Source organism: Nocardia sp. NPDC051900 (genome assembly GCF_044452545.1).
In the GTDB taxonomy this organism is placed as follows: domain Bacteria; phylum Actinomycetota; class Actinomycetes; order Mycobacteriales; family Mycobacteriaceae; genus Nocardia; species Nocardia sichangensis.
Map to the genome: position 1 here is coordinate 1 of NZ_JBITBU010000005.1, position 57,413 is coordinate 57,413.

Here is a 57,413-nt window from a genome sequence, read left to right on the forward strand (position 1 = left end):
ATCCGCGGTTCGCGGCCCGGCTCGCGTCCGAGCGGCCGCCGCGTCCGCGACGAAGTCGCCAGCGGCGGTCGATCGGACGCGAGCCACAAAGGGGCCGCGAACACCCAGCGCCGCAGGCGCTGGAAAAATCAACACAGTGAACCGTATGGCGGCGCTGCGCGGCAGGATCGCGGGTGAGGTCGACGCCTCCGAGCGGCGGCGGGCGGAGTACTCCTCGGACGCGTCGAACTATCGGGTTCTCCCGGCGGCGGTCGTCTTTCCGCGGACCGACGAGGACGTCGCGGTCACCTTGGAGTTCGCCGGAGCCGAGGGGCTGCCGGTGACCGCGCGCGGCGCGGGGACGTCGGTGGCGGGCAACGCGATCGGTCCCGGGCTGGTGCTCGATTTCAGCAGGCATATGAACCGGATCGTGGCGATCGATGCGGCCGCGCGCGTGGCTACCGTGCAGCCGGGCGTGGTCCTGTCGGAGTTGCAGCGCGCGGCCCGTCCGCACGGCCTGCGCTTCGGACCGGACCCTTCGACACAGAATCGCTGCACGCTCGGCGGCATGATCGGCAACAACGCGTGCGGACCGCGCGCCGTCGCGTGGGGCCGCACCTCCGACACGGTGCGCGAACTGCGCATCCTGGACGGCACCCGCACCGAACGCACACTGGCCGCCGACCTGTCCGCGGTGCCGGGTCTCGCGGAATTCAGCCGGGCAAATCTCGCGGTGTTGCGCACCGATCTCGGGCGCTTCGACCGCCAGGCGTCCGGATACGGTTTGGAACATCTGCTGCCCGAGCGCGGCGCGTCGGCGGCGAAGGCGTTCGTCGGCAGCGAGGGCACCTGCGGTCTGTTGCTGGACGCGACCGTCGAGCTGGTCGAGCTGCCCGCGGCCACCGTGCTCACGGTGCTCGGCTACCCGGACATCGCCACCGCGGCCGACGATGTCGCCGCCGTGCTGGCCTGCGCGCCGATCGCGGTGGAGGGCATCGACGCGCGGCTGGTCGACGTGGTCCGGGCGCATCGGGGAACGGTGCCCGACCTGCCGCGCGGTGGCGGTTGGCTGTTCGTGGAGACCGCGGGCGCGACGCAGGCCGACGCGCTGGCCGTCGCACAGCGACTGTGCCGGACGGCGGGCGCGATGGACAGCAGGATCGTCACCGATCCCGGTACCGCCGCGCAGCTGTGGCGGATCAGGGCCGACGGCGCGGGGCTGGCCGGTCGCACGCCGGACGGGCGGCCGGCCTGGCCGGGCTGGGAGGACGCGGCCGTCCCACCGGAACGGCTCGGCTCCTACCTCCGCGATTTCGCCGCGCTGACGCGCGAGCACGGTGTCGACGGGCTGCTCTACGGGCACATCGGCGACGGCTGCATCCACGTCCGCCTCGATCTTCCGATCGCCGACGCGCCGCACCGCTTCCGCGCCTTCCTGTTCGACGCGGCGGAGCTGGTCGTCCGGCACGGCGGTTCGCTGTCCGGCGAGCACGGCGACGGCCGGGCTCGCTCCGAGTTGCTCTCGGCGATGTACTCCCCCGCGGTGCTCGATGTCTTCGCCGGGTACAAGGCCTTATTCGACCCCGGCGACATCTTGAATCCGGGCGTGCTCGTCGCGCCGCGTCCGATCGATGCCGACCTGCGGCTGGCCGGACTCGGTGACGTCGGCACATCGAACGGTTACCCGCTCGGAGAAGACGACGGCGATATCAGCGTCGCGGTGCACCGCTGCGTCGGCGTCGGCAAATGCCGGGCCGACGGCGGTTTCATGTGCCCGTCCTACGAGGCCACCCGGGACGAGAAGGACAGCACACGCGGGCGGGCGAGGGTGCTGCAAGAGGTGGTGCGCGGCGCGCTGCCCTGGTCGTCGGAGGCCGTCGCCGAGTCGCTCGATCTGTGCCTGTCCTGCCGGGCGTGCCGGTCGGACTGCCCGGCGGGCGTGGACATGGCCACCTACAAGTCGGAGACGCTGTATCGCCGCTACCGCCACCGGCTCCGGCCGATCGATCACTATTCGCTGGGCTGGTTGCCTCGATGGCTGTCCGCCGCGAGCCGGCTGCCGCGGGTCGTCAACGCGCTGGCGGCCCGGACCGCGCTGCGCCGAGCCGGGCTGCGGGCGGCAGGCATCGACCCGCGTCGTGAGGTGCCGCGCCTGGCCGCGCGTACGTTCCGCCGCATCTGGCGCGATCTGGACGAAGGCGCGCGCATGGCCGAGTCCGCCTACGCGCCCGAGGTGCGGGCCGAAAGCGGTGCCTCCGGCGACGTGATGCTGTGGATCGATACCTTCACCGACGCGTTCGACCCGGAGATCGCCTTGGCCGCGGCGCGGCTGCTTGCCACCTTGGGCTACCGCGTTCGCATCCCCGAGCAACGCGTCTGCTGCGGACTCACCTGGATCAGCACCGGTCAGCTCGACGGCGCCCGCGCGCGGTTGCGGGCCACGTTGACCGCGTTGCAGGAGCATGTGGAGGCGGGTGGCGTGGTCGTGGGACTGGAACCGTCCTGCACCGCGGTTCTGCGCGCGGACCTCACGGAATTGTTGCCGGACGATCCCAGATCCGCCCCGACCGCCGCCGCGGTGCGCACCTTGGCCGAATTCCTCGCCGATCAGCCCAGCTGGCGCCCGCCGCGGCGCACCGGCCGATCGGTGGTGGTTCAACCGCATTGTCACCAGCACGCGATTCTCGGATTCGATGCCGATCGCCATTTATTAGCCAGTATGGGCGTGACGGTGACGGAAATCACCGGGTGCTGCGGTCTGGCGGGAAATTTCGGAATGCAGTCGGGCCATTACGACATTTCGGTCGCGGTGGCCGAGAACGGCATGCTCCCCGCGCTGCGCGCCGCGGGAGACGACGCGATCCTCCTCGCCGATGGCTTTTCCTGCCGCACTCAGGCCGCGTCCCTCGCTGGGCGCCGGGCGCGGCATATCGCGCAATTCCTACTGGGCGAGTGACCTTTTCGGGCGCGCCCGCCGGACAGGCCGGGCGGGCGCCGCGCGGTTCAGCTGCCGAACGGCAGGGTGCCCGGCGGAATCTGGTAGCCCGAGCTGCCCGCGAAGACTCCACCCCAGGCGTTGAGCAGCCAGTTGAGCAGATTGGTGATCATCGAAGAACCTCCGTCATTGCTACTGCCAGATATTTGCCGAACGAAAACAATATCGCCGTGAATCTCATGCCGTTACATCTGATTGCGAAACCATAATCATGTGCGATAGGTATGAAAGGCTTTAGGTGTGGCTCAGATAATAATCCGCGTGTCCCGGTGGAGCGGGACGCGGCGCCGCGCGCCGCACCGGGCAGAATGTCTCGGGTGCGCAGCATGACGGTCGAGCCGGGAGCCAGCCGGACCGTGACCACGGATCGGCCGATCGACCTGGCGTGCACGCTCGCTCCCCTCGGCCGCGGCACCGGCGATCCGTGCCATCGGGTGACCGGCGACGGCGCGCACTGGCACGCCTCCCGTCTGCCGACCGGGCCGGTCACCTACCGCCTGGCCCAGTCCGATCCGCGCACTGTGCAGGCCCGCGCCTGGGGGCCGGGCGCGGCGGAATTCCTCGCGGGTCTCGAGCACATGCTGTGTCTGGACGAGGACGTCTCGGCGTTCCTCCCGGATCATCCGAAACTCGTGGACGCCCATCGCCGTTTTCCCGGGCTCCGCATGCTGCGCACGGGCTTGGTCTTCGAAGCCCTTGTGCCGTCGGTGCTGGAGCAGAAGGTGCACACCGTCTCCGCGCGGGCGTCGTGGCGGAAACTGGTGCGGCAGTACGGCGAACCGGCGCCCGGCCCCGCACCGGAGGGAATGCGGCTGCCGCCGGACGCGGACACTTGGCGGCGAATTCCCTCCTGGGTGTACCACCGGGCCAATGTCGGACCGCAACGCGCGCAGACCATCGTGCGCGCGGCTCGGATCGCCGAATCGCTGGAGCGCGCGGCCCGGGTCGATCCGGTCGAGGCGGCACGAAGGTTGTGCAGTGTCCCCGGTATCGGGGTGTGGACGGCCGCGGAGATCGCGCAGCGGGCTTTCGGCGACGCGGACGCGCTGTCGGTCGGCGATTACCACCTGTCCGCCGCGGTCGGCTGGACTCTGCTCGGCCGTCCCATGGATGACGATGCGATGGTCGAATACCTGGAGCCGCTGCGCCCGCACCGTTATCGGGCGATCCGCCTGCTGGAAATCAGCGGCCACTTCTACAAGCCGAAGTTCGGCCCCCGCACCCCGCTGACCGATCACACCTGGCACTGAGTTCACAGCGGCCCCTCGGCGCGTTCACTTTTCCGCAGTTTTGCCCATTCTTTATCAGTCGGTTCCGGCCGGAGAAAAGCAAAACTAGAGGTAGTCGCGCCACACTCGGCCATCGCCGCATTCTCATCGGTCCGCGAGCGGTAGCCGGAGGGGTTCCGTATGGCGCGCACCTCATCGTCGAACCACACAACTGCAGGGGGTTGTCAGTGGAGCAGAGGCCACTCGGGGATACGCCACGATCCAGATGCCTGTTCTACCGGCGGGAATGCGATCTGCCCGCCGTTGTGGATCCGCCCGAACTCGGCCGGATCGTGATGCGCGCGGGGTCGGTGTGGGCGTTGACCATGCCGAGTAGCCTGGGTCAGGCGGTCAAGGCGCACATGCAGAGCAAGAGCGTGCGGCTGGGCCCGATCCTGGCGCACCCGCGATCGAATCGCTGGACCTTCCTGATCGCGCCGGACCTGCCGGAAAACGATACGCGCCTGTTCGCGGAGTTGTTCCGGCTCAACGTCTCGGTCTGCCGCACGGGGTCGACGATCGCGTTGCCGTCCCCGACGGCGTCGGTCGGCGCGATTCGGTCTTGGATAGTGCCGCCGCGGAACAGGTTTCGCCCGTCCGGCCGGGTGGTCGTCGCGGCCATTCGTGCGTGGGCGGAGCCCGCACCACGCCGCCGCTGAGCGCAGGCGGCGAATCACGTGGCCGGTCGGAGTACCGGGCCGTTCTTCGTCGGTTGTTCGCCCGACAGCGCCGCTCGGCGGCGGTACTATCGGGCGCGCGTGCGTGCGCCCAGCGGTGGTGCTGGGTTCTCGGTCCGTACACACGTCTCCCACGGCAGATAGCGAAGGAGTCCGTCTCGTGAGCATTCAAGGCAACACGAACATCGACCTGTCCGGCGCCACGTGGCGGAGGGCCGGGGAAGGGGCGGGCAACGACAGCGTCGAAGTGGCGCTGCTCGCCGACGGACACGTGGGGATGCGCAACGGGAACGATCCCGAGGGGCCGGTGCTGATCTTCACGCCCGCGGAGTGGGCCGCCTTCACTGCCGGTGTGCAGGACGGAGAGTTCGACCGGCCGCGATAAGACACGGCCGCCTTCGTAGATCACGGAATGACACATTTTCGGCAACGAAAAGACGTTTACCGAGGCTGAATTCGGGTAGTCCATCATCTGTGGACCGAGGGCTCAAGAGTTCCCATCCCCGGTACCGGAAATTGCGGCCGGACGATTGGGTGGAATGGCTGATCGTCGCGCTGTTGTTCGCGGTGTCGGCGGTCGGAGTCTTCGTCCTCACCAGCTCGCTGCTGTCGGCGCTGTTCGTCGGCCTGCTGGTGTGGGTCGTGGCCCTCGGCGTCGTGGCCATGTTGTAAGGGTGCGCCGACCGGCCGGGGATCGCCCCGGCCGGTTGTCCGGCGTCCTATCGGCGGAACAGCTTGTTGCCCAGCCAGACCAGCGGGTCGTACTTGCGGTCGGCCACCCGTTCCTTCATCGGGATCAACGCGTTGTCGGTGATCTTGATGTGCTCGGGGCAGACCTCGGTACAGCATTTGGTGATGTTGCACAGACCGAGCCCTTGCTCGTCCTGGGCGAGTTCGGTGCGGTCGCCCGCATCCAGCGGGTGCATCTCCAATTCACTGATCCGCATCAAATAGCGCGGCCCGGCGAACGCTTTCTTGTTCTCTTCGTGGTCACGCACCACGTGACAGGTGTTCTGGCACAGGAAGCACTCGATGCACTTGCGGAATTCCTGCGAACGTTCGACGTCGACCTGCTTCATCCGGTACTCGCCCGGTTTGAGATCGGCGGGTGGCGTGAAAGACGGTATCTCCCGCGCCTTTTCGTAATTGAACGACACGTCCGTCACGAGGTCCTTGATCACGGGGAAGGTGCGCATCGGCGTCACCGTGATCACTTCGTCCTGGGTGAAGGTGGACATCCGGGTCATGCACAACAGGCGCGGCCGCCCGTTCACTTCGGCCGAACAGGAACCGCACTTGCCCGCCTTGCAGTTCCAGCGCACGGCCAAATCGGGCGTCTGGGTGGCCTGTAGCCGGTGGATGATGTCGAGTACGACCTCGCCCTCGTTCACCAGCACGGTGAAATCCTGCAGTTCTCCGCCGTCGAGATCGCCGCGCCATACGCGGAATTTGGCGTCGTAACCCATCGTTACGCCTCTCGCTCCGTCGATTGCCCGGCCGCGGCCGGGTGCCCGGCGAGTTCATCCGGGGTGTAGTACTTCTCGAGCTCGCCGAGATCGAAGAGGGCGAGCAGGTCCGATCGCATCGGGATCTGATCCTTGCGCGTCACGGTGACGCCGGGGATCGGGTCGCCGGCCGTGCCCGGATCCACCGCGCAGACCAGCAGTTTGTTCCGCCAGTCGGGGTCCATCGACGGGTGGTCGTCCCGGGTGTGCCCGCCGCGGCTCTCGGTCCGCAGCAGCGCCGCGTGCGCCACGCATTCGCTGACCAGCAGCATGTTCTGCAGGTCGAGCGCGAGATGCCAGCCGGGGTTGAACTGGCGGTGGCCCTCGACGGTCACCTGGCGGAACCGGGCACGCAACTCGGCGAGTCTGTCGATCGCCTCGCGCACCTCGTGTTCCTTGCGGATGATGCCGACCAGGTCGTTCATCGTCTGCTGCAAATCGGTGTGCAAGGTGTAGGGGTTCTCCCCTTTGCCGTCGGCGGGCGGATCGAACGGCGCCACGGCGGCCTTCGCGGCGTTCGTGACATCGTCGTCCGCGACTGCGGGCCGCTCGCCGAGCTGTTCCACATAGGCCGCGGCCCCGAGCCCGGCCCGGCGGCCGAACACCAGCAGGTCGGACAGCGAGTTTCCGCCGAGGCGGTTGGATCCGTGCATTCCGCCGGAACACTCACCCGCGGCGAACAGACCGGGCACCGTGGCCGCGCCGGTGTCCGGATCGACCTCGACTCCGCCCATCACGTAGTGACAGGTGGGCCCGACCTCCATCGGTTCCTTCGTGATGTCGACGTCCGCCAGCTCTTTGAACTGATGGTGCATCGAAGGCAGTCGTCGCACGATCTCCTCGGCGGGCATCCGGGAAGCGATGTCGAGGTAGACGCCGCCGTGCTCGGTGCCGCGCCCGGCCTTGACCTCCTCGTTGATGGCGCGGGCGACCTCGTCACGCGGCAGCAGGTCCGGTGTGCGGCGAGCGGAGTCGTTGTCGCGCAGCCACTGGTCGGCCTCTTCCTCGGTCTCGGCGTACTGCCCCTTGAAGACCGGCGGAATGTAGTCGAACATGAACCGCTTGCCCTCGGTGTTCTTCAACACCCCGCCGTCGCCGCGTACGCCCTCGGTGACCAGGATGCCCTTCACGCTGGGCGGCCAGACCATGCCGGTGGGATGGAACTGCAGGAACTCCATGTTGATCAGCGTCGCGCCCGCGCGCAGCGCCAGCGCGTGCCCGTCGCCGGTGTACTCCCAGGAGTTCGAGGTCACCTTGTACGACTTGCCGATGCCGCCGGTCGCCAGGACCACCGCGGGGGTCTCGAACAGGATGAAGCGGCCGGATTCGCGCCAGTAACCGAACGCGCCGGCGATGCGGTCACCGTCCTTGAGCAATTCGGTGATGGTGCATTCGGCGAAGACTTTGATGCGCTTCTCGTAGTCACCGGTCTCGGCGAAATCCTCTTGTTGCAGCGACACGATCTTCTGCTGCATGGTGCGGATGATCTCGAGGCCGGTCCGGTCGCCGACATGCGCGAGCCGCGGGTAGGTGTGGCCGCCGAAATTGCGCTGACTGATGCGGCCGTCCGCCGTCCGGTCGAACAGCGCCCCGTAGGTCTCCAGTTCCCACACTCGATCGGGCGCTTCCTGAGCATGCAATTCGGCCATGCGCCAGTTGTTCAGGAACTTGCCGCCGCGCATCGTGTCCCGGAAATGAACCTGCCAATTGTCCTTCTCGTTCGCGTTGCCCATCGACGCCGCGCAGCCGCCTTCGGCCATCACGGTGTGCGCTTTGCCGAACAGCGACTTGCACACCACCGCGACGGACAGGCCGTGCTCCCTGGCTTCGATGACCGCCCGCAATCCGGCGCCGCCCGCTCCGATCACGACGACGTCGTATTTGTGCCGTTCCACTTCTGCCATGCAGAGAAACTCCTCGATGAGGCGGTCAGTCGATGAACCGCAGGTCCGAAATCGTTTGGCTGGCAACCAACATGACGTAGAAGTCGGTCAGCACGAGCGTGCCGAGAGTGGTCCAGGCCAGCGCCATGTGCCGGGTGTTCAGCTTGGAGACCTGAGTCCAGAACCAGTAGCGCACCGGATGCGCGGAGAAGTTCTTGAGCCGTCCACCCGCGATGTGCCTGCACGAGTGGCACGACAGCGTGTAGGCCCACAGCAGGATCACGTTGACCAGCAGCACGATATTGCCGAGGCCGAAACCGAAGCCACCGGTCTTGCCGTGGAAGGCGACGATGGCGTCGTAGGTGTTGATCACCGAAACCACCAGGGCCACATAGAAGAAGTAGCGATGTGCGTTCTGGACGATCAGCGGCAGCCTGGTCTCACCGGTGTACTTGGCGTGCGGCTCGGCCACGGCGCAGGCGGGCGGGGAGAACCACACCGCCCGGTAGTAGGCCTTGCGGTAGTAGTAGCAGGTCAGGCGGAAACCGAGCAGGAAGGGCAGCACCACGAAGCCCAGCGGCAGGATCGCGGGCAGATCGCCGAAAGGGGTGCCGAAATGGCTGGAGCCCTCGACGCAGGAAGTGCTCAGGCACGGTGAATAGAACGGGGTCAGATAGTGATAGTCCGGGACCCAATATGCCGTGCGCACATACGATCTGATCGTCGCGTAGATGACGAACGCGGCTAGCCCGAGCACCGTGACGAGTGGGGGGATCCACCATCGGTCGGTGCGCAACGTGCGATCCGAGATTCGGGCCCTTGTTCTGCTGAATACGCCGGTGCCCGCTTCGGGGGCGGCGGTCGGTGCGGCACTCACAGGCGGATGCCTCGCTGATCTTGTGTGCGGGTGGTCATCGTTACCTCCGCAATCGAATGTGATGCTGAGCACCATACGACACGTGCGCTATTGATCGAACGGGGTCTCGACAAACATGCCCCGCCGTCAACCGTATGATTTGCGCCACATCAGGCACGCCGCGTGCTTGTCTACGCGGGTTCCGGGCCAACCGGACTTTTCGAAGTCACCTTCCGCGAAACAAGATTCGAGCAGGCAAAAACGGGATGCCGGAATTGTCTCTTCAACCGCCGTGTGAAGACATTGATCGTCGGCCATATCCGACCGGAATCAACGTGTTGACCTGCTCGGATGCACCCGGCAACGGGAGGGTGCGACCGGAGCGCCTGTGCAGCCAGCTGCGCGCGCCGTGCGCTCTCGCCGGAGGTCGGCCTCGATGGTGTGCCCGCCGCGGTGACCGAACGCTCGGTGCGGGAGCCGACACGGGTGGCGGTCTCGGCGCCGGTGCGCGGGAGAACGACTCGATCGTCGCGCCGGGCAAGGTGAACATCTTCATCGCGCTCGGTGTCCGGCGGGGGTGAGCGGCTTGCGCACCATGGCGGGTCGCTGCACGAACTGTGTCGTGCGGAGGACCGATACGGCTCAGGCGTCCATCGCGCGCTGTGCGATCACGGCGGCGCCGTGCGCCAGGCCGCAGGGACCGCGCGCGGCCCGGTGGCACGGGTGCGGCCGCCACGGCAGGCATCGGGCAGGGAGTACCGCGATGGGCGGCTCGCGCCGCCCACCCCGGAACTACTTCGTCCGCGGACGGGAGTGGAAGCCGAGCCCCTCGTCCTGTGCGCCCATCCAAGCGGCCTCGTCGGACTTGCTGTCCGGCACGTAGATGACGTCTTGGGCGGTCTGCCGCACCTCCGGCGGCGGTGACTGCTCGAGTTCGTCGGCGTCGATGGCGAGGCGTTCGAGGTCGTTCTCCAACCGCCGCACCGTGCTGGCGTCGCCGTACTGGGTGCGGAGTACGCCGATGGATTGCCGGAGTTGGCCGACCGCGTAGCGTAGTTCCGCGAATTCGCTGCGAGTCATCGATACCTCCTGAATTCCCTGGCGGACATGCGAACTCGGTGCCGTGACGCGCGGTTGCCCGTTTGCCTTGGGCCGCGCTGTACCGAGCCGTGTGACCCACCACACAACGTGATCTACAACACAGTACCGAAAGAATTCGATCCTGGCTCGCGTGCGGTCGAAATCCGATGGTTGCCGCTCGATTGCCGAGCTCAGCCCGCTGCGGCGTATCCGGCACCCGACGGCGCCGCGGCGAACGCGCGCTCGGCGAGTCCGGCGATGGACAGCGCGACTTCTTCGGCCCGCTCGAGCAGCACGCTGTGCCCGGCGCCTTCGAGCCGGACCAGTTCGGAACCGGCCAGCTGGGAGGCCAGTGCCACCGAGTGCGCGAACGGGAAGATGAGGTCCGCTGAGCCCGCCAGCACCAGCGTGGGAATCGCGCCGAGCCGGTGCAGAGTCGCCGTCTCGTCGAAGGTGATCAGCGAGTGCAGGAATCCGGCCATGGTCAGCAGCGGCGTGTCGTTCAGCATGGCCGTGGCCAGCGCGGCGATCCGGGGGTTCACCTTCCTGGTGCCGAATTCGGCCTCGCGCAGGATCGGCGTGAACAGGCGGCGGGTCAGGTGTCTGGACGCCTGCATCACCTTCGGGGCGTGCGTGACGGCGGCTTGCAGCGAGTTCACTGCCCGCCGGTTCAACAGGCGCGCCAGCCCCACCTCGGTGATCCCGGCGGCAGCGGCCGCGAGCAACCCGACGCCTGCGATCCGCGTGCCGATGGCCTGCGGGTAGAGCCGGGCGTAGGCGAGCACGACCATCGCGCCCATCGAGTGGCCGACCAGGATCACCGGACCGGTCGGCGCGACCGTCCGCAACACGGTGTCCAGGTCGTGCCCGAGCTGTTCGATGGTGTAGGTCGACGGATGCGCCACCCCGGATTCGCCGTGGCCGCGATGGTCGTAGAACACCATCCTGGTGTCGTCTCCCCACTGCCGCAGGAGGTGCTCGCGCAGGTAGGTCCAGGATTCGGTGCGCAGGCAATGTCCGTGCACGAAGACGACGGTCGCGAGGGCGTCGTCGGCGCCGAAGACGCGGACCGCGAGGGAAACGCCGTCTTCGGCCGACACTGTGATGTGGTGGCCGTCGTGATCGGCGGCGCGGCGGGCGATGGTCGTGGACATGGCACCCTCCTGTGGGCGCGGCGCATGTTCGGCGCCTCTTGCCCAGATGTCGCACTGGATTTCCGCTCCGTTAACCCCCTACACCTGCCGTTACGTACACGTTGTCCAACCGAGGCTGCCGGTCGATCGAGCAGCTGGCTTCAATCGCACAGGAAAATCTACGAAATACTAGTCGGAAAACTAGATAGCTTTAGATTGCCCTGATCGCTATGCGCGGCACGCTCGCGAGAAATATCTGCGGTTCTCTAGGAGAATTCCGATATTGGCGAATAGTTCGCGAGCGACCGCCCGCCGCACGCTCGGGTGGGCGTGCGGCGGGTCCGCTACCGCTCAGGCTTCCGCGCGGGGACGCGTGGACGGCAGGAATGGATGCAGGAGGTTCTCCTCGGTGGATGGGCCCATCTGCCACTCCGCGATCCACGGGCCGGTCCCCTCGCTCGGGTCGAGCACGCCGCCCTCCAGCCATTCGTAGCGGCCGTCGAGCACGCCGCGGGTGAGGGTGCGGTCGTCGTCGTCGGTGTTCTCCCACAGCGCGTCGAACAACTCGCGCACGCGCAGCCGTGACTGCCTGCAGAAGGTGTCCGCCAGTTCTTCGGCCGCCTTGCCCTCCGGCGCGTCGGCGGCGCGCAACGCGTGGGCTCGCACGCAGGCCGCCGACATCGCGAACAGCTCGGCGCCGATGTCGACGATCCGGCCGAGGAAGTTCTGCCGGTACTCCAGGCCCGCCTGCCACCGGCCCATCGCGTACATCAGGGACCTGGCCTGCTTGCGCGCACTGCGCTCGACGAAGCGCAAATGCCGGGCCAGCACGCCGAATTCGGTGTACGCCGCGGGTACCGTCCCCGCGCCGACCGCGAGCTGCGGGAACCACTTGGCGTAGAAACCCGTCGCGCCGACCGCGGCCTTCGCCTTGTCCTTGAACTCGGCCTTGCGGTCGACCAGCGCGCCGGCGGCCGCCATGTGCGCGTCCGCCATCTCCCTGGCGATCAGCAACCGCATGATCTCGCTGGAGCCTTCGAAGATGCGGTTGATCCGCAGATCGCGCACCAGCTGCTCGGCGGGGACGGCCCGCTCGCCCCGCGCGGCGAGCGAGGCCGCCGTCTCGTAGCCGCGGCCGCCGCGGATCTGCACGAGTTCGTCGGCGATCCGACAGCTCATCTCACTGGCCCACAGCTTGGCCAGCGCCGCTTCGATCCGGATGTCGTTGCGGCCCTCGTCGGACATGGTGGCCGACAGATCGAGCGCCGCCTCCAGCGCGAACGTCGTCGCCGCGATGAACGCGATCTTCTGACCGACGGCCGCGTGCTCGCCGACCGGCCTGCCCCACTGCACCCGCTGGGTGCTCCACTCCCGCGCGATCTTCAGCGACCACTTGGCGGCGGCGGTGCACAACGCGGGGATGGCGAGCCTGCCCGCGTTCAGGGTGGTGAGCGCGATCTTGAGGCCGTCGCCCTCCCGGCCGATCAGGTTGCGCTTGGGCACCCGGACGTCGTGCATCCGGGTCAGGCCGTTCTCGATGCCGCGCAAGCCCATGAACGAGTTGCGCCGCTCGACGGTGATGCCCGGTGAGTCGGCTTCGACCACGAACGCCGAGATGCCACCGCGGTGCCCCTCGCTCTTGGGCACGCGTGCCATCACCACCAGCAACTCGGCGACCACGCCGTTGGTCGTCCACAGCTTCACGCCGTTGAGCAGGTAGGCCTCGCCGTCCTCGGTCGGCGTCGCGGTACTGGCCATCCTGGCCGGATCGGAGCCGACGTCGGGCTCGGTGAGCAGGAACGCGCTGACCGCCCCGGCCGCGCAGCGGGGCAGGAACTCGGCCTTCTGCTCGTCGGTGCCCGCCAGTTTCAGCGGTTCGGGCACCCCGATCGACTGATGTGCGGACAGCAGCACGCCGAGGCTCGGGTGCGCCGAGCCGACCAGCATCAACGCTCGGTTGTAGCCGAACTGGGAAAGTCCCTGGCCGCCGAACGATTGTGGGATCTTCAGGCCGAAGCAACCGAGTTCGGCCAGGCCCTTGACGTACTCGTCCGGGATCCGGCTCTCCGCTTCGATCACCGATCCGTCGATGGACTCGCACAGCGTCCGCAGCCGGGACAGGAACGCCTCGGTCCGCTCGGCGTCCTCGGGGCCGGGCTCCGGATACGGGTGGATCAGGTCGAGCCGGAACCGCCCCAGGAACATTTCCTTGGCGAAGGACGGCTTGGCCCAGCTCGTTTCGCGGGATTCCTCGACCAGTGCGCGGGCCTGTTCTTCGGTGGCGTCGACTTTCGCGGCTGTCGCCATGATGTCCTCCCTCGGACGTGATCAGGATCACATCCGAGTGTAGGAGGGTTTGTTACTCATCGGTAGGCCTGCTGGTCGAGATAAATCTACGAATATCTATTGATCTTGAAAGATGGGCGAATAGTTGGCAATCAATCGCCGCGCGCGTGGTCGGCGGGCGCTCAGACCGAGCGCAGATAGCGGCCGAAGTGCGGCACCGTGAATCCGATGGTGCCGCGCTCGGCGGAGTAGATGAGGCCTTTCTTGATCAGGCCGTCCCGGGCGGGCGAGAGGGAAGCCGGTTTGCGGCCGAGTTCGTTGGCCACCGCCGCGGTCGCCACCGGGCCGTCGTCGCCGGAGAGGTCGGCCATGGCGCGCATGTATTCCCGCTCAGCGGGGGTGGCCCGCTCATAACGGGAACCGAAGAATCCGACCGCCAACTCTTCCTCGGCGGCGGGCGAGGCCACCTCCACATCCTCGGCCGTGATCGGACTCTCCGGCGCCTGATCCCATGCGGCCTTGCCGTACGCCTGCACGAAATACGGGTAACCATCGGCCTTGCTGTACAACGAGTCCAATGCCTCGTCGGTGAACTTCACATCCTCGCGCTGGGCGGGCGCGATCAGCGCTTGGTCGGCGGACTCCCGATCCAGGCGGTCGATGCGGTGATAGCTGAATAGTCGTTCCGAGTAGCTCTTCGAGGCGGACAGCACCGCGGGCAGGTGCGGCAGGCCCGCGCCCACCACGATCAGCGGTGCGGCGTCCTGGCTCAGTTCGTGGCACGCGCCGCAGATCGCGGAGATGTCGGCGGGCCCCAGATCCTGCATCTCGTCGATGAAGATCGCGATGCCGACGCCGATGTCACCGGCCAGCGCCGCCGCCTCGACCAGCAGCTCCACCAGATCGATCTCGATGTCGCCGGAATCGGCCCGGCCGCTCACCGCGGGCACGTCGATGCCGGGCTGCCAGCGTTCCCGCATGCCCTTGTCCGCGGTGGACCGCAGCGCGAAAGCCTTGAGGATGCCGAGGAAGTCGTCCACCCGTTCCGGATTGCGGTGCGCCGTCGCGATCGCCCGCGCCGCCATGTGCAGCGCCGAGGACAGCGGGCGGCGCAATTCCTGGTCCGGGCGCGCCTCGATCTTGCCGGTGCCCCAGCCGCGCGAGATGGCGGCCGAGCGAAGCTGGTTGAGCAACACCGTCTTTCCGACGCCGCGCAAGCCGGTGAGCATGACGCTGCGTTCCGGCCTGCCGCGCGCGACGCGTTCGAGCACGATGTCGAAAGCCGTGAGTTGCTTGTCGCGCCCGGCCAATTCGGGCGGGCGCTGTCCCGCCCCAGGGGCATACGGATTCCGCACGGGGTCCATGCCCCGACACCGTAGCGCGTTTCGTCCGGATAATCTGGGCACATCTATGGCGTGTTCTAGAAAGCCTTAGCGTTTCGTATTGCACTATTGCTCTCGCCGCCGGCTCTCTAGGCTGGTTGCGGTTCGCCAGAACGGTCGCGCGGCACGGCAGCGCGGGAACGGAGGGGCATGTCCGACGAACCACCTCTCGCCGGCCTCGCCGAGGTAGTCGGGTCCTGGAACGTACCGGCGGGCGCCACGGTGGCCCAGCGCATCCGGTCCAACATCCTCGTCGCGATCGAGCGGGGCTACGACGATCCACAGCTGGTCGCCGATCTCGCGGTCGGCCCGCTGGTCATGGCGCTCGGCAAGCTCGAGGTCGAGCTGGCCGAGGCGCGCCGCAGGATCGACGAACTCGAGCGCGCGGTGCACGGAACGCGCCCCTGAACCCGAGTGGTCGGACGGGTCGGCGATGTCCTTCGGTGACCTCGCGCCGCCCGGCGAGATCAGTCCGTGACCTTCGCTTGGGCGGCCATTTTCCGCCGATCCAAGCGGGCTCCGGTCGTGATGGAAAAGACGCAGCTCTGTGGGGTGGACAACATCGCGTCGGCACCGTAATCTCTTCGTGACTTAGTGGAACCAGTCGCTTCGTAAGAGAAACGGCGCCACTAGTTACCGCCTTAACGGCTGTCGGGGCCAACCGGTCTCGGCTGTCGTACCGGGGACCCACAGGTTCGTCTGGGGTGAATCCTCGAGGCCGATTTCGGTCGCGAGGTAGGGCCGCTCTCCCGGCCCGAGCCCGTCAGCTAACCCGGTCGGCGGGAGAGCAGCAAGATCGGAGACGTAGCTCGGTGGGTAAACACAGCTTGCAACGGGATTCTCGGGTTCCGAATTCCGTCAAGGGTGCGATTGTCATGGGTGCGGTGGCCGCGACCGGCGCCATGCCCGCGATTCCGGCCATGGCCGCGACCATCAACGTTCCCGGTGTCGGCAATTTCGATGTTCCGCAGGAATGGGAACAGCCGGTCCAGCAGCTCAATCAGCAGATCCAGCAGGCGCTCGCGGCCGTTCCCGCCGCCCCTGCCCAGGCGCCGCAAGAGGTCGCTCCTCAGGCTCCCAATTTCGCGCCCATGCTGCCGGGCCTGTTCGGCCAGCAGCAGAGCAACTCCCCGGGTGACATCGCCCTCGACGCCGCCAGGACCAAGGTCGGCGCCCAGTACTCCTGGGGCGCGGCGGGTCCCCGCTCCTTCGACTGCTCCGGTCTCGTCCAGTGGGCATTCCGTCAGGCGGGCATCGAGCTTCCCCGCACCAGCTTCGAGCAGTCGCACGTCGGCGCTCCGGTCGCTTACAACGAGCTGAAGCCGGGTGACATCGTCATCACCAACGGCGGCGGTCACGTCGGCATCTACGCGGGCGACAACAAGCTCCTGAACGCGGTGCAGACGGGTACGCCGGTGTCCTACACGCCGCTGCGCCCCGACATGGTGGTCACCGCACGCCGTATCGTCTAACGAGTGGCCCGCGCCGAATCCGGCATCCAGAACACCGCCACCCAGGCCCGCGTTGATTCGTGGACCTGGGCGGTGCGTCTGTTCAAGACCAGATCCGCCGCTGCGGAGGCATGTCGTGGCGGGCACGTCCGGGTGAACGGCGCGACAGTCAAGCCCGCACAGCCCGTGCGTCCCGGTGACGAGGTCCGCGTCCGCGCGGGCGGTATCGAACGCATTGTCATCGTGGAGCGGATCGTCACCAAGCGCGTCGGCGCTCCGATCGCCGCGCAGTGCTTGATCGATCGCAGTCCGCCTCCTCCCCCGCGCGAAATCCTGGCGAGCATGCCCCGCCGTGACCGCGGCGCAGGGCGGCCCACCAAGCGTGAGCGTCGCGAGACCGACCGTCTCATGGGCCGAGACGAGCACTGAACGAAAGCCGGCGACCGCTGGTCAGATCATGGCCACCGGGCTGAGTCGGCCCGCCAGATAGCGTGCCCTGCACTCGCCGCGGCGGAGCTTTCCGCTGCTGGTCTTGGGGATTCGCCCCGGCTCGAGGAGCAGTACCGCACCGGGCATCACCTCGTGGGTGGACGCGACCGCAGTGCGGATGCGCCGGGCCAACGCGAACAGTTCGATCGGCTCGCGTCCGTCGACCGTGCCGAGTTCGGCGGCGACGACCAGGTCTTCGCGCAGCCCGTCGTCGTGCCCGAACGCCGTCACGTGACCCGGCCTGACCTCGGGCGCGCATGCCTGCACCGTCGCCTCGATGTCGGCGGGATAGTGATTGCGTCCGTCGACCACGATGACGTCCTTGCGGCGGCCCGCGATGTAGAACTGGCCCTCGTGCTGGAAGCCGAGATCGCCGGTGCGCAGCCAGCGGGCAGTGCTTCCCGGCAGCGTGGCGCCGAATATCTCCGCCGTGGCATCCGGTCTCCCGAAATATCCGTCGCACACATTGTCTCCGGCCACCCAGATCTCGCCGACGCGTCCAGCGGGCAGCGCGGTTCCGAGCACCGGATCGACGATCCGCAGCTGTTGTCCAGCGGGTGCGCCGCACCCGACCAGCGGCACACCGTCCACGGATCCCGCCGCGTCCTCGGACAGCGCGACCGCGCGGCCTTCGGACAGTGCGGCGCGGTCGAAACGGTGCCATACCGGGTTCTCGCGCTGGTCGCAGACGGTGACCGTCAGGGTGGCCTCGGCCAAGCCGAAGCCGGGAGTGTGCGCGTGATGGCGAAAACCGTAAGGGGCGAAGGTCTCGGTGAACTCCTGCAAGGCGTCGGCGCGGACCGGCTCCGAGCCGTTGAGCACGATGTCCAGTCCGGACAGGTCCAGCCCGGCCCGCTCGGCGGGGGTGGTGCCGGACACCGCGAGTTTCAGGCCGAAATTGGGACACCCCGTGGTACCGGCGCGGTAGTCGGCGATCGCGCGCAGCCAGCGGACGGGGCGCTTCACGAACTCGGCGGGCGCCAGCGTGATGCCGTGCACGCCCAGGAAGAGTGGCAGCGAAAGGCCGAGGATCAGACCCATGTCGTGGAAGAACGGCAGCCAGGTCACGACGGGCTGATCGTCCGCGACCGACACGGCGTGCCCGAGTTGCGTCAACGCCGTGGCGAGATTGTCGTGCGTGACCCGGACGCCCGCGGGAGACCTCGTCGATCCGGAGGTGTACTGCAAATAGGCCAGCTCGTCGCACACCGGATCGATCACCGGTGCGGCCGACGGCGTGGCGGGACGAATGCCGGGTGCGACGAAGCGTGTCTCGAGTGACCCCGCGCGGCGTGCCGTCGGGTCGGCCACGCTCGCCGACGCCATCGCGGTAGGCGCGCCGGACCTGATTCCCTCGGCTGAACCCCAGTCCGGCACACCGGGATTCGCGGGCAAGGCGAGAGCTCGTCCCAGTGCGGTGCCCAGGATCGGCGCGGTGATCTCGTCGTGAGCGGAGAGCAGGCTGAGCGAGGGCCTGGCATCGGCCAGGACGGCGTGCAGGCGTTCGCGGTTGCGTGCGCCCGCGGCCGGGAACAGCGGCACCGCGACTCGATTGCTGTACAGGCAGGCGAGAAACGCCACCGCATAGTCGATGCCGTGGGCGCAGAGGATGCCCACGCGGTCGCCGGGGGCGCTTTCCTGCCGCAATCGTGCTGCCAGCGCGCCCGACGCGGCATGCAGGCGCGCGTAGGTCAGCGTGACGGGCTTGCGTTCCTGGACGCGGAACCGCAGCTCGGTGAAGGCGGGCTCGTCCGGGCGGGTGGCGGCCCACGCGGCCACCGAAGTCGCGAGACCATTCCCCGCCGGGTGGTCGCCGCGGCTCACGAGGTCTCTCCGGTATTCGCGGCGACCCGGTCCAGTAGGGCGGCGCCGAGGGCGGTGATGGTGGGGTGCTTGAACAACTCCGCCGTCGCGATCCGGACGCGCAGCCGCGCTTCCAGGTTTCGGCGCATCTCGATCGCGAGCAACGAACTGAGTCCGAGGTCGTTGAAGTCGGCCCCGGCGTCGATGTGCTCGGCGGGCAGATCGAGCGTGCTCGCAAGAACGCGGCGGATAGTCGTGGTCAGCGGTTCGGCGGGCTCGGGCGTGCGCTCACTCGTCTCGGCGCGGGCGGGCGCGGGGTCGGGACGGCCGATGGGCACGAGCAGATTCGTCAAACGGATCGCGATCGGGGAAGTGTCGGTCGTCGGCATGTGCTCCAGCGCCAGGAGGTATGGGCCGTCGTAGCGCAGGACTTGGGACAGTACGGCGCTTCCGCCCGGCAAGTCGAACGCGCCGATGCCCGCTCGACGCAGATGGCTCGCGCCGCCTGCCGCCGCGGCGAGGCCGGAATCCCACAGCCCCCAGCCGATGCTCAGGATCCGTCTGCCCGGATCACGCTGCGCGAGTGCGTCCATCGCGGCGTTGGCGGCAGCGTACGCGGCCTGCCCCGGCGCACCGAGAGCGCCGGTGGCCGAGGAGAACAGCAATACGAAGTCGGTGGCGTCGGTGGCGGTGAGCTCGATCAGATTGCCCGCCGCAGTGGATTTGGGCAGGAACGTCCTGGTCAGCTGGCCCGCGGTAATCGCGTCGAACCCGGCGTCCTCCAGCACGCCCGCCGCGTGCACGACACCGCGGATCATCGAGTCGGAGGCCCGGATGTCGCTGAGCGCGTTGGCCAGGTCGTCCCGGTCGGCGGCGTCGCAGCGCACCACGACGATGCGGTCCTCCAAGCCGTCGAGCAGCGCGGGCACCGGGCGAGGCGCCCTGGTCAGCACCACCACGTCGCGCGCGCCCGCGTCGAGCAACCAGCGCACGGCGACCGAGCCGAGCGTGCCCAGTCCGCCGGTGACGACGTATGTTCCGTTCGCGTCGACGCCGACGGCAGGCACGGCGCGTGGTCGCGCGGGCGTGAAGCGACGCACCGCGGTCTCACCCGCCGACAGGCGCAACTCGTCGGGAACGGCGCTGTCGGTGGTCGCCACCAGGCGGGTGAGCAGCGGCAGGTTCCTGGGGTCGGAATCGGCCCAGACCAGGCGCACCGTACGACCCGTCTCCAGCTGCAGCGAACGCACCAGCCCGGCGATCGCCGCGGGGACGACCGAGGCCGCCACGGCGGGCGCATCGGGCCGCGAGAGCGGGCGGGCCGGATCCTCGTGCGGCAGTACCACCGTCACGGACGCGGTGGCGTCCTGAGCGGAGATCAGTTGCAGCAGTTCGAGGACACGACCGGCCGCCGCGGCGCTCTTGCCCGCACTCACGCCGAAACCGGTGGGCCAGACGGCCACTACGGCGTGGTCACCGCTGCGCCCGGCCAGTACCGCGCTGACGAGCGAGCTCGCGTCGTCCGGTTCCCGCGCGATCCGTTCGGTGGGCAGCTCGGCGTCCAGTGCGCGGGCGAGCCGGACGGCGAGGTCGGAGGCGCCGACCACCACCGCGCGCCGCACGAGGGTCGCGGGTGCGTCACCGAGCCCGAGTGAACCGGGATCGCGCGACTCCCAGGACTCCTGACGGAAGGGCGCGTTTCGCGTTTCGTATTCGGCGGGCGCCGTGCGAAGCGTGCCGAGCCCCTCCTCGTCGGTGGGGTCGGCATAGCGAATGTGCACACCGGAGAGGGCGAGACAGGGCACCCCGTGCTGGTCGGTCGCGATGACGTCGCCGATCAATCCGGTGTCGGTGCGCTCGTGGACCAGCGCGTGCACCTCGAGCACGTGGCGATTCGGTTCATGTGACAGCCAGGCCGAGTCGATGCCGATCGGCAGCGGAATCGACGTGCCGGGCAATTCGTCGAACACCGCCGCGGCGAGCACGTGCAGGCAGCCGTCCAGCGTTGCGGTGCGATGCAATTCGGCGGCGTCGAACAGGCCCAGCGCCCGTCCGGTGCCCGCGGCGATGCCGCGCAGCGTGCGGAATCGCGGACCGTACTCCAGACGTCTGCGGCGCAATTCCTGGTAGAAGACGCCGGTGGTGATGACGCGCATGTGATGTCTTGCGGCCCGGTTTGCGTCGACCACCCGCATCCATGCGACGATATCCGCGGGTGTGGGGTCACCGGCGGGCCGGGCCGAAGCCAGCGTTCCGGTGCCCGTGACCTCCGCCCGTACGCTTTCCTCCGCTCCCGGCCCGCGATAGACGACCTCGGGCAGGGCGCTGGGATCGGTCCTCTCATGTACGGCGAAATCGGTCAGTGCGGCCGCCCCCGCCGTGTCCTTGGCGAGCCGCAGCAGCCGCCGCAGCCAGAAGACGGCGGGCACGATGTTGTCGCCCTGTACCACGTGATGGGTCAGATCCTCGGCGGCGAAGGCGGATTCGGGGACGTGCGCGCTCGCGGGTCCGGCCACCAGCAGCGGGAATTTCCGCTTGCGCCACTGCCGCGGTACGGGTGTGCCGAAGGGGCCGAGCGCGGACCAGTCGACCGGCCGCCCCTCCAGGTACAGCCCGGCCACGCCGGTGAGAAAGCCGTTCGCCTCGTCATCGCGCAGCGCCACGGCATGCGTGCCGTCGCGGAAGTCCGGGTACTCCCGCACCGCCGCGAGCAACACCGGCTGCGGGCCGATCTCCACCACGGTGGCGATGCCGTCTTCGGCCGCGCGCTCGAGCGCGGCCGCCAATTCCACCGTGCCCGCGGCATTCTCCGTCCAGTAGTCGCGGTCCATGGCGGCGGTGGTGATTTTCGCGCCGCGCCGCGCCGTCGAATACACCGGCAGGCGCGGCGTCAGGGGCGTGATCTCGGTCAACGCCGCGACGAAAGGCGCGAGCACGGTGGTGACCTGCGGGCTGTGCGCGGCGAAGTCGACCGCGAGCCTGCGCGCGAACATGTTGCGGCGGGTGGCTCGCCGCACCAGCGTGTCGATATAGCGCGGGGTGCCGGACACGACTACCGACCTCGGGCCGTTGATCGCGGCGACGGCCACTTCCGATCGCATCGGCTCCACGAGTTTGGCCGCCTCGCCCGGGGCCGCCTCCAGCACTGCCATCGCGCCGCGCCCGTCCAGATGCGCCAGCGTCGCGCTGCGCAGCACCACCACGCGCGCCGCGTCCGCGAGGGTCAGCGCGCCGCTCACCGCCGCCGCCGCGATCTCGCCGAGACTGTGGCCGGCCACCGCATCAGGGCGGATCCCCCATGCCGCCAGCAATTTCACCAGCGCCACCTGGAAGGCGAACAACGCGGGCTGCACCAGATCGGTGGCTTGCGCCGCACCCGCGGAGGTGAATCCGTCACGCGGCGTCCAGACCCGCGGCCCGCCCGCCGTCACGATCGCGTCGGTCGCCTCGGTGAGTGCGGCGGCGAAGACCGGATATCGCGCCGCCAGCGCACGGCCCATCTTCGGATGCTGGCCGCCTTGCCCGGAGAACAGGAACAACAGCCCGCCGCGGCGGCAATTCGCCACGGGGCCCAGCGCCGCGTCGGCGTCGCCGTGGCCGAGCGTGCGCAACCGGTGCACCGCGTCGGCGTGATCGTGCGCGAGGATCGCGGCCCGGGTCGGCTCCGGCACCGCTCGCGCCGCCGCTGCGACCGATTCGGGCAAGGAGGGCCCTGTTCGGTCGAATTCATCGGCCAGCCGCAGTGCGCGGTCGCGCAGTTCCTCCTCGTCACGTGCGGTGAGCGGCAGCAGTATCGGGAAGTGCGCATCGTGTTCGGGCCGCGCTCGCGTGGCGCCGCGGAGCACGAGATGCGCGATCGTGCCGCCGAATCCGAACGAGCTGATGCCCGCCACGCGTTCCGTCGCGTCCACCCGGCTCCAGTCCACCGGCTCGGTGGGCACGCGCAGGCCGCGCTCGGCCAAGTGCAGCAGCGGATGCTCGGTGTGCACGTTGATCGTCGGGGCGATCACCCCGTGGTGGATGGACAGCGCGGTCTTCACCATCCCGGTGACTCCGGCGGCGGCCTCCAGATGACCGATGTTGGACTTCACCGAACCGATCCAGATCGGGTCGTCCGAGCCGGGCCCGAGCGCGGCGGCGAGCGCGCCGACCTCCACCGCGTCACCCAAAGGCGTTCCGGTGCCGTGGCATTCGATGTACCCCGCGCTGCTGGGCGGGCGCCCGGCTCGCGACCACGCGGCCCGCAACGTCTCCTGCTGTGCGCGGCCGTTCGGCGCGTACAGGCCGTTGGAGCGGCCGTCCGATCCGACGGCGGTTCCGACGATCTCCGCGTACACCCGGTTGCCCTCGCGTACCGCGTCCGCGCTGCGCTGCAGAATCACCACGGCGCAGCCGTCGCCGCGGGTGTAACCGTCCGCGGCCACGTCGAACGGCGTCGAGCGTCCGCCGGGCGACAGGAAGCCGCCCTCGGCCAGGTAGTTCGAGGTGTGTTCCAGCAAGACGAGATTGACGCCGCCCACGATGGCGAACGGGACGGCGCCGTCGGCGAGCAGCCGGACCGCGAGGTCGACCGCGGCGAGCGAGGACGAGCACGCGCTGTCGAGTACCAGACTCGGCCCGTGCAGGTCGAGCACGTACGACAACCGGTTGGCGATGATGCTGAGCGCCGACCCGGTCACCGCGTAGGGCGCGTCGTGACCCGCGCGGCCGAGCACCGCGATGCCGTGGTCGTACCCCGACGCGCCGAAGACGACGGCCGCGCCGGAACCCCGCGTGCGATAGCCGATCCCGGCGTCGTCGAGCGCCTCGACCGCGACTTCCAGCGCGAGCCGCTGCTGCGGATCCATCAGCGCGGCCTCGCGGTCGGAGATGGCGAACCAGTCGTTGTCGAAGGACTCGACATCCGCGAGGTACCCGCCGCGCCGCGAGCCCAGCCGCCCGGCGGGCGGGGCGGACGTGGCGTCCCGGCCCTCGAGCAACAGCTGCCAGAACTCGGCGACGCTCGCCGCCCCGGGCAGTCGGCAGCCGATGCCGATGATGGAGACGGGTGGATGCGAGCCGACGGAATCAGTAGCCGCGCTGCTCATCGCATCGCGAGATACTCGACAAGCTGTTCGATGTCCGGATGGTCGTAGAGCGCGGTAAGCGGAACTTCGACTCCCATGGCGTCCTCGAGATAGGCGGTCAGCCTCGCGAGCTGAGTGGAACCGAGGCCGAGATCGGTGAATGGCGAGCTGGTCGACACCGAGGCGGCGTCGACACCTAGTAGATCCGCTACGGCAAGGACGGCGGCACAAGTGAGTGCGGTGCGTCGGCTATTGCCGAGCGAACCGCCGTGTTCCGGTGCACCACTGTGCCCGTCCGGAAGACCGGGCCGCATCGCGTCCTCCCTCCCCGTCTCCCCGGCTGCTGTCACCGCTCGAGAACGGTACCCCCGCGATTATGCCGCAGAAACCGCCCGGAGCAACGTCGCATATCCGCTGCCTGCCCGGCTCTTTCGCGAACCGGCGCGATCACATACCGTGGCACCGTGACCGAACCGGACAGCGGTGCCGCCACCCGTGCCGAGCGCACGCCGACTCTGCCCACCCTGCTGCGCTGCTGCGCCGCGCTTGCGGCCACGCCGGGCCGGTTGTTGCGGCCGCGCCGCCCCGACACCGCCCTCCTGGCGAACCTCGAAGCGCTGCCGCCGCCCGCCGCGAGCGCAACGGTCCGGCTGACCGTGCTCACCCAGGCCACCATGTCGGCGCCGACCACGATCGTGGCCGAGGGCGTGCGCAGCCTGCGGGAGATGCGGCTGTCGATGGCGGCGTTCCTGGTCGAGCATCCGAAGGCGCGGTTCCTGGTCGACCCGGCCCTCTGTGCGGGCGTGCACGAGCGCGTGCTGCCCGAACTGCCGTTCCCGGTGCCGCTGCTCGTCTCGCCGGACAAGCCGGTGCTCGGGCTGTCCGACGCGCTCGCCGCGCACGATGTCGCGGGCGAGGACATCGATTTCGTGGTGCCGACCCATCTGCACTGGGATCACGTCTCCGGCCTGCTGGAGCTGCCCGCCTCGGTCGAGATCCGATTGCCCGGAGTCGAGTACGACTGGGCGATGGGCGGCCCGCACGCACCGGCCGGTGTTGCGCGCGGACCGCTGCGTGGGCGCAGTTTCGACCGCTTCGAACTGGACGGACCGCCCGTGCTGACCTTCCCGCGCAGCAAGGACCTGTTCGGCGACGGCTCCGTGCTGCTGGTCGATCTCGCGGGCCACACGCCGGGCAGCATCGGCGTATTGCTCGCGGTGGACGACGGCAGCCGCGTGCTGTTCGCCGGCGACGCCGTCTGGAGCAAGTTGCAGGTCGATCTGCTGCGGGAGAAGGCGCCCATGCCGGGCAAGCTGTTCGACGCCGACCGGGACGCCGCCTTCACCACGATCCATCGCCTGCACGCGCTGCCCGACGGCATCGAACTCGTCGCGAGCCACGACTACGCGGCCGTCACCGCCCGCGCGGCCAAGTAAACGCGGTCAGCCGACCACCACGGTTTCGGCCAGACGCGCCGTGATCAGCTCCTCGGCCTCGTTGACCATCCGGCCGATCAGCTCGGCGCAGGTCGGGATGTCGTGGATCAGGCCCTGGCACAGGCCGACCGACCAGATGCCCGCGTCCAGGTCGCCCTCCTCGAACACCCGGCGGCCGCGCGCTCCCGCCACCAGGTCCCGCACGTCGTCGAAGGTGCCGCCGGACTTCTCGATCTCGACGACCTTGCGGCTGATCTCGTTGTCCGCCACCCGCGCCGTGTTGCGCATGGTGCGGAAGATGAGCTGGGTGTCGCGCTCGGAGTTCGCGACGATCTTCTCCTTGACCTTCTGATCGATCGAGGACTCCTGCGTGCACAGGAACCGGGTGCCCATGTTGACGCCGTCCGCGCCGAGGGCGAGCGCGGCGACCAGGCCGCGGGCGTCGGCGATGCCGCCGGAGGCGATCATCGGGATGCTCAGCTCCCGTGCGGCGGCCGGGATGAGCACCAGGCCGGGGACGTCGTCCTCACCGGGGTGGCCCGCGCATTCGAAGCCATCGATGCTCACGCCGTCCACGCCGATCCGCTCGGCCTTCAGCGCGTGCCGCACGCTGGTGCACTTGTGCAGCACCTTGATGCCCGCGTCCTTGTAGTACGGCAGGAACGGTTCGGGGTTGCTGCCTGCCGTTTCGACGATCCCGACGCCGCTGTCGATGATCGCCCGCACGTATTCCGCGTACGGCGGCGGATTGATCGACGGCAGGATGGTGACGTTCACGCCGAACGGCTTGTCGGTGAGTTCCCTGGTGCGCTCGATCTCGCGGCGCAGGTCGTCCGGGGTCGGCTGGGTCAGCGCCGTGATGAAGCCGAGCCCGCCCGCGTTGGCGACGGCCGCGACGAGTTCGGCCCGCCCGACCCACATCATGCCGCCCTGCACGATCGGGTGTTCCACCCCGAACTTCTCGGTGAACCTGGTCCGCAGCATTGCGCTTCTCCTATGTCTCGCGCGGGCGTGCCGGTTCGCCCGTTCGGGTCGATGGTGACACGAGAATCGGCCCGTCTTCAACTCACAAGTGAGCCGTGGTTCGCATATCTGAGGATCTTCATCGCTGCCGTTTCCGCTTCGCAACCGCGCGGTGGTAGGTCAAATGGCCTGCTAGAAGAGTTCAACTCGAACCGGGCCCCAGCTCCGGGCTGATTAACCCGGATTCATTCCGCAATCTCTTGCCGGGCGTTTAAGTTAGTTGCTATTCTGCACGCGATTCAGCCCGTCGCCGCCGTCGGACAACCCGGCGGGCCGATGACGGTCCGAGAGGAGTTCGTGGCAATGACCACCGGGGCAGCAGCGCTCGACGAGCCGATCAGGTCGCGGCGTAATCACTGGAACAACCAGATCGCCGTGCACGCGCAGATGCGCCCGGACGCGGTCGCGATCCGGTTCCGTGGCGTGGACACGACTTGGCGGCAGTTGCACGAGCGGTCGCTGAAGTTCGCCGACGGACTGTCGCGCCGGGGCATCGGGTTCGGCGACCGGGTGCTGATCCTGGCGCTGAATTACCCGGAATACCTCGAGGCCGTGTTCGGCATCAACGCGCTGGGCGCGATCGCGGTCCCGGTCAACTTCCGGCTCACGCCGCCGGAGGTCGCCTATATCGTCGGCGACAGCGGGGCCGAGGCGGTCGTCACCGATACCGTGCTGCGGCCGCTGGCCGCCGCCGTGCGAGCGCAGGCGCCCGCCCTGGAGACCCTCGTGGTGATCGGCGGCGCGTCCGAGGACGGCGTGATCGGCTACGACGACCTGATCGCCGAATCGGGTGAGCCGCACACCCCGCTGGACATCCCCGAGGACACCCCCAGCCTCATCATGTACACCTCGGGCACCACCGGCAGCCCGAAGGGCGCGGTGCTTACCCACGCGAATATGAACGCGCAGGCGCTGACCTGCATCCGAGCGCTGGCGCTGGAACCGGACTCGATCGGGCTGTGCACCTCGCCGCTGTTCCACATCGCCGGTCTCGGTAGCCTCGCGCCCGCCTTCCTGCTGGGCTCGAAGACGGTGCTGCATCCGCTCGGCGCCTTCGACGCCGGTGAGTTCCTGGACGCGCTGGAGCGCGAGCAGGCCACCTCCGCGTTCTGCGTGCCCGCGCAGTGGCAGCTGGTCTGCGACCATCCGACGGTGAAGGATCGCAAGCTCGCGCTCGAGGTGCTCAGCTGGGGCGCCGCGCCCGCCTCCGACACCGTGCTGCGCGCGATGGCCGAGTGCTTCCCGAACTCGTTCAACGTCGCGGTGTTCGGCCAGACGGAGATGTCGCCGATCACCTGCGTGCTGGAGGGCAAGGACGCCATCCGCAAGCTCGGCTCGGTCGGCAAGGTGATCCCCACCATCCAGGCGCGCATCGTCGACGACGAGATGAACGACGTCGCGCCCGGCGAAGTGGGCGAGATCGTCTATCGCGGTCCCACGCTCATGCAGGGCTACTGGAACAAGCCGGAAGCCACCGCCGAGGCCTTCGCGGGCGGCTGGTTCCACTCCGGCGACCTGGTCCGCCAGGACGAAGAGGGCTTCGTCTACGTGGTGGACCGCAAGAAGGACATGATCATCTCCGGCGGCGAGAACATCTACTGCGCCGAGGTGGAGAACGTCCTGTTCGCGCACCCGAAGATCCGGGAGGCCGCGGTGGTGGGCCGCACGCACGAGAAGTGGGGTGAGGTGCCGGTCGCGGTGGTCGCCCTGCACAACCCGGACGACGAGCTGACCTTGGCCGAGTTGGAGCCGTTCCTCAACGAGAACCTCGCGCGCTACAAGCACCCCAAGGAGCTGGTGCTGCTTGCCGAGCTCCCGCGCAATGCGAGCGGCAAGGTGGTCAAAGTCCAGTTGCGCAAGGACTATTCGTCCTGAGCGTGCGGTGCGTTCGGTTTCACGTGAATCGGACGATGCACGCGGGCGCGGATGCGTAAGGTCGTCACATGGCGATCCGACGCATTCGCGCCGCCGTGCTGGCGCTGCACTGGCAGGTGAATGTCATTCGGTCGGAGGGGTTCTTCGGTCCCATGCTGGCCGCGCCGGTGGCGGCTTCTGGCGTCGTGGCGCGGGCGACGGACTTCCACGCCGCGGCGCTCGCGGCGCGGCTGCCGGTGGTCTTCACCCGGTTCACCATTCCGATCGGCGAAGGCGAACTGGTGCGCAACACCGGATTCATGCGCTCGGTCGGCGCGGCGCAGACCGAGTTCCGGCCGGAATCACCGGGCGCCGCGATCATTTCGGAGATGGCGGCGCAGCCGACGGAAGTCTTCGACAACCAGAAACTTTCCGGCCTGGCGGGCAGCAAACTGCCGGAATGGTTGGCCGATCAAGGGATCGAGACGCTCTTCGTCACTGGCGTCGCCACCAACCTGACCGTCGAGCAGACCACACGGCACGGCACCGATCTCGGCTTCACCGTGCACCCGGTAGCCGACTGCGTGGCCGCCGCCACCCCGGAAGCGCACGAAGCCGCGCTGGCCAACCTCGAACTCGTCACGGCGGGCAGCGTGCGCGCCGCGGACGCGCTGGAACTGATCAGCGGCTGAGCATCGCTCTCCTCGCGGAGGAAATGGCTTCTCGGCCCACACGGAAATCGGCCACATCGGAACCCCCGCACGAAGATCGGATAGCTCGGCTCTCGAGGAGCGGCCGATGGCGCACACCGACAAGCTGGTCGGCGGGGAAGGCCGGTCACGCACTCCGTCCGGCCAACCCTGGACCGATGAGGCGGACCACCTGCTGGTACGCCTCCCCGGCCGAGAGCGGTGGGTGTCCTTCCGCGATCGCGCCGAGCAGGCCGACCACACCCCAGGACAGGAACGTCACGGTGGTCGCGAACTCGTCTTCCGGCATCGTCAGCCGGTCGCGCAGCCGCTCGGCGAGGATCTGCGCGACCATCACCCGCGTGGTGCGCAGTAGCACGGTGCCGCTCTTGCGGCCGAGCAGCGCCCGGTAGATCTCCGGGTGACCGGCGGCCAGCTCGAACAGCGTGCGCACCGGCGCGAGCGGTTCGGGAGCGTCCGCGTCGGTCTCCGTCGCGGTCATGGACGCGCGCAGGTAGTCGGTGCTGCTGCGCAGCAGCAGATCGTCTTTGTCCCGGTAGTGGGTGTAGAACGTCGACCGCCCGACGTCCGCGCGCTCGAGGATGTCGCGGACGGTGATCCGGTCGTAGGCGCCTTCGACCATGAGTTCGATCAGCGCCCGGTGCAGCGAGGCCCTGGTGCGCCGGACCCGGCGATCGGCGCTGTCCTGTTCTTCCGGCACGGTGCCTCCCGGACAAATGTCTCGTACGCGTCCGGTTACGGACGGTTTCCGTGGCATTGATCCTGTTCGGCACCGCCATATCGGCAGATCCTGAACTCATGTCCGGAAACGAACACCAGTCTGCCACCGATAGCCGCCCCGACGTCGGAGTGCTGCTCACCCAACCGCGCCGCTACCGTGCCCTCAAAGCCGCGCTTCTACTCGGCCGGGCGAACCGCCTCAACGCCCGGCTCGCCGAGTTGGCTCGTCCCGCCGCCGGCGCCGAGGTCGTCGATGTCGGTTGCGGTCCGGGCGACCTCGCTCGCGTGCTCGCTCGCCGCGTCGGCCGGGTCACCGGCGTCGATCCGTCGCCGCAGATGATCGACTACGCGACCGCGCGCTCACACGGCCTGGCCAATTGCCGGTTCGAAGTCGGGACGGCACAGGATCTTCCGCTGCCCGACGCGTCCGCCGATCTCGTGACCTCGACCTTCGCGATGCATCACATCCCCGCGTCGCACCGTGCCGACGCCATCGCGCAGATGTTCCGGGTATTGCGCCCGGGCGGTCGGCTGCTGCTCGCCGACACGCTGCCGACCGATCCGTTGCTCTCCACCGTGGTGCGCGTCATGGCGAGATTCGCGGCGCACCGCACCCACGATGCCGATCACGACCACGGTGATCCACTGGCGGGCATCGATATCCGCCGGTATCGAGACGACTTGCGCGCGAACGGTTTCGAAAGTGTCGAATTCGTCGTCGTTCGCCCCGCGACCGCCGTGCTGCTGGCGAACAAACCAGGCGAGACCGCCGCTTAGATCAGGTCCTTCTTCGCCAGCCAGCGCATCGCGCCCCAGCCGCAGAACACCGGAAGCCAGCAGGTGAGCACCCGGTAGAGCAGCACCGAGGGCACCGCGATGTTCGCGGGCAGGCCGAAGGCGGCCAGACCACCGATCAGCGCCGCCTCGACCGCGCCGACACCGCCCGGGGTCGGCGCGGCCGCGGCCAGCGTGCCGCCGATCATGGTGACGATCGTGACGGTGATGAAGGTGGTGCCGCCGCCGAACGCCTGCACGCTGGCCCACAGCGCGCCCGCCATACCGACGGTGAGCGCCGCGCATCCGCCGATGATCACCGCGGAACGTTTGGGATCGCGGGCCAGGTCGGCGAGTTCGCCGATGACCTCCTGCAACTGCGGCCGCACCGCGTCGTTCAGCCAGCGGCGCAGTTTCGGCACGAACATGAACGCGCCGACGATCCCGACGCCCACGCCGGCGAGCAGATACAGCACCGTGGCGTGCGGGACGAAATGCGACAGGTCCGTCGAGGTGCCCGCCAGGATGCTGAACGCGAGCAGCAGGCCGACATGCGTGATCACCTGCACCGCCTGTTGCAGCGCGACCGCGGCGGTGGCGCGCACCGTGCCGATACCTGACTTCTGCAGAAATCGCACGCTCAACGCGAGTCCGCCGACGCCTGCGGGGGTGGTGGTCGCGGCGAAAGTATTGGCGACCTGCATGATGAGCAGATTCCGGATGTTCACCGCGCCGAACGCACAGGCCCACAGCGCCGCCGCCGCGCCGACGTAGGTCAGGGCGGAGACGAGCAGCCCGAGCAGCGCCCACCACCAGTTCGCCGTGCGCAGCTGGGTGAAGAAGGTCGGCACGGCGCTGATGAACGGGTAGGCGACGTACACCAGCCCGATCAGCAGGACCAACTGGATGATCTGGTTGCGGGAGAACCGGGTGATCTGCTCGGCTTCGATCCGGTCCTGACCGGTCTGTTTGCGCACCTCGTCGCGGGCGTCGGACAGCGCGGTCTTCCATTCCGGGACCGCTTTGCGGATGCCGGTCGGTATGGCCGACTTGGTCAACCGGCCCGCCGCGGCGAGTACCCGCGCCTCGCCCAGGGTTTCGATCGCCGCGCGCACGGCGGGCTCCTTGCCGAACGTCGCGGTGGTCGTCACCAGCAACTGGGCGATGTCGGATTGCAGTTGCGCGTCCGACGCTCCGTATTCGGCGTTGCCGAAGCCGCCGAACAGCGTGACGCCGTCGGCCACGCGGATGTCGACCGGCCGCAGGTCGCCGTGTGAGATCTGCTTCTGTTGCAGAGCGTCCAGCGCTCGCCACACTCCGGGCAGCACTTCGGCGGACTGTTCGGTGATCGCCGTGCCGCACGGCTGCGTGTGCGCGTACAACATCCAGCCACGCGACAGCGCGGCGACCGCGACGGGGGTGCCGCTGCCGAGCCCCAGGTCGGCGACGGCGATCGCCATGAGCGCGCGATGCTCGACCGCACGGTGCATGGAACCGTGGATGGCCGCGGTTTCGCTGGAGCGGAAGGTCAGCCAGCGCCACAGCTGGCGCAGCGCGCCGAAACTGCGCTGGTTCTTGCCGAACATCTCGACGAGCAGCTCGCGTTCCGGCCCTTCGATGGCGGCGGCGAGCACCAACGGACCGCGGCCCGCCGGATGCACCACGGTGAACCCGGTGACCGTGTGGCCGCGTTTGGCGAGCACCCGCACGGCCGCGTCGAGCGGGACCTCCAGCGCGGGCGTGCCCACCACGAGCACGATCACCGCGCCGACCAGCCAGCCGACCGCGAGCCCGAACATCGCCCGGGCGGGCACCACGGTGCTGACCACGAGGTGGATCGGCGCGAACGCCAGCAGCAGGAACCACAACCAGCGCCGCGGGCGGGTGGGCAGCCACGGACTGGCGACGGTGAGCATGGCGGCGATCATCGCGATCCAGCGCGGATCGTCGAGGAACTGGGACAGGAAGGTGTCCAACCGGTCCGGCACCTGCAGATGCCATTTCGGCGCGGAGAGGCCGGTGCCGGTGATGGACAACAGCAATCCCGCTACCGCCCCGGCAGCGGCGTAGCCGGCGAGCAGCTTCCACTGCCTGCCGATGATCAGCTCGATCAGGATCGCGAACGGCAGCGCGAGAATCGCCATGCCATAGACCAGGTACACCAGGTTCGACTGGTCCGGGTTGAGGAAACCGACGATGGTGGAGACCGAGCGTTCCAGGGCCAGCCATTCCGGGCGGGTGATCAGTGAGGCCGCGATCACGACCGCCACCCACAGTGTTGCGAGGACGACCCGGATGATGTCGCTCGTGCGCCGGATCAGCGGCTGTAGCAGGCTCCCCGTGACCGGGATCTCCCGCCCGTCCACTCGCATGCTCGCCCGCCTCTCCGGGTATTCAGGCCGTACTGGTTGGAGCCGCGAGACCCGCGTTCAGGTCCTGCGTCGAGTGCCGCTCCCCTTTTCTGGGCGTACCCGGTGAGTTACCCATGTGCGTACGAAGTCTGTTGTTACGTTCGCTGCACGATACCGGCTGGTGTGGACGATCCGGCTCGCGGAACCCCGCCGCTGTCTCCGCTCGGTTGTGCAGTGTGCCGGACATCACTCACGCTCGAGGTTGATCTTCACATCAGTGTCAAGTTTCAGCATGAGGGCATGGACAACGAACTCTTCGAGTACAGCCCGATCATCGATCGTCCGCCGTTGCGGTGGCCCGGCGGTGCCAGGGTCGCGTTCTATGTCGGGCTCAATGTCGAGCACTATCGGGTGGACCGGCCGTCCACGAGCATCTTTCCCGGTACCGCCGGGCTCGCGCCGGATCCGCTGAACTACGGCTGGCGTGATTACGGACCGCGGGTGGGCATCTGGCGGGTGATCGAGGTGCTCGACCGGCACGGTATCCGGGCCAGCGCGTTGCTCAATTCCGATGTCGCCGAGCGGTATCCGCAGATCATCGCGGCGGGTGTACGGCGGGACTGGGCGTGGCTCGCGCACGGGAAGAACAACTCGATCTTCCAGCCGGACGTTCCGGCGGAGGAGGAGGGCGCCTACCTCGCCGATGTGGTCGCGACCATCGAGCGCGCGACCGGACGGAGGCCGCGCGGCTGGATGGGGCCCGCGCTCACCGAGTCCTTCCGCACCCCGTCGCTGCTGGCCGAACTCGGCCTCGGCTACGTCCTCGACTGGACCAACGACGACCAGCCCTATCCCCTGTCGGTACCCGGCGTGCTCAGTGTCCCTTACTCGGTGGAACTCAACGACAACACACTGTTCCTCGGCAAAGCCACCAGCGGACCGGATTTCGTGCGCATGGTCCGCGATCAGTTCGACCAGCTCTACGCCGAGTCGGCCGACAGCGGGCGGGTCATGGCGCTGGCCCTGCACCCCTTCGTGATCGGGCAGGCTTTCCGGATCAAATACCTGGACGAAGCACTCGCATACGTGTCGGGCCACCCGGGAGTGTGGCTGACCACCAGCGACGAGATCGCCGCCCACTACTCCAGCGCGTCGGTGCTTGCCGAACCCGCGCGAGCCGATGACGATCGGGTCAGGTAAACCCGATGTGCGAGAGGCAGCGATGGCAGCGCAGGAACAGACACAGGACCAGGACCTCACCGGAAAGACGGTGGTGGTGACCGGCGCGAGCTCGGGCATCGGCGCCGCGGCGGCGCAGCGGCTCGCGGCTCGCGGCGCCACCGTCGCCGTCGTCGGCCGATCACCGGAGCGCACCGCCGAGGTGGCGGCGAAGGCGGGCGCGCAGCCGTTCGTCGCCGATTTCGCCCGGCTCGACGACGTGCGCAAGCTGGCCGACCAACTGCTCGACCGGTACCCGACGATCGACGTGCTGGCCAACAACGCGGGCGGCGCGTGGCCCAAGCGGACGGTCACCGACGACGGCAACGAACTCACCTTCCAGGTCAATCACCTGTCCCCGTTCCTGCTGACCAACCTGCTGCTGGAGCGTTTGACCCGTTCGCGGGCCCGGGTGGTGAACACCGCGAGCACGACCTACCGGATGGCGAAGCTGGACTTGGACACGGCCAACGCGCCGACCGGCTCGTTCAACCAGCTCGGCGCGTACGGCGCGTCCAAACTGGCGAACATCTTGTTCACCAGGGAACTGGCCCGCCGCACCGAGGGCACCGGCATCACCACCGCGGCCTTCCACCCCGGTGTGGTCGCGACCCATGTCTACGACAACGCGCCGCTCGGCTTCGGCTGGTTCGTCCGGTCTCCGCTGGCGCGCCCGTTCTTCATCCAGCCGGACAAGGGCGCCGAGCCGCTGGTGCATTTGGCCACGACCGCCGACGGTGCGGCGATCAACGGCCAGTACTTCCATCGTTTCCGACTGGAGCCGCCGCGCAACAAGCAGGCGGTCGACGCCGATCTCGCGGGACGGCTCTGGACGCTGTCCGAGCGGGCCACCGGGCTCACGTCGACCGAATAGATAGTCAGGCGGTCACGGTTCTGCGAGCCGGAGCGAGGAGCCCGCTGCCCGCTCCGGCTCGATACCGACCCCGTACACCCCACCGGACACCGCGCTCGCATCCAGCTCGACGATCGCCCGCGCGACCTGCTCGGTGGGGACCAGGGCCGGAAAAGTGGTCGGGGCGATCGCGTTCGCGCGCACGCCGAACTCGGCGAACTCGGCGGCGATATTGCGGGTCAGCTGGTTGAGCGCGGCTTTCGACGCGGAGTACAGCGTCTGTGCCGGGTAGACCTCCGAGCCGGAGATGCTCGAGACATTGACGATGTTGCGGTTGCGCGCGCGATTCTCGGGGCCCGCGTGCAACCAGCATCGTTGTGCCAGCCGCGCCGAAAGACGCAGGGGTACGGCTACGTTCAGCGCGAAGTGCGGCTCGAAGTCGTCCAGCGCCGCGTCGCCGTCGACGATGCCGCCCGGATGCAGCCGGACGTGCGCCGCGTTGTTCACCAGCAGGTCGACTCCGCCGAACCGGGCCAGCGCCAGATCGACCACCCGTTCCACTTCACCCGGCTCGGTCAGATCCGACCGCACCACGAACACACGGGAATCGTTCTCGGGCACGGTCGCGTCCGGCGCCAGCGGATCGATGTACCACTCCAGCTGCGACGGCACCGCGGGTGTGCGCGTGCGGCACACGGCGACGATGTCGTAGTCGCGGTAGTAGGCCTGGCAGAACGCGTCGCCCAGTGTGCCGCTCGCACCGGTGAGCAGGCAGACGCGGCGTTCACCAGTGGACAATCTTGTCTCCTCCCCAGCGCCGTTCGGCGTCCGCCTTGGTGCGGTGCACCCACATCACCACGCTGTTGCGGTCGTTGACGTTGTTGCCCGCGAACGTGTGCCAGGTGCGCGGGGTGACCTCGAACAGCAGCAGCGAATTGTCCAGCGGCGGGACGAGGGACACCGACGGCAGCGCGGCTCCCTGGGCGACGTGGTCGTACAGCGCGGTCTCGCCGCCGTCGCCCGGCTGCCATCCTGGATTGCCCAGATAGAACAGCACCGCGACGCCGCGCACGGTCTCGCGCGCGTCGACACCGGGCGCGCGTGCCCCGGTCTTGGTGTGCACGGTGGCGTCGGGCAGGCGTACTTCGCCGGGACCGGGCGGCGGGCCGGGGAACCAGGCCGGGTTGAGATCGTTGTGCGGCCAGCCGAACGGGCTGCCCGGCCCGTGGTGGTGCACCGATCCTTCGACGTCGCCGGTCGGTTCGACACCCCCGAGCCGGGCGACCAGGTCGTGCCACTCGCGTGAGGTGAACACCGCGAGCGGGCCGTCGCGTAGGTCCCCCAGCCGAATTCCGTCGGCGCTGTAGCCGTCGGCGACCGGGGCGATCAGGTCGGGGCGCTCGCCGCGAACCCGCTCCAGTTGCTCGGTCAACCGCTGATAGAACTCGGGAACGAAGACATCGCGGGCGTACACGTGCGGAAAGGGCCTGCTGCGCCGGATCCAGCGTCGGTGGGCGAACAACTCTGCGAACCACTGCGGAACCGGCGGTGTCGCGAGCTCCGGCTCGGTTGTCACCATTACTCCCTCCCGGTCGAACCTCCGTGATCATATTGCCCGTACCCGGAACACGCGGGCCGGTCGCGGCCCTGCGAAGATCAGGCGGGTGAGCCGGGATCTGCGTGTGTGTTTCGTCGGGGATTCGTTCGTCGCCGGTGTCGGCGACCCGGATTTCCGGGGGTGGGTGGGCAGGCTCGCGTCCGCGGCACATGCGGAAGGGATTCCGCTGACGGCCTACAACCTCGGGGTGCGCAGACAGACCTCGGCCGAGATCGTGCGGCGCTTCCGCGCCGAATGCGCGCCCCGCCTGCCGGACGGCGTAGACGCGCGGGTCGTGCTCTCCTTCGGCGTGAACGACGCCATGCACGAGAACGGCGGTTCGCGGGTCGCGCCCGAGGAGTCGGCGGCCAACCTCGGCGAGTTGCTCGCGCAGGCGGGCGAGCGAGGGTGGCAGGTGCTGATGGTCGCTCCGCCGCCGATCGCCGACGACGAGCACAATGCCCGCACCGCCGCGCTGGACGAGCGATTCGCGCGGGTCTGCGCCGCGGCGGAGGTGCCGTACGTCCGCGTGCACCAGCTACTGCGCGACAGCGCGGTGTGGGCCGCCGACGTGCGCGCGGGTGACGGGGCGCACCCAGGGGCCGCGGGTTACGAGGAGATCGCCGCGCTCATCGCTCCGCAGTGGCGCGCGTGGCTGTCGCGGTGACACGTCGATTACGGAGCGAATAGTCCTAATCTGTCTCAGACAGAACGGGCTACTATTTCGAATTCGGCGTCACCGACCCGGCGTTGCACCGAAATCCAGTGCGCCCCATAGTGACCGGAATTACCCGATCGACATTCCCCGCTTGGCCGCCTCTGCCCGCCGTCTCCGCGCGGGCTCCAGATCCAGCGTCGGCGAACCGGCCTTCGGCCCCTCGTCCGAGACGAACGCTTCGCTCAATTCCGGTACCCAACGGACGATCTCGTCGCGATAAGGACCTTCGGTCTCCAGCTGACCGAGCACGCCCACGAGCGTGAGGAACGAGCGGGCGAACGGCGTGAAGTAGGCGGGCATGGTCAGCTGCCGGACCACATTGGTCAATCGAGGATTGGTGGTGCGCAACACTTGTCGCCGCAACCAGCGGGTGGTCAGCCGGTAGGTCTCGTGCCGGAAGGGTTCACCGCAAGGAGTGATGGCGGCGTAGAGCGCGTCGCTGTCGAGAGCGAGTCCGTTCGCCACGAAGCCGTGTCGGCGCGTGGCGTCCGCCAGATCTCCTGGCCCGCCGCGGAATATCGCTTTACAGCAGTCGAGCGTCAGTTCGCCGAAACCCGCAGGAGGCCACGGGCTGCACGCGCCGAAGTCCATGACGCCGAGCCGGCCGTCCGGCAGCACGCGGAAGTTGCCCGGATGCGGATCGGCGTACAGCAGGCCGTGGCGAGCCCAGCCGGAGGTCACGAAGCGGACCATGAGCATGCCCACCCGGTCACGCTCGGCCTGCGTGCCCGCGGCGAGGACGCGCGGTACGGGTGTGCCATCGATCCATTCGCTGATCAGCACGTCACCATGCTGCGCAACCACATTCGGCACATAGAAGTCGGGATCATCCGCGTAGGCCGCGGCGAAGGCGCGCTGATGCTCGGCTTCCGCCGCATAGTCGAGTTCCCCGGCGACCGACGCGCAGATCGCTTCGGTCACCGCCTTCACGTCCGCGCCCGGAAGGAAAACGGTGGCGAGATAGGAGATCCGGCGCAGGTGGTCCAAATCGCGGGCCACCGCCTGCCTGCCGCCGGGATACATCACCTTGACCGCGACCGGTCTGCCGTCGTGCCAGATCGCGCGGTGCACCTGCCCTAGCGAGGCCGCGGCGGCGCGTCGATCATCGAATTCGCGGAAGTGCGAATCCCATTCCGTCCCCATGCTTTCGGCTATGGCAGCGCGGACGGTGTGCGGCAGCATCGCGGGCGCGGCGTCCTGCAACCTGCTGAGCGCGATCCGGTACGGCTCGGCCACCTCCCGCGGCAGCGCCAACTCGTAGATGGCCAGCAGTTGCCCCAGCTTCGCGGCGCAGCCTTTCAGCTCGCCGAGCACCTCGAAGATGTGCTGCGCGGTGCGGAGCTGAATGTCCCGATTGACTTCTTCGGCCGATCTGCCGAGCGCCCGCTTGCCGATGCCCGCGGCCTGCCGTCCCGCGAAGGCCATCGGCAGCGCGGCCAGTTTCGCGCCGCGAACAGCGCCGTGAACAGGTGGTTTATCGTGGGAACGCGACGCGAAGAGCCGGGATCGTTTGCCCGCGGCCCCCGGCTCGGGGCGCTCTCCGATGGGCCGGATGGTCATGACTCACCTCACAGTCGCGGGCACAAGTGTGACACAGGTGCAGTACCCGACAGTAGGGCTTAGACTGTCTGGGACGTGTTCGAAAGTAGTCGAAAGGTGACTTCGATGGGATCCCAGACGGTGGTCGCCGACGTTGCCGACGAGCTGGCGCGCCGGGTTGCCGCGGGGGAATATCAGCCGGGGGATCTCATGCCGTCGGTGCGTCAGGTCGCCGAGGAATTCGATATGAACCGTGCGACCGCGCAGCTGACGCTGGGCAGGCTGGAGTCGTACGGTTTCGTCGAAGCCCGGCGCGGCAAGGGATTCACGATCCGTGACGTCCGAGAGGCGGGCGGGGTGGACGTGTACCGCCAGCTGTTCCGCTTCTCGATTCCCATGCCGGACATCGCGATGGAGATGTTCCGCGACATCGTGGACGTCGAGCGCAATCTCGTGCTCGAGACGCTGCTCGCCTACACCGGTGGCGAACAGCGGATCGATTCGGCCGAATTGAAATCCACCATCGACGAGCTCGAATCGCTGGCGCGTCAGCAGGTTCCGGATCTGCGGCAGATGCTGGCGCTCGAGGTCGCGCTGGTGCGCAGACTGCTGACCACGCTCGGGCTCCCCATGCAGCGGGCGATCTTGAACTCGATCGGCGAGACGGTGCTCGAGGTGCCGGAGGCGGTCGAAGCGTATTTCGCGGGCGCGCCGGATCTGCACGTTCTGGTCTGGCGGGCGCTGGCCGCGGTGTGGGATTCCGGCTCGGGGCCGAGCGAGGCTCAGCTGGCGCTGTTCGAGGATCTGTTCGGCATGTACCACGAGAAGGTGATCGCGCGCTTCGGGGAATTGGTGGTAGGCGTCGAGGAAAGCGCCGGCGTGAACCAGGCCGCCACCGCCTAGTCGTTTCGTACGCTGCACAGTGCGTCTGGGACGATTTGTGCCGACCATCCGCTCGTTGTGCCGAAGTCGGCTGGGCCACCGCGTTCCCTGAGGGCATCTGTCCCAGACGCTAATGGGTCGAATGGGATGAATCGGCCGCCGGCTCGCGTGGGTGTTCGGGCCGCTGTGCACCGCGACGGCCGCGACGAAATCGTCTCCGGCACAGGGTCTCAGCGGCGCGACCGAGTGCTTCTGGGCAGCGGGGTCGAGTTCGGCCCGAAGCCGTGAACCGGGGATCGCACCGGCGTAGGGGTGGCCGCCGCTACGCCGGTGCGATCGTCCCGGACTTTCGACCGGACAGATGCCGCGCGGCCATACCGCACGGCATTGCCGTCCCGGAATCGACGCCCGGACTCAGGCCCCGCCGTTGAGCTTGTTGAGGCGCTCGCACGCCTCGACGTACTCCTGGATCAGGCGGTTGACCACATCCGCGGAACGCTCCACCCGATTCATCATGCCGACGATCTGGCCGACCGGATTGAAGTTGACGTCCTTGGCGGCCTCCGGATAACGGTGCCCGCGCTTCACGCCTTCCAACGCGACCATCATCTGCAGCGGCATCGGCAGCGGGTCGGGTGTATCGGCCCGCTCCCACGCCTCGGTCCAGTCGTTGCGCAGCATGCGGGCGGGCTTGCCGGTCCATGCGCGCGAACGCACGGTGTCGTGGCTGGTCGCGTCGATGTAGGTCTGCATCTGGGCGGGCGGCACGTTGGCTTCCTCGACGGTGAGCCACACCGAGCCGGTCCACGCGCCCGCTGCGCCCATCGCCATCGCGGCGGCCACCTGGCGGCCGTTGCCGATGCCGCCCGCGGCCAGCACGGGCAGATCGCCGACGGCATCGATGACCTGCGGCCACAGCACCATCGAGGAGACCTCGCCGCAGTGGCCGCCGCCCTCGGTGCCCTGGCAGACCACGAAGTCGAGGCCGGCACGCTTGTGGTTGAGCGCGTGCTTGACCGAACCGCACAGCGCGCCGATCAACCGGCCGGAATCCTGCACCTGCTTGATCACGTCCTCGGGCGGGGTGCCGAGGGCGTTGGCGACCAGCTTCGCCTTCGGGTGCCGCAGAATCACCTCCACCTGCGGGCCCGCTGTGGTGGCGGTCCAGCCGAGCAGTTGGTTGTGGTGCTCGCCTTCGGGCAGCTTGGGCACGCCGTGGTCGGCGAGGATCTTCTCGGCGAAGTCGCGGTGACCCTGCGGGACCAGTTCTGCCAGCTTGGCTTCGAGTTCCTCCGGGCTCAGTCCATCGATGCCCTTGCCCTCGTACTTGGAGGGAATCACCAGATCGACGCCGTATACGCCCTGTACGTGCTCATCCAGCCAAGCCAACTCGACCTCGAGCTGCTCGGCGGTGAAGCCGACGGCGCCGAGCACGCCGAGTCCGCCCGCGTTGCTGACCGCGGCCGCCACGTCGCGGCAGTGAGTGAAGGCGAAGATAGGGAATTCGATCCCGAGCCGTTCGCAGATTTCGGTACGCATGGCGTGCTGGTCTCCCTAACTGCTCCGCCGCGAACGGCGCGGCGCAGATGTACTAGAACGAGTTGCATAAGTGGCGCTCGGTTCGGCCTGGTCGCCGCACGTCGAGTCCACCGCGAGCCGCTGATATCGCCATGAAGCGGCTGCGGCATCCTCGACTGGCCTTCGCACCATGCCTCGACAGTAACACGTTCTAGTTTTCTGCGGAATGTGATGCCGGATCAGGCGGTGGCGCGCTCCAGTTCGGCGAGCGACTCCTCCAGGTGGTCGAGCAGACGCGGCAGCTGCGGCACACTGCGACGGCAGCCGACCAGGCCGAAGTCGAGATTGCCCGCGTTGGAGGTGAGCGTGATGTTCACCGCCTGACCGTCGAACGGGATCGACAGCGGGTAACTCGCGTCGAGACGCGCGCCGTTCCAGTACATCGGCTCTCGCGGCCCAGGCACGTTCGAGATGACGATGTTGAAGGTCGGACTGGTCCACGGGATCAGCGCGGGCACGAGGTTGAGGGCGAGCGGGCTGAGCATCAGTGCCGACAACGCCATCGTCTGATTGCACGACAGCGTGCGGTAGACGTCCTTGCCGTCGCGCATCGACGCGGTGACCACCTGCAGGCGCTCCAGCGCATCGGCGATGTCGGTGCCGAGGTTGCACAGCACCGCGCCGACCTTGACCCCGTTGGTCTCGTCGTCGTCCTCGGCGCGCAGCGACATCGGCACCATCGCGACCAACGGCTTGTCCGGCAGAGCGTCTCGTTCCAGCAGGTAGCGCCGCAGCGCGCCCGCCGACATGGTGAGCACCACGTCGTTGAGCGTCGAGCCGGTCGCCTTCTTCACTTGCTGCAACCGTTCCAACGGCCAGGACCGCACCACCGCACGGCGCGCGCCGCCGATCGGGACGTTGAACATGGTGCGCGGCGCCGCGAACGGCAGGGTCAGCTGCTGCCGCGACAGCGCGGTGCGCGCGGCACGCAGCACCGATGCGCCGGATGTCGCGGCGGAGAACAGGTTTCGCGCCACACCATCCGTACCGGACGGCGTCCTACGCCTGCCCCGAGGCAGGTGCCACGGCACGCGCGTGACACTCGAGGACGGATCGCCGGTCAGCGTGCGCCGGAGCAGACGCTGGGCGGAAACGCCGTCGATCAACGCGTGATGCATCTTCGAATACAGTGCGAACCTGCCGTCGGCGAGGCCCTCGATAAGGTGGAACTCCCACAGCGGGCGGTGCCGGTCGAGCAGACTGCCGTGCAGGCCGGAGACCAGCTCAACGAGCTGGTCCATGCGTCCCGGCCCGGGCACGGCCAGCCGCCGCACGTGATAGTCGAGTTCCACGTCCTCGGCGCGCGTCCACGCCATCTGCGGAGACCCGAAGATCGTCGCGGGATGCTTGCGAAAGGCCGGATCGATGTCGGTGCTGCGTAATAGCTTGTCGTGCACTTGTGCGGCGAAGTCCGTTCCGGCGTCCTCCGGCGGCTCGAACAGCTGCAACGCTCCCACGTGCATCGGCTGTTCGCGGGATTCGGCGAGCAAGAAGACGGCATCGACCGGCGCGATGAATTCCATGATGGGTCGCCCCCTGACGACATGGTGAGGATGTTCGGAGTTCGAATCGACCACGTTGTCGGCGGGCCCGCGCAGCCATGAAACCGCCGCGACACGACAAACTTACCCGGGCGCGACGGACCGCGTTCGGTGAATCACCGAACCTTCGAGGCCAGCAGGTAGGCCTGCCCGAACCGCTCGTCGGGACCGGGCTCGCGCACCATGCGAGCGATCATGGCGAACCCGGCGTCACCGAGCAGACGCGCGAGACGCTTCGGCGCCCACCGGTAGGCGCGAGTCACCTTGTGGTCGAAGGCTTCCACCGCGTCGGGCTGGTCGGCCGTCTGGAAAGCCAGCAACACGTGCCCTTTGCTTGCGAGTACCCGATGGAACTCGCTCAACACGTGCGGCACGCGATCCGGTGGGAGGTGAATCAACGAATACCACGCGACTATGCCGCCGAGCGCTTCGTTGCTTATCGGTAGCTGCTCTACGGAGCCTCGCGCGAAAAGTAGCTGCGGATGTTCCACGCGGGCCAGCTCCACCATTCGCGGCGAGAGATCGATCCCGAATACCCGCGCACCCAACGCAGCGAGGTGTCCGGTGATCCGTCCCGGGCCGCAGCCGACATCGGCGATCGGGCCGGAGCCGTTGCCCGCCACCGATTCCACGAAGGCGCCGAGCATCGCCCGATCGAGCACCGCACCGGCGAGGTGGTGGCGGAAAAGCTCGGTGTAGAGCTCGGCGACGTCGTCGTAGGCGGCTCGGGTGACGGCCACGTCAGGGTGTTCGTCTGCGAAGTCTTCGGTCGAATCCAGCACCCGGAGCAGCGTATTACGTGCTCACTCCCCCGAATCGAATGCCAGGGCGACGGCGAGGCCGTCCTCGTAGACGCGGTGCCGGGTGATCAGGCGCCGTGGCGATCACCTCTCGGGTAATTGGGCGGCAGCCTCCGGCGCGGCGGGCGCGTTCGCTCGTGCCGCTGTGTCGCGACCGCGCGCGGTTCCCAGCACGGAACCGAGGATGACCAGCGGGAAGCCGATCGCCATGCCCGCGGTCAGCGGCTCGCCGAGCGCCGTGACGCCGAGCAGGATCGCCACCGCTGGATTGATGTAGGTGATCACCGTCGCACGGGCCGGGCCGACCTCGGCGATCAGCGCGAAGAAGAACAGGAACGCTACGGCCGTGCAGATCACCGCGAGGCCGAGCACCGACCAGGCCGCGTCGGCGGTGATGCGCGACGGGCGTAGCCACCCCGCGAACGGCGCGTAGATCACCGCCGCCAGCAGCAGCGATGCGGTCACCACACCGAGCGGGGGCAGATCGGCCAGTGCGCGATTGATGACGATCGGACCGATCGCGTAGCCGACCGTGGTGAGCCCGATCGCCGCGATCGCCGCCGGATTCCCCGAATCGACATCCAAGCCGACGAGCGCGGCGACGCCCGCGAACCCGACGAGCAGGCCGACCACCCGGCGCGCGTCGAACCGGTCGTGGCCGAGCACGGTCACGATCACCACGGCGATCAGCGGCACCGCCGCGATCAGCAAGCCGACCGTCGAACTGTGCAGCGTGGTCTCGGCGTACCCGATCAGGAACCACGGCCCGGTGATCTCCACCAGGGTGTAGAGCAGCAGAGGCCGCCATCGCCGGAACACCGGCGCCAGCGCGTCGGCGTAGAGCGCGACCGGCAGGAGTAGCAAGCCACCGATCAGCGTGCGGCCGAACGCGACCACGATCGGGTCGAGATCCTCCACCGCGATGCGGATCATCGCGTACGGCACGCCCCAGATCACGCCCATCGCCAGGAAGAGGGCCCACCCGCGGCGGGTCATCGCACGACCACGGCGCGGTGCGGACGGACGGCGACCGATTCGGTGCCGGGGGTTGACAACATGCTCCGCTCGCTTTCGACCACTGGGAGCTTATCCAGGTGATCCGATCATCCGACAGATCCACTTCCCCGCTCCGGCAAGGCCGGTTCGCTCCGGTTCCATGTCCCGTTCGTCCTATTTGAGCGAATGATGCGCGATTGCAACGTTGTTCGGGCTAGTCTTCGCCCGGAGCGAAGGGAAGGCATCATCGTGGTCGACGTCATCCGCCGACTGGCCCCGAGCGAGGAGATGTTCGCCGCGGGCGAGGTCTTCATCGGTTATGCGGCACGGGTATCCGGTCGGTTGGACCTGCCCGCGTTGACAGCCGCCTTCGAGGCAGTCGCCCTGGCGCATCCCATTCTGCGGGCCCGCATCGAGTCGTCCGCCGACGGCGGTCGAGTCTTCACCGTGACGGACGTGGCACCCCAGGTCTTCGTCGCCGACGGCGATACCGAATTCGCATTCACCGGCGCGAAATTCGACCAGCGCACCGGCGTCTGTGGGCTGTGCGTGGTACGCGACGGCGACACCGCGAGCGTCACCCTCGTGATCCATCACAGCATCGCGGACGCGTTCCACGCGTTCGCCATCGTCACCGAGTTCTGGGCCGGGTATCGAGACGCGGTCGGCGGAAAGATCCCCGAGTCGCCGGTGCACGCGTTCCCCGAATCGGTCGAGCATCTGCTCGCGGCGCGAGGCATCGAGAAGATGGCGCTGCCCGGAGCCGGGGCCGCTGCTACCGCGCCGCAGATACCGCAGCCGCGCGACGACGACTATCCGACGCTGCACACCACCCGATGCCGGCTCTCCCGAGAGGAGACCGCGGCGCTGGTCGCCCTCGGACATCGCGAGAACGTCACGGTGCACGGTCTGGTGTCGGCGGCGCTGTTGCGGACCGAAGCCGAGATCCGCGAGCTACCGCTCACCGGGCTGCTCTACCTGTACTCCGTCGACCTGCGGACCAGGGTGAGCCCCGAAATCTCCGCCACCGAAGGGACGAACGTCCTCGGTTTCGCCAATTACCTCTCCCCCGAATCCGCCGTCACGCTGGTGGAATCGGCCCGCGGCATCAGCGCGGCGCTGCAGGCGGGCCTGGCCGCGGGCATCGTGCAACGCACGCCGTTGAGCATCCCCGACATGGCGGCGGCGCCGCGACCGGCTTTGCCCGGCGTGGTCATCGCGACCAACTGGGGCACTATCCCGCCGCTGCCCGAGCAGGACGAGCTGCGCATCGACGACTTCCACTCCACCATGCTCGCGAAGCCGGACCTGACCGGCCGCCGTCCGCAGCAACCGGGCGGCGGCACCTGCGTCATCAGCACTTTCGCCGGACGGCTGAGTGTGGAGATCCATCATCCTGAGGAATTCACCCAGCTCCAACGCCATCGCGTCGAAGTGCTGGCCCGCAACCTTCGCGCCGTGCACGACTGATTCCGCCCGACACCGAGCGCACCCGGTTACACGTCACTACTCGCGCGTTGGCGGGCAATACGCCGCGGGGGGGGGGGGGGGCCGCGGGCGGGGGGGGGGGGGGCGCCGGCGCGGGGGGGGGGGGGGGGGCGGCCGGGGCGGGGGGGGGGGGGGGGGGGGGGCGGGGGGGGGACGCCCCCCCCCCCCCCCCCCCCCCCCCCCCCCCCCCCCCCCCCCCCCCCCCCCGCCCGCCCCCCCCCCCCCCCCCGCGGGTCGATCAGTTCGACGCCTTCGCGGTCGCGGTGGTGGTCGGCGCCGCGGAGTGCGTTGTCGTCGTGGTCGATTCGGTGGTGGTGGTCGGCTTCGTCGTCTCGACCGGCGCCGCGACCGGAGCAGGCGCGGGCGTGGTGGTGGTGACCACCGGCGCCGAGGTGGTGGTCGAGGTCGGCGCCGTCGTCGTCGGCCGGTCCGTGGTGCCGGTCGTCGTAGGGGCGGCGCTGGTCGGCTTCGGTGCCGTGGTCGAGCTCTTGGCGGGTTCGGTCGTCGGAGCCGCCGAGGTGGTCTCCGCCGCCTTGTACACGGCGGCCAGGTCCGCCTCCTGCGGCTTGGACGTCGGGTCGACCTGCTTACCGGCCTGCGCCTGCTTCGCCAGATGGGTGAGCCACGCGGCCGCGTACTCCGCCGAGGTCAGCGGCTTGCCCGCGGCGGGGTCCGCGTCGTCCCAGTAGTCGAAGTGGTGACCGGTGTGATTCGGGCCCAGCGTGAGGTTGTACGGGTCGCTGAGGATGACCGGGATCGTGTTCTGGTTCGTCACGATGAGCCCGACGATCTCGTTGAGCACCTTCTGCGGCAGGTAGGCCAGCGGCGACATGTCGTTCGTGGCAATGGAGTCCGCCTGCACCGGCGCCTTCTTCTCACCCGGCTTGTACGCCGGGTCCGACACCCGCAGCAGCACCTGCAGGAAGGTCTCGTCGCTCTGCATCCAGTTCGGCTGCGACTGGATGTCCGCGAACGCCGCCATCGCGATCCGGCCGAGGACCACGGCGACGTCCTGCCCGGTCGCGGGCGTGAGCCCGTCGCGCTCGAGCGCGTCCACGTTCAACTGCCTGCCGACATTGACCACCAATTGCAGCAGGGAGATGTTCTGCGGCGCCGAGCAGGTGAGATCGCCGTCGGAGCAGAACGACGCGATCTTGCCGTTCAGCGCGCCGAAGTCACCGCTGCTGCCGCGCACCGCGCCCTGCCCGGGAACCGCGTTCGTGCCATTCTGATATTGCTGGTCGAAGCCGTCCGGGTTGCTGAACGGGTCCTTCGATCCGGGGAACGGCCCGTCGCCCGCCGAGCGCCCCGAGTCGGCGAGGATGACGACGCCGACGACGTCGTCCGGATCCACGATCCCGTACGCGCCGTCCTGGCCGGGTTCCTGATGGCCGATCTGCATCGCGACGCGGCGGACGACGTCGGCGCCCTCGCTGTAGCCGACGATCGAGAACTTGGTGTCGGGGCACGCCTGGGCGATCTCCCCCATCACCCGCTCGGTGTTCGCGACACCGGCGTTGACAGCGTCCTCGTAGGTGGACATATTCGCCGGATAGGCGATGTAGACCGCGGCGTACGCGTCCGGATCGACGTCGTCGGCCGGTGCGTTGACGACCGGATCGACCCACTCACTGCTGTGGTCACCCGACAGCGCGGCGGGCAGCGGGTTGCCGTTGGCATCCACCAGCATCCTGGTGGTCCCCTCCACCGGAGTGTCGTTGCGACCGGCCACCGAGATGGTGACCATGTCGCGGCATTCCGTGACGGAGGTCGTCAGCTGGGTTTCCCTGGTTTCCGGCGTCGACGTCAACGCCAACGAGGTGGCGACCACCGCCGCCACGCCCAGCACCGCCGGAGCGGCAACCGCCGAAGCGATGCGATGCCGCGCGAAGAACTCGCGAAGAGCCATGTCCTGATTTCCATTCCATACACCGACAAAGTGGACGGACAAGCCCCCCGACGGGCCATACGTCACCGAGGACGTCGTGGTAGGGGCCGTGAGCGTTACTTAGTGCCGGATGGAAGGGTTCGAACCGCGAAGCGTCCCCTTGCGCCTGGTTGCTGCTTGACCTTTACGTATACGTCAATCCTTAGCGTCGGGGCATGACGACTGTGACGCGAACCTCCCGAGCGATCCAGCTGGCCGCGCGACCGAACGGATTGCCGGCATTGCCGGACTTCCGGCTGATCGAAGAGGCGGTGCCCGATCCCGCCCCGGGTCAAGTGCTGATCCGCAACCTGTACATGTCGCTCGATCCTGGAATGCTGATGCAAATCGGCGCGTATCCCGAAATCCCGATGCCCGCCTTCGCCGTCGGCGAAGTGATATCCGGTGGCGCGATCGGTGAGGTCGTCGTGTCCGCTGACCAGCATGTGCCGGAGGGAGCATTGGTACTGCACCAACACGGCTGGCGGGAGTACGCCATCGTGGACGCCGACAGTGTTCGGGTCGTCGACGCACAGGCGTATCCGTCCCCGTCGACGTACCTCGGTTTCGGATTGGTCGCGTATGTGGGGCTGACCGTGGTCGCGGGGTTACGCGAGGGTGAGACCGTTCTGGTGTCCAGTGCCGCCGGAGCTACCGGTAGCCTGGCCGGCCAGCTCGCGCGACTGCTCGGCGCCGGGCGAGTCGTCGGGAGCGTGGGATCACCGCGGAAGGCGCGCTACGTCATCGACGAACTCGGCTTCGACACGGCGTTCGACTATCACGATCAGCCGCTGGCCGACCGGTTCCGGGCGGCCGCGCCGGAAGGGATCGACGTCTATTTCGACAATGTCGGCGGCGCGCAACTGCGTGCCGCGATCGAGGCGATGAACGTCGGCGGACGAATCGCCCTGTGCGGCGCTCTCGCCCGGCAGCGGGCAGGCGGGGCGCCCGATGACGGACCCGGGGACCTGCTGCCGGTGATCGGTAAGCGAATCACACTGCGCGGATTCACCGCCCTCGACCATCTGGATCTCGCGCCGGAATTCGGACGGCGGTTACGCCAGTGGCTCGCCGAGGGTTCGTTGCGGCACACCGAGAATGTCGTCGATGGGCTGGAAAACGCTCCACAAGCACTGCTCGACCTGGTGCGAGGTCGCTACACCGGGAAGGTAGTTGTGCGGCTCACGCGTTGAACAGTCACCACGGGAAGGACACGACAATGCTGATCGGTGAACTGGCGGAGCGGACCGGAACGACCACGCGCGCCCTGCGCTTCTACGAAGAACGGGGATTGCTCACCTGTGAGCGCACCGGTTCGGGTTACCGCCGCTACGACGAAGAGGCGGTCAAGCGGGTACAGAACATCCGGGAACTGCTCGATGCCGGCTTCACCGTCGACGATGTCCGCGCGTTCGTGCCGTACCTCGACCGTGATCTGCCCCAGACATTCCCGTTCGAGCCGCGGTGCCCCAACGGGTACGCATCCGTAGCGCCACCACGGTTCGCCGAACTCAATCGGCGCATCGCGAATCTGGTCGAACTCCGTGATCGCCTGATCGACCGGATGCCGTGGCTGGCACAGGACACCCTGAGTGAGCCGACTGGCGAAGACCCACAGTCGTACGGTACTTGAGCCCAGCCTCCTCCGGACTCAGCCGCGCGCCATATCCACGAACCGCGACAAATGCAATTGGTGGGCGACGGTGATCGTCGCGGTGGGGCCGTTACGGTGTTTACCGAGAATCAGGTCGGCCTCACCGCCGCGCGGGTCGTCGCGTTCGAAAGCGTCGGGACGGTGCAGCAGGATGACCATATCCGCGTCTTGTTCCAAAGATCCCGACTCGCGGAGATCGGACACCATGGGGCGCTTGTCGGTTCGCTGTTCGGGACCGCGGTTGAGCTGGCTGATCGCGACCACCGGCACTTCGAGTTCCTTGGCCAGCAGTTTCAGATTACGGGAGAAGTCCGAGACTTCCTGCTGACGGGATTCGACCTTTTTGCCGGACGTCATCAGCTGGAGGTAATCCACGACCACGAGTTTCAAATCGTGGCGCTGCTTGAGCCGCCGCGCTTTGGCGCGGATCTCCATCATCGTCAGGTTCGGCGAATCGTCCACGAACAGCGGCGCCTCGCTGATCTCACTCATCCGCCGCGCCAACTTGGTCCAGTCGTCGTCGCTCATCCGCCCGGACCGCATATCCCCGAGCTTGATCTTCGCCTCCGCCGACAACAACCGCATGACGATCTCGGTACGACTCATCTCCAAGGAGAAGATGACGCTCGCCAAGCCATGCTTGATCGAGCAACTGCGCATGAAATCCATTCCCAAAGTTGAGTTGTGCGTGGGAATCATCGAGCGTCCGGCCAGATACAGATGATCGGCGTTGTCCACTTCGACACAGCGCACCGGCACGCTGTCGATCCGGCGCACATCGACGACGAATCGCGAGTTCGATCGCACCGTGCTGCGGCTGGCGCGCCGTTCCTTGTGCAGCAAGGCCTTCCGATACAGACCGAACACCTCGTCGTCGGTAGCGAAGGTGAGGGTGTAAGCGGTAGAGGATTCCTCGGAACGACCTCGGACTCGCTTGGTGGAGAGATGGCAGCGGTAACCGAGGCCGACGATCAGCTCGTGCACGTCTGCGACGAGCCGGGCGTTCGTGACACCGAACTGTACGGAGCCGCTGTTGGTCACGGTGCCGTCGGTGTCCAGCAAACCAGCCAGTAGGGACCGTCGCTGTTGCTCGGACGCTCGCAGGTAGTCGATGGGAATGTGCTTGTCACCGAGGACACCGAGCGTCCGCAGGCGCGCCTGCACGCTCCCGACGGTATTCCGGCACTTCTGGCACAGGCGCAGACCGATCGACCGCTCGCCGCAATTCGGGCAGCGCGGTGCAGGCGACGGAGCCGAAAGGAACCGAGCCTTTCCGCCGCAGGACCGCCCACAGGTGCGGACCTCGGTGGTGAAAGGAACGAATTCCTTGCCGCAGACCAGGCACTCGCGTGCGGGGATCGGCTCGTCGGCAGGCAATGTCAGCTGATAACGCAGCCGAGCCGACCGCGAGGGCACCGCGACGATCCCCTCGGCCTCGATTCGCGCGATGATCTCTGGATCGGCGCAGGTGAGCTGTGCGGCGGCGGACGTTCCGTCGCCGAGCCAGGCGCCCAGCGTGTAGGGCGGCACCGTCAGGGCGCGCGCAGGCAGTTGTAGCGGGCCGGAATTCCTGACCGAGTGGTTCAGTCTGCGATCCGCGGTGTCGCACCGCAGCGTTCTCGCGATCTCGGCGGTCGTGCGCACCTCGGCAGCTGCCCGTTTCGACCGTCTGGATGCCCTGGTCTCCGTGAGCCATTGATGTTGTTCATCCGCGACGAGCACGGAGCCGTCGGAGAACTCCACCTCGTAGCAGGGACGCCCGGACAAAACCTCGGTCGCCGCTACGACGCGGGTGGGACGACCTTTCGCGTCCAACAATTCGTCGCCGACGTGGACCTCACCCATGGTGGTCCATCCGGTGGGTGTCGGAAGGGGGGTATCCAGGGCCAGCGCCTTGCCCACGCCAGGCCTGGCCGCGACGATGATCATCTGACCGGGGTGCAGGCCATTGGTGATTTCGTCGAGTTCGGTGAAACCGGTGGGGACGCCGAGGGAGATGCCGCCGCGGCTGGCGATGGAGTCGATTTCGTCCATCGTCGGCTGGAGCAGTTCTTCGAGGGGGAGGAAGTCTTCGCTGGTGCGGCGTTCGGTGACCTCGTAGACCTCGGCTTGGGCGCGGTCGACGACCTCGGCGACGTCCTGGCCGTCGGCGCCCGCGTAGCCGTACTGGACGATGCGGGTGCCCGCCTCGACCAGGCGGCGCAAAATGGCCTTCTCGGCCACGATTTCGGCGTAGTAGCCCGCGTTGGCCGCGGTCGGCACGGTCTGGGTGAGCGTGACCAGATAGGGTGCGCCGCCGATGCGCTTGAGCTCGCCACGGCGGTCCAGGCCCGCGGCGACGGTCACCGGGTCGGCGGGTTCGCCGCGCCCGTAGAGATCCAGGATCGTGTCGTAGATGGCCTGATGGGCGGGACGGTAGAAATCGCCGGGCCGAATCGCCTCGACGACGTCGGCGATGGCGTCCTTGCTCAACAGCATGCCGCCGAGCACCGACTGCTCGGCCGCCATGTCGTGCGGAGGCTGGCGGCCGAAGTCCTCGCCGGGAGGTTCGGGCGGGAAGTCCGTGTGCCCGCGGTCATCGGTGGTTGTCACCAGACTCGACCGTCCTCTCTACCCCACGACCGGGATGCACCCTGTCGACTCGTTTTACTCCCGGGCACCGACACGTTCGAAAAAGCCTTTGACCAGGGCTCCAGCTACCGCCGCGGCACCGGTCCGTGCGCGCGCTCGGGAGCGGCCCGCGCGCAGCGATGCGACGAACCTAGGCGACCCGCTGGCTGTGCACCAAACCGCACTGTGCACACAGCTGTGGATAACTTGGGGAGAGTTCACCCAACCGTGTGCACCCCCTGTGTACAACTTGGGGAAAACCCAGGTCATCGGGGTCAAATACGCAGATAGATATGGACTTCCGCGTTCTTCCAGGTGTGGATTAATGAAGTACCGGCGTGTCGGACAAGTTGAACAGCCGGGCGTGTTGGGTTAACAGCACGTGAGCTGTATATGGCCTGAATCACATTGCGGACGGTCGGTTCGACCAGTAATCCACAGGCTGGGTAGACCAGGCGTCATTGCGGTGTGCGGTGCGGCCCAGATTGTCCCTGAAGACGCGCTCGGTCATCCAGCAAATAATTAGCTACAAAGCGGCTCGCGGCAGCGGGAGCACGACCGAGGACCACTCCCGTGAACGGACGGGAGTGGTCCTCGACGCGATGCCTGGAATCAGGCGGCGGTGACCGTGAGGTCGAACTTCGCCGACACGTCCGGGTGCAGGTGCACCAGGATGGCGTGCTTGCCGGTCGACTTGATGTGCGCCTTCGGCAGCTCGATGCTGCGCTTGTCGACGACGGGGCCACCCGCCGCCTTGACGGCCGCAGCGACGTCCGACTGGGTCACCGAGCCGAACAGCTTGCCGGTGCCCGCGGTCTTCACCGCCAGCGAGACCGACTCCAGGTTCTCGATGGCCTGCTTCAGCTCGTTGGCGTGGTCCAGGTCGCGGACCCGGCGGGCTTCCTGCGCCCGGCGAATGCCCTCGACCTGCTTCTGCGCGCCACGGCTGGCCGCGATCGCCAGGCCGCGCGGCAGCAGGTAGTTGCGGCCGTAGCCGTCCTTAACCTCAACGGTGTCGCCGGGGGCACCGAGGTTGTCCACATCAGCGGTAAGAATCAACTTCATTGGCGTGCCTCCCTTTCTCAGCGAGCCGTCGACACGTAAGGCAGCAGTGCGACCTCACGCGAGTTCTTGACCGCAACCGCGACATCACGCTGGTGCTGCACGCAGTTGCCGGTGACGCGGCGGGCGCGGATCTTGCCGCGGTCGCTGACGTACTTGCGCAGCAACGCCGTGTCCTTGTAATCGATCGTGACGGTTCCGGTCTTGCTCTCCTTGCAGAACGAGCAAGCCTTCTTCTTCAGCACCTTTTCGCGCGCGGGCGCTTTAGGCATGGTCTTGTACTCCGTAATCAGTGATGGCCCGAATTCGTGCGGGCCGTTGTGGCCGTTCTCAGAACGGCGGTTCGTCATCCATGCGGCTGTTGCCCCCGAAGGAGCCTGCCGCGGGCGCACTGCCCCAAGGGTCGTCCTCGGCACCGCCGGAACGCCCACCGCCACCACCGGAGGAGGCGTAGCCGCCACCGCCGCCGGACCCGCCGGACCCGAAGCCGCCGCCACCGCTGCCGCGGCTGGTCTTGTTGACCTTCGCGGTGGCGTAGCGCAGCGAGGGACCGACCTCGTCGACCTCGAGCTCGACGACCGTGCGCTTCTCGCCCTCGCGGGTTTCGTAGGAGCGCTGCTTGAGCCGTCCGCTCACGATGACACGGGAACCCCTGGTCAGGCTTTCGGCGACATTCTCCGCGGCCTCACGCCAGATATTGCAGCGCAGGAACAGCGCTTCGCCGTCTTTCCATTCGTTCGAATTACGGTCGAACACACGGGGAGTCGACGCGACGGTGAAATTCGCCACCGCCTGTCCCGCCGGTGTGAATCGAAGCTCCGGGTCGGCCGTCAGATTTCCGATGACGGTGATGACCGTGTCGCCTGCCATGTGGTTCCTCCTGCTCGGTGTGCAGTCCGCGTCTCGCTGTTGCGCTAGAGCCTAGGCACAGGCTCCGACGCAAACGAGGGTTGCCGGACTACTTGTCGTGGCGCAGAACCTTGGTGCGCAGCACCGACTCGTTGAGACCGAGCTGGCGGTCGAGCTCGCTCACGGTGGCGGGCTCGGCGGTCAGGTCGACCACGGCGTAGATGCCCTCGGCGTGCTTGGCGATCTCGTAGGCGAGCCTGCGGCGGCCCCAGATGTCGACCTTGTCGATCTTGCCGCCCTCGGTGCGAACGACACTGAGCAGGTTGTCCAGCGACGGACCAACAGTGCGCTCGTCCAGGCTCGGATCGAGGATGACCATCACTTCGTAATGACGCACGGACCAATCACCTCCTGTGGACTAGGAAACGGCCACGGACGGTCCGTGGCAGGAGGGTCGTTGCGTCAGCAACCCGAACAGGCTACATGAGCGGCACCTGAGCAGTGAAATCGCCCCGCGAGCCGCCCCGGCTCGCACGTGTTCGGCTCGCGCGTTCGCGTCGCTAGGAAGGGGAATGGCGGCACGGCCCCGACCGTCCGCTTAGGGTGGATCCATGCCGACCGGACTCGCCGCCAGCGACCTGCCCGCGGGTGGCGTGCGACGCCGCGCGGCGTTCGCCGTGGTGGTGGTGCTGCTCTGCGGTCTCGTCCTCGCGCTGGCGTACGCGAACAAGGCGCGTTGCGCGGGTGCGCCGTTCGACCGGGACGGGCGCAGCACGGTTTTCGATGTGATCAAGGATTCGGACGTCTGCTATTCCGATATCCAATTCCTCTGGCTCGGCCGAGACATCAACGAGCATGTCTTTCCCTATGTGACCGGCGGCATCACCGACGACGGGGCGTTGGTCGGCGGCGCGGTGGAATATCCGGTGCTCAGCGGCGTGCTGATGTGGTTCGGCGCGGTGGGCGCGCACGATGACGCCGATTTCCTGCGGTACTCGGCGCTGTTGCTGGCGCCCTTCGCGTTGCTGACCGCGTGGATGCTGGCTCGCCTGGCCGGGGGCGCGGCCCTGCTGTGGGCGGCCGGACCGCCGCTGGTGCTCTATGCCTTCCACAACTGGGAGCTTCCGGTGGTGTGCACGGCGGTGGCGGCCGTCTACGTGATGACCGCGTTGACGCGCTACTCGGTGCGTACCAGGGGCATCGTGGCCGCGGTGCTGCTCGGGCTCGGATTCTGCCTCAAGCTGTACCCGGGGATCTTCGTGTTGCCCTTGCTGGCGTACGTGCTCACCGGCGGTGGCGAGCGCGACGCGGAAGCCGGCGATCGGGGACCGGACGTCCGTGGCGCTCTGCTCACCGCGGGCGCGGCGATCGGCACCGTGGTAGTGGTGAACCTGCCGTTCGCGCTGATGGGTTACGAAGGCTGGCGCGCGTCCATCACCTTCCAGCAGTTGCGTCAGGCCGATATCACCACGAATTCCATCTGGTACTGGGGACTTCGGCCGATGTTCGGTCCCGATCCGCGCAGCGAGGCGGCGTTCCAGCAACTGGTCTCGGTCGCTTCCCCGTTGCTGGTGCTCGCGGCGTTCGCGCTGGCCATGTGGCTCGGCTGGCGGCGCTACCTGGCGACCGGCGTGTTCCCGTGGGTCGGTGTGAGCGGCGCGATGCTGTGTGGGTTCCTGTTGTTCCACAAGGTGCATTCCCCGCAGTACACCCTCTGGCTGGTGCCGTTCCTGGTGCTGCTCGAGATCCCCTGGTGGTTGGTCGGCAGCTATCTCGTCGCCGACGCGGCCATCGGGATCGGGGTGTTCCGCTACTTCTACTCGATGGGTACGGGCAAGTCGGTCGAGTTGATGGAGCGCATCGTCCAATTCGGTGTGTGGGGGCGCGCGAGTCTGCTGATCGTGTTCTTCTTCGTCTTCCTGTGCGCGGCGCCGCGTGGAAATCGTTCGATGAAGCCCCGGGTCGCGCGGTCCGACCCCCGCGATCTGGTCCCGGTGGTCTAAGGCCCACCGTGCCGGGCCCGGAAGGCCGCGCTTTTGGCGCGGTTGCCGCACAGGGTCATGTCGCACCACCGGCGCGAGCCGCCGCGGGAAGTGTCCACATACAGCCGCGTGCACACGGGGCGACCGCACTCCTTGACGAGCGCCCGGCTGCCCAGTAACTCGATCGCGGAACGTGCGACGGCGGCCAAGGCCGCGTCCGCGTCGCCGGAGCGGACGACCGTGCCGTCGGCGCGCAGGCTGATCGAGGGCGGGACGCCCTCGGCGAATTCGTTGACGGTCCGGCGATCGCCGTCGTCGAAGGCGGTTTCGCGGGCAGCGGCCAGCGCCATGCGATAGGCCGCCTCACGCAAGCGCACCGCCCGCGCGAGGGTGTCCGCGTCGCCGGTTGGCGGGCTGTCGAGCAGGCCCGCGGCGACGATCCAGTCGGCCAGCGCCGCGGGTGTGGAGAGGACGTCCTCGAACCTGGTCGAGCGCCCCATGACGGTACCGGCGAAGTCCAGGGCGAGGTTGCCGCTCACGAAGGTGAACACCTCCTCATAGTAACCGCCTTGACAGGTTATTGAACCGGATGCCACTGTGATAACCACCCAAGGTGGTTACTCGAGGAGGGTCCGTGCAGAGCCGATTCGCGATGGTGGCCGCGCAGCCGCTGTTCGTCTTGTTGTGGAGCAGTGCGTTCATCGCGGGGGTGATCGGGGTCGGCGCCGCGCCGCCGCTATTGGTGCTGTTCGTGCGCTTCGCCGTCGCGGGAGCGCTGCTCACGGCCTACGCCCTCCTCGCGCGGGTCACGTGGCCGCAGGGAAGCCAATTGCGTCACGTGCTCGTCGCCGGGCTGCTGATGCAGATGGTCCAGTTCGGCGCGTTCTACACGGCGATGGCCGAACATGTTTCGGCGGCGGTGATCGCGCTGGTGCAGGGCTTGAATCCGGTGGTCATCGCTCTGTGCGCCGGACTGATCGGCGAAGTCGTCACGATGCGGCAGTGGTTCGGCTTCGGCATCGGCGGCATCGGAGTAGCACTCGCCGTGTTCGACCAGTCCCACTTCTCCCTGACCGGACTGCTGCTGTGCGTGGCAGGGCTGCTCGGGTTGAGCATCGGCACCGTGTACCAGAAGCGATTCACGCCCACCGTGGATCCCAGGGCGGCCACGGCGCTGCACGTGGCGATCAGCGCGCCGATCGCCGGGGTGCTGACCTGGCTGTCCGGCCAAGTGCACGTGTCGGACGTGGGCCGGTTCGCCGGGTCGCTCATCTGGATGGTGCTGGTCAACTCCATGGCCGCGTTCCTGCTGCTCAACGCCATGCTGCGCCGGTGGGACGCGACCAGGGTGGGCAAGCTGTTCTTCGCGACGCCCGCCGTGACCGCGATCCTGGCCTG

Annotated in this window: 48 protein-coding genes and 1 riboswitch (1 of these 49 running past the window's edge); of the genes, 21 read left to right on the plus strand and 27 right to left on the minus strand. The window is 68.2% G+C overall.

The window, feature by feature from the left end; all coding sequences use genetic code 11:
• The first annotated feature begins 145 nt into the window (after positions 1 to 145).
• The 5 genes from ACIA5H_RS09200 to ACIA5H_RS09220 all read left to right on the plus strand — a co-directional run bounded on the left by ACIA5H_RS09200 (position 146) and on the right by ACIA5H_RS09220 (position 5,591).
• The gene (locus ACIA5H_RS09200) at positions 146 to 2,935 is read left to right on the plus strand and encodes an FAD-binding and (Fe-S)-binding domain-containing protein (RefSeq protein WP_397075480.1); all 2,790 of its coding nucleotides are present in this window, start codon (positions 146 to 148) and stop codon (positions 2,933 to 2,935) included.
• A 365-nt stretch (positions 2,936 to 3,300) separates the two neighbouring features.
• Positions 3,301 to 4,224: a DNA-3-methyladenine glycosylase family protein gene (locus ACIA5H_RS09205; RefSeq protein WP_397075482.1), complete on the plus strand. Its 924-nt coding sequence runs from the start codon at positions 3,301 to 3,303 to the stop codon at positions 4,222 to 4,224.
• A 206-nt stretch (positions 4,225 to 4,430) separates the two neighbouring features.
• A complete protein-coding gene (locus ACIA5H_RS09210) occupies positions 4,431 to 4,901 on the plus strand; it encodes a DNA-directed RNA polymerase subunit beta (protein ID WP_364424856.1) in 471 nt (156 codons plus the stop codon).
• 178 nt (positions 4,902 to 5,079) lie between these two features.
• Positions 5,080 to 5,304: a DUF397 domain-containing protein gene (locus ACIA5H_RS09215; RefSeq protein ID WP_355071076.1), complete on the plus strand. Its 225-nt coding sequence runs from the start codon at positions 5,080 to 5,082 to the stop codon at positions 5,302 to 5,304.
• 89 nt (positions 5,305 to 5,393) lie between these two features.
• Positions 5,394 to 5,591 (plus strand): hypothetical protein, encoded by a 198-nt coding sequence (locus ACIA5H_RS09220; RefSeq protein WP_379249548.1) that lies wholly within the window; start codon positions 5,394 to 5,396, stop codon positions 5,589 to 5,591.
• 47 nt (positions 5,592 to 5,638) lie between these two features.
• On the opposite strand, the gene ACIA5H_RS09225 is transcribed toward ACIA5H_RS09220, so the two are convergent.
• From ACIA5H_RS09225 to ACIA5H_RS09255, 7 genes are all read right to left on the minus strand, one after another.
• Positions 5,639 to 6,385: a succinate dehydrogenase/fumarate reductase iron-sulfur subunit gene (locus ACIA5H_RS09225; protein ID WP_397075070.1), complete on the minus strand. Its 747-nt coding sequence runs from the start codon at positions 6,383 to 6,385 to the stop codon at positions 5,639 to 5,641.
• Between the two features lie 2 nt (positions 6,386 to 6,387).
• The gene (locus ACIA5H_RS09230; RefSeq protein ID WP_397075072.1) at positions 6,388 to 8,328 is read right to left on the minus strand and encodes a fumarate reductase/succinate dehydrogenase flavoprotein subunit; all 1,941 of its coding nucleotides are present in this window, start codon (positions 8,326 to 8,328) and stop codon (positions 6,388 to 6,390) included.
• A gap of 25 nt (positions 8,329 to 8,353) precedes the next feature.
• Complete coding sequence (locus tag ACIA5H_RS09235) at positions 8,354 to 9,184, minus strand: hypothetical protein (RefSeq protein WP_355071083.1); 831 nt, start codon at positions 9,182 to 9,184, stop codon at positions 8,354 to 8,356.
• Positions 9,185 to 9,955: 771 nt separating this feature from the next.
• The gene (locus ACIA5H_RS09240) at positions 9,956 to 10,243 is read right to left on the minus strand and encodes a hypothetical protein (RefSeq protein ID WP_379249544.1); all 288 of its coding nucleotides are present in this window, start codon (positions 10,241 to 10,243) and stop codon (positions 9,956 to 9,958) included.
• Between the two features lie 191 nt (positions 10,244 to 10,434).
• On the minus strand, positions 10,435 to 11,397 hold the full coding sequence (locus ACIA5H_RS09245; RefSeq protein ID WP_397075075.1) for an alpha/beta fold hydrolase: 963 nt from the start codon (positions 11,395 to 11,397) through the stop codon (positions 10,435 to 10,437).
• Positions 11,398 to 11,727: 330 nt separating this feature from the next.
• On the minus strand, positions 11,728 to 13,683 hold the full coding sequence (locus ACIA5H_RS09250; protein ID WP_379249540.1) for an acyl-CoA dehydrogenase family protein: 1,956 nt from the start codon (positions 13,681 to 13,683) through the stop codon (positions 11,728 to 11,730).
• A gap of 161 nt (positions 13,684 to 13,844) precedes the next feature.
• The gene (locus tag ACIA5H_RS09255; RefSeq protein ID WP_355071089.1) at positions 13,845 to 15,026 is read right to left on the minus strand and encodes an ATP-binding protein; all 1,182 of its coding nucleotides are present in this window, start codon (positions 15,024 to 15,026) and stop codon (positions 13,845 to 13,847) included.
• Between the two features lie 168 nt (positions 15,027 to 15,194).
• On the opposite strand from ACIA5H_RS09255, the gene ACIA5H_RS09260 reads away from it, so the two are divergent.
• The 3 genes from ACIA5H_RS09260 (at position 15,195) to ACIA5H_RS09270 (ending at position 16,924) form a co-directional block, all read left to right on the plus strand.
• Positions 15,195 to 15,452, plus strand: a complete 258-nt coding sequence (locus ACIA5H_RS09260; protein WP_355071090.1) for a hypothetical protein — start codon at positions 15,195 to 15,197, stop codon at positions 15,450 to 15,452.
• A gap of 219 nt (positions 15,453 to 15,671) precedes the next feature.
• A riboswitch (cyclic di-AMP (ydaO/yuaA leader) is annotated at positions 15,672 to 15,841 on the plus strand.
• Between the two features lie 78 nt (positions 15,842 to 15,919).
• On the plus strand, positions 15,920 to 16,516 hold the full coding sequence (locus ACIA5H_RS09265; RefSeq protein ID WP_355071092.1) for an NlpC/P60 family protein: 597 nt from the start codon (positions 15,920 to 15,922) through the stop codon (positions 16,514 to 16,516).
• 3 nt (positions 16,517 to 16,519) lie between these two features.
• Positions 16,520 to 16,924: an RNA-binding S4 domain-containing protein gene (locus ACIA5H_RS09270; RefSeq protein WP_356963164.1), complete on the plus strand. Its 405-nt coding sequence runs from the start codon at positions 16,520 to 16,522 to the stop codon at positions 16,922 to 16,924.
• 21 nt (positions 16,925 to 16,945) lie between these two features.
• Here the strand turns inward: ACIA5H_RS09270 and ACIA5H_RS09275 are convergent, their stop codons facing one another.
• The 3 genes from ACIA5H_RS09275 to ACIA5H_RS09285 are packed head-to-tail and all read right to left on the minus strand — an operon-like array spanning position 16,946 to position 24,167.
• The gene (locus tag ACIA5H_RS09275; protein ID WP_379249537.1) at positions 16,946 to 18,808 is read right to left on the minus strand and encodes a fatty acyl-AMP ligase; all 1,863 of its coding nucleotides are present in this window, start codon (positions 18,806 to 18,808) and stop codon (positions 16,946 to 16,948) included.
• The gene (locus ACIA5H_RS09280) at positions 18,805 to 23,874 is read right to left on the minus strand and encodes an SDR family NAD(P)-dependent oxidoreductase (RefSeq protein ID WP_397075080.1); all 5,070 of its coding nucleotides are present in this window, start codon (positions 23,872 to 23,874) and stop codon (positions 18,805 to 18,807) included. Before ACIA5H_RS09280 ends, ACIA5H_RS09275 begins: the two co-directional genes overlap by 4 nt.
• Entirely contained in the window at positions 23,871 to 24,167 is a 297-nt protein-coding gene (locus ACIA5H_RS09285) for an acyl carrier protein (RefSeq protein WP_397075082.1), read from the minus strand. Before ACIA5H_RS09285 ends, ACIA5H_RS09280 begins: the two co-directional genes overlap by 4 nt.
• Before the next feature lie 150 nt (positions 24,168 to 24,317).
• Between ACIA5H_RS09285 and ACIA5H_RS09290 the strand changes: the two genes are divergently transcribed.
• Positions 24,318 to 25,289, plus strand: coding sequence for an MBL fold metallo-hydrolase (locus ACIA5H_RS09290; protein ID WP_397075084.1), 972 nt, complete (start codon positions 24,318 to 24,320; stop codon positions 25,287 to 25,289).
• A 6-nt stretch (positions 25,290 to 25,295) separates the two neighbouring features.
• On the opposite strand, the gene ACIA5H_RS09295 is transcribed toward ACIA5H_RS09290, so the two are convergent.
• Complete coding sequence (locus ACIA5H_RS09295; protein ID WP_379249533.1) at positions 25,296 to 26,273, minus strand: NAD(P)H-dependent flavin oxidoreductase; 978 nt, start codon at positions 26,271 to 26,273, stop codon at positions 25,296 to 25,298.
• Positions 26,274 to 26,615: 342 nt separating this feature from the next.
• On the opposite strand from ACIA5H_RS09295, the gene fadD5 reads away from it, so the two are divergent.
• Both fadD5 and ACIA5H_RS09305 read left to right on the plus strand, forming a co-directional pair.
• Positions 26,616 to 28,187, plus strand: a complete 1,572-nt coding sequence (gene fadD5, locus ACIA5H_RS09300; RefSeq protein WP_397075086.1) for a fatty-acid--CoA ligase FadD5 — start codon at positions 26,616 to 26,618, stop codon at positions 28,185 to 28,187.
• 68 nt (positions 28,188 to 28,255) lie between these two features.
• Positions 28,256 to 28,858, plus strand: a complete 603-nt coding sequence (locus ACIA5H_RS09305; RefSeq protein ID WP_397075088.1) for a cysteine hydrolase — start codon at positions 28,256 to 28,258, stop codon at positions 28,856 to 28,858.
• A gap of 145 nt (positions 28,859 to 29,003) precedes the next feature.
• On the opposite strand, the gene ACIA5H_RS09310 is transcribed toward ACIA5H_RS09305, so the two are convergent.
• Positions 29,004 to 29,576: a TetR/AcrR family transcriptional regulator gene (locus tag ACIA5H_RS09310; RefSeq protein ID WP_397075090.1), complete on the minus strand. Its 573-nt coding sequence runs from the start codon at positions 29,574 to 29,576 to the stop codon at positions 29,004 to 29,006.
• A 98-nt stretch (positions 29,577 to 29,674) separates the two neighbouring features.
• Here ACIA5H_RS09310 and ACIA5H_RS09315 point away from each other — a divergent pair, with 98 nt between their 5' ends.
• A complete protein-coding gene (locus ACIA5H_RS09315) occupies positions 29,675 to 30,373 on the plus strand; it encodes a class I SAM-dependent methyltransferase (protein WP_397075092.1) in 699 nt (232 codons plus the stop codon).
• Here ACIA5H_RS09315 and ACIA5H_RS09320 read toward each other — a convergent pair.
• On the minus strand, positions 30,370 to 32,742 hold the full coding sequence (locus ACIA5H_RS09320; RefSeq protein WP_379249523.1) for a YbhN family protein: 2,373 nt from the start codon (positions 32,740 to 32,742) through the stop codon (positions 30,370 to 30,372). The two genes, ACIA5H_RS09315 and ACIA5H_RS09320, sit on opposite strands and share 4 nt — an antisense overlap.
• Before the next feature lie 279 nt (positions 32,743 to 33,021).
• Between ACIA5H_RS09320 and ACIA5H_RS09325 the strand changes: the two genes are divergently transcribed.
• Both ACIA5H_RS09325 and ACIA5H_RS09330 read left to right on the plus strand, forming a co-directional pair.
• Positions 33,022 to 33,921 carry a polysaccharide deacetylase family protein gene (locus ACIA5H_RS09325; RefSeq protein ID WP_379249521.1) on the plus strand — a complete coding sequence of 300 codons (900 nt, stop codon included), beginning with the start codon at positions 33,022 to 33,024 and terminating at the stop codon, positions 33,919 to 33,921.
• Positions 33,922 to 33,943: 22 nt separating this feature from the next.
• Positions 33,944 to 34,813, plus strand: a complete 870-nt coding sequence (locus ACIA5H_RS09330) for an SDR family NAD(P)-dependent oxidoreductase (RefSeq protein WP_355071113.1) — start codon at positions 33,944 to 33,946, stop codon at positions 34,811 to 34,813.
• 12 nt (positions 34,814 to 34,825) lie between these two features.
• On the opposite strand, the gene ACIA5H_RS09335 is transcribed toward ACIA5H_RS09330, so the two are convergent.
• Positions 34,826 to 35,590: an SDR family NAD(P)-dependent oxidoreductase gene (locus ACIA5H_RS09335; protein WP_397075095.1), complete on the minus strand. Its 765-nt coding sequence runs from the start codon at positions 35,588 to 35,590 to the stop codon at positions 34,826 to 34,828.
• Positions 35,577 to 36,371, minus strand: a complete 795-nt coding sequence (locus ACIA5H_RS09340; RefSeq protein ID WP_397075097.1) for a 2OG-Fe(II) oxygenase family protein — start codon at positions 36,369 to 36,371, stop codon at positions 35,577 to 35,579. The genes ACIA5H_RS09335 and ACIA5H_RS09340 overlap by 14 nt, the downstream gene beginning before the upstream one ends.
• 85 nt (positions 36,372 to 36,456) lie before the next feature.
• Here ACIA5H_RS09340 and ACIA5H_RS09345 point away from each other — a divergent pair, with 85 nt between their 5' ends.
• Positions 36,457 to 37,056, plus strand: a complete 600-nt coding sequence (locus tag ACIA5H_RS09345) for a GDSL-type esterase/lipase family protein (RefSeq protein ID WP_379249515.1) — start codon at positions 36,457 to 36,459, stop codon at positions 37,054 to 37,056.
• Positions 37,057 to 37,176: 120 nt separating this feature from the next.
• On the opposite strand, the gene ACIA5H_RS09350 is transcribed toward ACIA5H_RS09345, so the two are convergent.
• Complete coding sequence (locus ACIA5H_RS09350; protein ID WP_397075100.1) at positions 37,177 to 38,667, minus strand: ABC1 kinase family protein; 1,491 nt, start codon at positions 38,665 to 38,667, stop codon at positions 37,177 to 37,179.
• A gap of 105 nt (positions 38,668 to 38,772) precedes the next feature.
• On the opposite strand from ACIA5H_RS09350, the gene ACIA5H_RS09355 reads away from it, so the two are divergent.
• A complete protein-coding gene (locus ACIA5H_RS09355; protein WP_379249511.1) occupies positions 38,773 to 39,549 on the plus strand; it encodes a GntR family transcriptional regulator in 777 nt (258 codons plus the stop codon).
• Between the two features lie 393 nt (positions 39,550 to 39,942).
• Here ACIA5H_RS09355 and ACIA5H_RS09360 read toward each other — a convergent pair whose 3' ends face one another.
• The 4 genes from ACIA5H_RS09360 to ACIA5H_RS09375 form a co-directional block, all read right to left on the minus strand.
• A complete protein-coding gene (locus ACIA5H_RS09360; protein ID WP_364424840.1) occupies positions 39,943 to 41,067 on the minus strand; it encodes a nitronate monooxygenase family protein in 1,125 nt (374 codons plus the stop codon).
• A gap of 218 nt (positions 41,068 to 41,285) precedes the next feature.
• Positions 41,286 to 42,629, minus strand: coding sequence for a wax ester/triacylglycerol synthase family O-acyltransferase (locus tag ACIA5H_RS09365; RefSeq protein WP_397075103.1), 1,344 nt, complete (start codon positions 42,627 to 42,629; stop codon positions 41,286 to 41,288).
• Positions 42,630 to 42,763: 134 nt separating this feature from the next.
• The gene (locus ACIA5H_RS09370; RefSeq protein WP_397075105.1) at positions 42,764 to 43,429 is read right to left on the minus strand and encodes a class I SAM-dependent DNA methyltransferase; all 666 of its coding nucleotides are present in this window, start codon (positions 43,427 to 43,429) and stop codon (positions 42,764 to 42,766) included.
• Between the two features lie 102 nt (positions 43,430 to 43,531).
• Positions 43,532 to 44,443, minus strand: coding sequence for a DMT family transporter (locus ACIA5H_RS09375; RefSeq protein ID WP_397075107.1), 912 nt, complete (start codon positions 44,441 to 44,443; stop codon positions 43,532 to 43,534).
• A 249-nt stretch (positions 44,444 to 44,692) separates the two neighbouring features.
• On the opposite strand from ACIA5H_RS09375, the gene ACIA5H_RS09380 reads away from it, so the two are divergent.
• Positions 44,693 to 45,913 carry a hypothetical protein gene (locus tag ACIA5H_RS09380; RefSeq protein WP_397075109.1) on the plus strand — a complete coding sequence of 407 codons (1,221 nt, stop codon included), beginning with the start codon at positions 44,693 to 44,695 and terminating at the stop codon, positions 45,911 to 45,913.
• 256 nt (positions 45,914 to 46,169) lie between these two features.
• Here ACIA5H_RS09380 and ACIA5H_RS09385 read toward each other — a convergent pair whose 3' ends face one another.
• On the minus strand, positions 46,170 to 47,840 hold the full coding sequence (locus ACIA5H_RS09385; RefSeq protein ID WP_397075111.1) for a cutinase family protein: 1,671 nt from the start codon (positions 47,838 to 47,840) through the stop codon (positions 46,170 to 46,172).
• Between the two features lie 194 nt (positions 47,841 to 48,034).
• On the opposite strand from ACIA5H_RS09385, the gene ACIA5H_RS09390 reads away from it, so the two are divergent.
• Together ACIA5H_RS09390 and ACIA5H_RS09395 are read left to right on the plus strand one after the other, a co-directional pair.
• The gene (locus ACIA5H_RS09390; RefSeq protein WP_379249499.1) at positions 48,035 to 49,051 is read left to right on the plus strand and encodes an NADP-dependent oxidoreductase; all 1,017 of its coding nucleotides are present in this window, start codon (positions 48,035 to 48,037) and stop codon (positions 49,049 to 49,051) included.
• Positions 49,052 to 49,077: 26 nt separating this feature from the next.
• Positions 49,078 to 49,491, plus strand: a complete 414-nt coding sequence (locus ACIA5H_RS09395; protein WP_397075114.1) for a MerR family transcriptional regulator — start codon at positions 49,078 to 49,080, stop codon at positions 49,489 to 49,491.
• Positions 49,492 to 49,509: 18 nt separating this feature from the next.
• Here ACIA5H_RS09395 and dnaB read toward each other — a convergent pair whose 3' ends face one another.
• The 5 genes from dnaB to rpsF all read right to left on the minus strand — a co-directional run bounded on the left by dnaB (position 49,510) and on the right by rpsF (position 54,430).
• Complete coding sequence (dnaB, locus tag ACIA5H_RS09400; protein WP_397075116.1) at positions 49,510 to 52,104, minus strand: replicative DNA helicase; 2,595 nt, start codon at positions 52,102 to 52,104, stop codon at positions 49,510 to 49,512.
• Between the two features lie 630 nt (positions 52,105 to 52,734).
• Complete coding sequence (gene rplI / locus ACIA5H_RS09405) at positions 52,735 to 53,187, minus strand: 50S ribosomal protein L9 (protein ID WP_379249493.1); 453 nt, start codon at positions 53,185 to 53,187, stop codon at positions 52,735 to 52,737.
• Between the two features lie 17 nt (positions 53,188 to 53,204).
• The gene (rpsR, locus tag ACIA5H_RS09410) at positions 53,205 to 53,456 is read right to left on the minus strand and encodes a 30S ribosomal protein S18 (protein ID WP_043700357.1); all 252 of its coding nucleotides are present in this window, start codon (positions 53,454 to 53,456) and stop codon (positions 53,205 to 53,207) included.
• Positions 53,457 to 53,514: 58 nt separating this feature from the next.
• A complete protein-coding gene (locus tag ACIA5H_RS09415; protein WP_379249492.1) occupies positions 53,515 to 54,054 on the minus strand; it encodes a single-stranded DNA-binding protein in 540 nt (179 codons plus the stop codon).
• Between the two features lie 88 nt (positions 54,055 to 54,142).
• Entirely contained in the window at positions 54,143 to 54,430 is a 288-nt protein-coding gene (gene rpsF / locus ACIA5H_RS09420) for a 30S ribosomal protein S6 (protein ID WP_039803204.1), read from the minus strand.
• Between the two features lie 214 nt (positions 54,431 to 54,644).
• On the opposite strand from rpsF, the gene ACIA5H_RS09425 reads away from it, so the two are divergent.
• On the plus strand, positions 54,645 to 56,036 hold the full coding sequence (locus tag ACIA5H_RS09425; RefSeq protein ID WP_379249491.1) for a hypothetical protein: 1,392 nt from the start codon (positions 54,645 to 54,647) through the stop codon (positions 56,034 to 56,036).
• On the opposite strand, the gene ACIA5H_RS09430 is transcribed toward ACIA5H_RS09425, so the two are convergent.
• Positions 56,033 to 56,566, minus strand: coding sequence for a CGNR zinc finger domain-containing protein (locus ACIA5H_RS09430; RefSeq protein ID WP_379249490.1), 534 nt, complete (start codon positions 56,564 to 56,566; stop codon positions 56,033 to 56,035). The two genes, ACIA5H_RS09425 and ACIA5H_RS09430, sit on opposite strands and share 4 nt — an antisense overlap.
• A gap of 83 nt (positions 56,567 to 56,649) precedes the next feature.
• Here ACIA5H_RS09430 and ACIA5H_RS09435 point away from each other — a divergent pair, with 83 nt between their 5' ends.
• Positions 56,650 to 57,413, plus strand: the 5' portion of a protein-coding gene (locus ACIA5H_RS09435; protein WP_379249489.1) for a DMT family transporter. The gene runs 136 nt beyond the window's last position; only the first 764 of its 900 coding nucleotides appear in the window; it begins with the start codon at positions 56,650 to 56,652; the stop codon falls past the right edge of the window.

Coding starts and splice junctions, on each gene's coding strand:
- ACIA5H_RS09200 (WP_397075480.1), top strand. CDS start 146: ATGGCGGCGCTGCGCGGCAGGATCGCGGGTGAGGTCGACGCCTCCGAG.
- ACIA5H_RS09205 (WP_397075482.1), top strand. CDS start 3,301: ATGACGGTCGAGCCGGGAGCCAGCCGGACCGTGACCACGGATCGGCCG.
- ACIA5H_RS09225 (WP_397075070.1), bottom strand. CDS start 6,385: ATGGGTTACGACGCCAAATTCCGCGTATGGCGCGGCGATCTCGACGGC.
- ACIA5H_RS09230 (WP_397075072.1), bottom strand. CDS start 8,328: ATGGCAGAAGTGGAACGGCACAAATACGACGTCGTCGTGATCGGAGCG.
- ACIA5H_RS09240 (WP_379249544.1), bottom strand. CDS start 10,243: ATGACTCGCAGCGAATTCGCGGAACTACGCTACGCGGTCGGCCAACTC.
- ACIA5H_RS09245 (WP_397075075.1), bottom strand. CDS start 11,397: ATGTCCACGACCATCGCCCGCCGCGCCGCCGATCACGACGGCCACCAC.
- ACIA5H_RS09250 (WP_379249540.1), bottom strand. CDS start 13,683: ATGGCGACAGCCGCGAAAGTCGACGCCACCGAAGAACAGGCCCGCGCA.
- ACIA5H_RS09255 (WP_355071089.1), bottom strand. CDS start 15,026: ATGGACCCCGTGCGGAATCCGTATGCCCCTGGGGCGGGACAGCGCCCG.
- ACIA5H_RS09260 (WP_355071090.1), top strand. CDS start 15,195: ATGTCCGACGAACCACCTCTCGCCGGCCTCGCCGAGGTAGTCGGGTCC.
- ACIA5H_RS09265 (WP_355071092.1), top strand. CDS start 15,920: ATGGGTGCGGTGGCCGCGACCGGCGCCATGCCCGCGATTCCGGCCATG.
- ACIA5H_RS09280 (WP_397075080.1), bottom strand. CDS start 23,874: ATGAGCAGCGCGGCTACTGATTCCGTCGGCTCGCATCCACCCGTCTCC.
- ACIA5H_RS09285 (WP_397075082.1), bottom strand. CDS start 24,167: ATGCGGCCCGGTCTTCCGGACGGGCACAGTGGTGCACCGGAACACGGC.
- ACIA5H_RS09295 (WP_379249533.1), bottom strand. CDS start 26,273: ATGCTGCGGACCAGGTTCACCGAGAAGTTCGGGGTGGAACACCCGATC.
- fadD5 (WP_397075086.1), top strand. CDS start 26,616: ATGACCACCGGGGCAGCAGCGCTCGACGAGCCGATCAGGTCGCGGCGT.
- ACIA5H_RS09305 (WP_397075088.1), top strand. CDS start 28,256: ATGGCGATCCGACGCATTCGCGCCGCCGTGCTGGCGCTGCACTGGCAG.
- ACIA5H_RS09315 (WP_397075092.1), top strand. CDS start 29,675: ATGTCCGGAAACGAACACCAGTCTGCCACCGATAGCCGCCCCGACGTC.
- ACIA5H_RS09320 (WP_379249523.1), bottom strand. CDS start 32,742: ATGCGAGTGGACGGGCGGGAGATCCCGGTCACGGGGAGCCTGCTACAG.
- ACIA5H_RS09325 (WP_379249521.1), top strand. CDS start 33,022: ATGGACAACGAACTCTTCGAGTACAGCCCGATCATCGATCGTCCGCCG.
- ACIA5H_RS09330 (WP_355071113.1), top strand. CDS start 33,944: ATGGCAGCGCAGGAACAGACACAGGACCAGGACCTCACCGGAAAGACG.
- ACIA5H_RS09340 (WP_397075097.1), bottom strand. CDS start 36,371: ATGGTGACAACCGAGCCGGAGCTCGCGACACCGCCGGTTCCGCAGTGG.
- ACIA5H_RS09350 (WP_397075100.1), bottom strand. CDS start 38,667: ATGACCATCCGGCCCATCGGAGAGCGCCCCGAGCCGGGGGCCGCGGGC.
- ACIA5H_RS09355 (WP_379249511.1), top strand. CDS start 38,773: ATGGGATCCCAGACGGTGGTCGCCGACGTTGCCGACGAGCTGGCGCGC.
- ACIA5H_RS09360 (WP_364424840.1), bottom strand. CDS start 41,067: ATGCGTACCGAAATCTGCGAACGGCTCGGGATCGAATTCCCTATCTTC.
- ACIA5H_RS09365 (WP_397075103.1), bottom strand. CDS start 42,629: ATGGAATTCATCGCGCCGGTCGATGCCGTCTTCTTGCTCGCCGAATCC.
- ACIA5H_RS09375 (WP_397075107.1), bottom strand. CDS start 44,443: ATGACCCGCCGCGGGTGGGCCCTCTTCCTGGCGATGGGCGTGATCTGG.
- ACIA5H_RS09385 (WP_397075111.1), bottom strand. CDS start 47,840: ATGGCTCTTCGCGAGTTCTTCGCGCGGCATCGCATCGCTTCGGCGGTT.
- ACIA5H_RS09390 (WP_379249499.1), top strand. CDS start 48,035: ATGACGACTGTGACGCGAACCTCCCGAGCGATCCAGCTGGCCGCGCGA.
- ACIA5H_RS09395 (WP_397075114.1), top strand. CDS start 49,078: ATGCTGATCGGTGAACTGGCGGAGCGGACCGGAACGACCACGCGCGCC.
- rplI (WP_379249493.1), bottom strand. CDS start 53,187: ATGAAGTTGATTCTTACCGCTGATGTGGACAACCTCGGTGCCCCCGGC.
- rpsR (WP_043700357.1), bottom strand. CDS start 53,456: ATGCCTAAAGCGCCCGCGCGCGAAAAGGTGCTGAAGAAGAAGGCTTGC.
- ACIA5H_RS09415 (WP_379249492.1), bottom strand. CDS start 54,054: ATGGCAGGCGACACGGTCATCACCGTCATCGGAAATCTGACGGCCGAC.
- ACIA5H_RS09425 (WP_379249491.1), top strand. CDS start 54,645: ATGCCGACCGGACTCGCCGCCAGCGACCTGCCCGCGGGTGGCGTGCGA.